Below are 57,671 nucleotides of genomic sequence, written 5' to 3'. Positions count from 1 at the left end.
TCTTCGCGTAAGGTAAATAGCTATATATTATATCTTTATTAATGGTTAATCCTTGTAATGATTTGAATTCGGTTACTTGTGTTTGTAATTCGTTCTCTTTTTTAATCATTTTATCTTTTAGTATTAAAATACCTTTATTATGAGAATTTAAAACATCAGGATTTGTGCTGTTAGTTGTGTCTATAATAATATAATTATCTTCATCTTCTGATAAAACCATTGGCATACTGCCCTCAACACTTAACTCTCCATTTATAAGCTCAAAGTTTGGACAATTGTCATTATATATTTGTATAAGCTCTGATATGCCATTATTAACCTCAATAGATCCTCTTATAGATCCAATAGCTCCAAGAAACAGCGATATTAATAGTAAATATAGTACTGCCTTCCCAGTAGTTTCTTTTAACACATTCTCATAATGCGCTATTCCTTGAATGCTACCTATTATTTTCTTCCAAAAACTTAACTTTATTTTTTCTGTATTATCTTCCATAAAATCCTCCCAAATATATAAATAGTTCTAATTATATATTTATTCGATAATTTTAGGACAATTCCTCTTTGTGATTAGAAAAGAGCTCCATCATTTATGGTATGGTTCACCGTAACACTGTCAAGTGAGGTTTTTTACTTAAATTACACATATTATTTTGACTTACTGATTTTTTGTTGTCAACATTACTCCGCAAAACAAAAATCCTTAAAATTTCAAATTAGATAATCTCACTAATCAAGGTATATAGTATTTTTCCACTATGTTTTACTAATGCTTATATTATACAAATGACAATTCCGTGTCAATCCAAGTTTCGATAGCATTTCTTATATCAATGATTGAGTCATCCAGTGAAAAACGAAACCCTTGGCAACCTCCATTACAATGATCGCTTATTCCTCTTTTTATTCCACAGCCATATCCCTTTTCAATCATTCCTTGTATAAATGAAGGGAATTTTTCGATGGTATCAGCGTATTTATGCGTGTTTTTCGCTTTGATGTTTATTTGATAACCATTATTAAGTGATACATTAAATCCGAATATCTCTTTACTTTTATAAGAATATTTAATCTTTATCCATAAATCTTTTATTTCCACATTGCACTTAAGCCCTTTATCAAAATAGCGTTGATGTAGCTTCAATATAAAATCTTGCACATTGGGAGACAAATGTTTCATAGTATCTTTTAATATAGAAATAACATCGTCGATTTTATTATTTTTCAATACTCTGTAATCACATCGCAATAAAATATCGGAGAAGCGGCAATAACTGATTGTATTGGACTTATTGACCTTCGATTTGTTGGCGTTTCTACCAAATTCTATCTCTGCTATTGCCATTACCTTCAAGCCCGTCAACATAGCAGGATTATCAGGATACGAAATTTTTATTCTATCAGCTTTTAATAAATCCGGTTTTTTATCATTCAAGTTTATACCGTCAATCAATATGCCGCAGTCAGTCAGGAATCGCAAGCATTCAATGCATTTTGAAACAGGGATTTTCGTGTTGAATATATTGTTTCCGACGGTAAGGGATTGAGCTCTTTCTGTTAGTACACCATGAAAACCTATATTCAATAATAAGCATTTCACATTGTGCAGGAATGGAAAATATACCGAAATAGTAACGCGGTCATCAAATACGTGAGCATTCTTTTTATGATTATCATACGAATCACCTTCAACAATCAAAACATCGCAAAGGTGATACAAAAAGTTTCTGAACGCAAGAACTCCTTCTCGAATATCTTCCTCATTTGAAATATTTTCAAACATTGGATCAATTGCATATGTTTCAGGTATTTCTGGCGTAATAACATTTTTTAAATGTTTTGCCATATCCTTGAGCGTCTTTCGCATTTATTTCACTTCTTTCTTCGCAAAGTCAACTTTATACTGCCATTCACCATATTTTTTGTCGTTATCAGTTATAGTTCCTTCCATAAGGGTGATACGCAGAACGATTGAGTCAGGGTTATCTTCGTCGCCATGTGCATCGAACCATGTGAAGATTTTTTTCATCTTCGTCCTTATTTCCGCGTTCCTCTCGTCCTTTACCCAACCGAGATTTTCAGCCGTTCCTTGAGCAACAAACAAGTCTAACCCACAGATGGAAATCTCGTTGTTTTTCCCAATTTCCAGCGTTTTATTTTTATTCGCGTCTGTAGAAACATAAAACACACCGTCTTCATAATAAGCATCAACCATACGGACAGCAGGGCGGGGATTGCCGACGGCGCTCGGGGACAATGCAATAGTTGCAAGAGCAATAAGGTTGTCCTTTCCGTTTCCGCAGTATTCTTCCATAAACTTCATGGCTTTTTCATACTTGTTCATGATAATTCCTCCATTTACTTTTTATTTTCCTATGGATTCTGTCATACTTTGCATTTCTCAATTACTTAAATAATATATGGAAATTCCTTGTATTTTTATACTCCTTCTTTTAGCTTAATGGGAAAATATCTTTGCATTTGTTTATAGCCAAGTCCCTTTTCTATGTCTTTATAGGCAATATCTCTTCCATCTTCATATAAATAAGGCATATTGAACATAACATTGCGACCTTTGTCAAGCTCAAAATTTGTGCTTTCAATCCATCGGCGAACTTTATCTTCCACTTTGCGTATGCTCTCGTTATCTTCGTCAATACTGACTGCCATAGCGTATAAGCCTCCTGGAAAATCGAACAATTTAAAAGGGCTCACATCCGCATTGGTAACATCATCTTTAACGGCACATATCCATTCAGCTTTGTTATTTTTAGACAGCAAAAAATCAAAACAATCGAAAATCACACTCTTATACAAATGACAACGCTGCCACAATTGGTTCATATATCCGCCTTCTTTGAACATTTCCCCCCATGGTTGGTCGCCACACGTTACTGCTTTAAATCCCGGTATTCTGATCACCATTATATCAGGAATTTTTTTATCCAATTTTTCCGCTATTTCAATCAAGCGGTTTATATTAGAGGGCTTACCGATATAGTCAACGCTTATTAACTGTGTTTCAATCTCTTTAGCCTTGTTATATAACAGTTTTATGTCGGAGTTGTCTGCAAAGTTCACTTGTTCGATTTCGCGTATAAAATCCAGCACGATTTCCTTCAGCTCATGCAAAAGTGCAACCTCGTTGTCTATACTCTGTACTTTTTTTCCTAGCACTTCTAAAACTACATCGGAACCGGAAGTGTTGAAAACACGTTGAATGTCTTTTATGCTGATATTCAGCTTGCGTAAAATAAGTATTTGTTCAAGCCGCCTAACAGCGTTTTCATCGTACATTCTATATGTATAGTCATCACTTCGTGTGCTGGACAGCAATCCCATGTCCTCATAATAACGCAGTGTACGGGCTGTAATATCATATTTGCTTGACACATCTTTGATTTTGATTAGGTTGTTCATTTGTTCCCTCCCTTTTTCTTAATTATAAAGTATAAACTTAGCATAAACGATTCCCCAAAGGAAGAGTCAAGAGAATAATGCTATTTTTTTGTAAAAAATATAAATTTTCTCTCTTGTTGAGAAATGGCATAATCATTATTATAGATTATTAAGCTATTAGTATAAAACTCTTCATTCCTTATCCGAATTTAGAAAAACCTCATTTACTTATGGTACGGTTCTCCGTATCGATAGTAAATGAGGTTTTTTTATCATCTATTTTATTGATTCTTTAAATATTGGAATCTTTCTATTTTGAGATACGCACTCTAGCTTGCTCAGACTTGATATTTGAATCGTTCCTTTATCTAGCAAAATATAATTTGTACCACTTTTAGTAGTTTCAATTGAAAATTTGCTAATTAATGCTTTATCTTGAACACTTGAAATAACTATATATTCACCAGTCTTATCAATAAGATGATTTGAAGGAACCATGCTATAAATATTAGCTACAACCATAACTACAACACCAAAATGGAATATAGCACCTATATATTCTATAACCATTACAATGATTTTATATTTTTTATTTTTATAATTTAAAGCCCCTTGTGCTAATTTTCTTTCTTCATATAAATAAAAGGGTCTAATCAACATTAAATATAATAAAGAATATGTAAGTAACCAAAGTATAAACATAAAAAAGATAAATAAATTATTAGCTACTAATACATTTATAATAATGGAGCATATAATTATATAACTTAAATAGATAATTCCTTTTGTAAATTTCCTAATTCTTTTTCTTGCAATTATTTCTAAACACATGGTGAATATAATTACACATATTAATACTATTATTTCAGAAAAGTACTCTAAAAAATTTGTAGGAAGCATCCTAAATATAAATTCAGATTTTACTCCCCATAAATGTAATGTAGTAATTCTGATTGCAAAGAAAATAGCTAAAAACATATTCATAGATAAACCAATTAGTTTTAATTTATTCTTTTTTATTACCAATAATAATGAATTTATCGGGTCTAACTCATTAGCTTTGTTACTTCTTCCATTTATATTTGTATCTCTATTACTTTTTTTATTTCTCTTCTTCCCCATGTTTTACTCCCCTAATTTATTTATTATTATCTCTGCAATTATAATGTATAACAACTTCTTCTTTTTTCTCTACTTTCACTTTTTATAAATTCATACTACATTTCTTATATTACATCATCTTAAATTGTAATTAATAATTTCGCTTTCTGTTCATCAAGAATTTTAACTCTATTATTCGACTCTTCTTTTTTTTATAATTTGGTTTTTTGTGCTTGTTCGCACCACCAATCCTTACCAGGGCGTTTTCCTGCTGGAACCTGTTCAAGACATTGATTTATTTCTTGACATTTATCAATCCAATAACATTCACGGCTTGCAAGACGTTGTGCATCCTTATAATAATTATCAAAGCAATGTTCTACTGGCTCTATAAATTCACATAAAATTTTACTTTCTTTATCTAGAAAAGCTTTATTTAATTTGATAACAGCATGATTTCCGTCTATTATTTTATATAGATGATTTGTTATTCTTGAACTTACAATTTCAGATTTCCCTATATATGCACATTCTTTAAATTCATTTTTGATGATAAATAATCCGTAAATACCTCTGTTACCTTTAAGTTGGTTCTCTATATCTTCGTCTATAATAATTTTATCTGTAAACTCTTGTTTTATTAAAACAAGGCTTTTGCTTATGCTCATTCTTATCACTCTCCAAATTGTAATTTATATAACTAAAAATTTACTATTATTCTTCAATAAAGTAATCTGTATCCATTTTCTTCACTTCATATATTATTTCCGTAGATACGCCAACATTGAATTCAATCATATACTGTGCCAACTGCATACCATCAATTAAAACTATATTTTTTGTATTTATAACTTTAACATACTCTCTAGCTTCTTTAGAAAAAGTTGAAGTCGTTATAAAAATCCCCTTACTTGCTCCTGGAGTATCTAATGCTCCAGAAAACTTTTGAATTTCTGGTCTACCAACTACTGTATCTTTCCATCTTTTAGCTTGAATATATATACTATCTAAACCAAGTCTGTCTTCATTAATTATTCCATCTATACCTTCATCACCTGTTTTCTTAGTTGCCCTCCCTGCCTCTTCTCTTGAACCACCATATCCCATCTTAATCAATAGCTCTATTACCACTTTCTCAAAGAATTCAAATGAACATGAGTTGATTTTTTCTAATATTTCATCTGCTAATGAGGTCTTTAAATTTTCAAAAGCATTTGCAATTTCTTCTGATGGTGTTTTTTCATTTAATGCTACTTCATTATTTTCATTATGGTTTTGATCTTTATTACTTGAACTTACAAATTCATAAAAACTATCATATCTTAATAAATCTTTAGATTTTAACTGCTTTGGATTTTCTTGCAACAATTCTAACCCTAATTTGGTAATCCTAACTAGACCCCTTTTGGGTGCCTCTACTAGTCCAGCTTTCTTCATATAAGTTTTTGCCCAATTTACTCTATCATAAAATACTCTTTTTTTACCACTTGAAAAGCATAAGTTCATTTCTTCTTCTGTAATATTCAATTTTCTAGCCAATATCTCAATACATTCATTATTAGTATAGATCTCATTACTTCTTAACATTTCTAATAATGGAAGCATTATTCTTTCATATGTTGGTATTGCCATATACTATCTCTCCCCATAGTTTTTTAAATTTATCTATTTAAATTCCATAAGATAATTATACCATTTTAACTTATATAGCAATATCTAAATTTAAAGTATTTATTCCAATATTTCTTAAAATAAAACAAGAAGGAGTCCCCTCCTTAGGTACTCCTTCCTGTTTACTTATATACTCTATTAAGTTATCATTAATTTTTAGTTTTATTGAATCTATTTCCCTTAGCTTATTAATAGTTATTTCTGATATTATCATATGAAGTAACATTTTCTTTTCTTCTCTACTACCACTATTGGCAAGGAGCATACTAAAGTTTTCTAGTACACTCTTTATTAATTCATAGGGTACTTGTTGTTCTGTATCTTCACTTAATGCTACTGTATAGGGCTCCTTTTCTTCTAGTAATCTCTGTATTTTTTCATTTAATTCTTCCTTCCTACTGAAGAATTCTTCTTTAGAGATTAACTCATCCTCATATGCTTCAAATATTTTTCCCTTCTTCTTATCTAGCTTTTCTAGTTCTTTGTCAATTCTTTGAGTTTCTTTTTTAGCAGGAGCAACTCTAGTCTTTCTTTGTTTATTTATATTTGCTACAATAGCCTTTATCATCTTCTCATTAGATAAGAGTTCTGACAACTTTCCAAAAACATACTTATTAGCTTTATCTACATTTATTGCATTACTATTACATACTGCTGTTCCTTTATTCTTCCATGCTCCACAAGCATAGTATGTTGCTTTAGTTCCGTCTTTTCTCTTCTTACCATTTCTCATTATCACCATTCCAGTACCACACACTGGACATTTTAATATTCCTGTTAATAGATACTCTCCATCATAGATTCTTGAAGGCTTACCTTTCTTTGATTCCATTATAGCTTGTACTCTATCCCATGTAGCCATATCAATTATAGCTTCATGTATTCCATCTACTATTATTGGATCTGGGTTAATATTACGTCTTCTATTCTCACTCCATTCTTGTCTTAAGTTATATCTTATCTTGCCTATGTATACTGGATTAGTAAGTATATCTTTAATTGAACCTACTGAAAAATCATTTCCTTTCTTGGTCTTATACCCTAAGTAATTAAGTTTAGTAGTTATAGCTTTATATCCTTTTCCTTCATTAGCATACATACTGAATATTAGTTTAATTATTCTCGCTTCCTCTGGATTTATCTGTAGTTTAGTTTCTTTCCTCTTCTTTTTTTCTGAATCTTCCATGGGAACTAAATCATAACCTAAAACTCTATTTCCACACCAAAGCCCCTGTCTAGCTCTTGCACACATTCCCATCTTAACATTCTGTGCTATGGTACCTCTTTCGAATTCCCCTATAAGTGCCATCATCTGAAATTGCATTTTACCAGCTGGGGTATCTGTTTCAAAAGGCTCCGAGTAAGATTTAAATGTAATGTTATTCTTTTCAAAGGTATCTATAATCTTTAATACATCTGCAAGTTTACGACTAATACGGTTAATCTTCCATGAAATTACCATATCAAAATTCTTGTCTTCAGCATCCTTTAGCAATTCTTTTAGTGCAGGTCGATGTTTAATGTCCTTACCACTAATTCCTCTATCCGAATAACACTTATAAACCTCGTAGTTATTCCTTCTACAATAATCCATCAGCAATCTTTCTTGTTCATCAATACTGTAACCTTCTTCTGCCTGTTCTAATGTAGAAACCCTAGTGTATATTGCTATTATCTTCTTTCTATTCAATTGTAATCCCTCCATTAGTTTTATCAAAAATATAATATATATCTAAAACTTTCTTAGTAGGCTCTACGCTAGTAAAAACTAGCATAGAGCATTATGTAAATTGGATTTAATTAGCCTTATTGTAATTTTGAAGGTAATCTAATACCATATGAGACAATATATGTATGATTTCATCTACACTGTTAAAGTTATCCATTGCTTTTCACCTCCTTGATTACTGATATTCTTCCATCCTTTTTTATAACTGCCATTGCTAATCTCTCCTCTTTATCATTTATTTTATTAGCTTGATACCAATCATGTTTTGGTTAGTATCAAGCTTATGTACTTAATTTACAGCTACTTCTTATCAGGTACTTTTCCCTGTTCAATGTAATCTTGTATAACCTGTGATAAAATCTTCATTATTTCTTCTACTCTTTTAGACTTGTCCATATTTTGTTCCTCCTTGAAATCATTTATTTTATTTTTATTATTGCAACAGTATATCCGTTGCTTTCTACATAGTTAACTTCTGTAAATGTCATTGATGTTCTAGTACTGAAATCTAATTTATATTTCTCTGCTATTTCGGTTACTAAACTAGCAGAGTAAATAATTCCTTTCTTTCCTACCATCTTTAAATCTAGCTGATTATTGTTGTTAGGTAAGTATTCTCCAATGGCTATTCTTTCATCTGAAAATGATATTACAATCCTTGATGGATTATTTAACTTGTCCATCACTTTTTTAGAAATTGTAATCCTTTTTCCACAGTTAGACTTTACAATTGACATAGCTCCTGCCTTAAAGTTACCTCTACTTGTTGTTTGACTTACTGATGGTTGAAACATATCTAATTCATAATTACCTTGTTCTTGGTTTCCTTCTTCTTGTTCTAAATTATTTATTGTTACTACATCCTCTCTTCCTTCTACTTCATTTTGTTTAGTTTTTAAATCACTTGTTATAGGACATCTCCTTCTTTCTCTTGGTTCGTTTGAGTTTACATCTTCCTCCTCTGCTTTCCATGTAGTTGGTTCACTACTTTTTCCCTCGGTTTTATCTGTTGTTCTTGGAACTGGTCTTCTTTTTACTACTGCCATCTCATCATTCTCCTTTTCAATTTATTTGATTAAATTTAATTCACTACCTTTTTATTGGGTGTTATTGTGGGGAATTGTTGTTTGATTGTTGTTTTCTGAACCTGTTGATTTTACTGAATTAGGTTGAGTGGGAGATTACCTTGAAAGAAACTATTCTATTACCTTCTTTTAAAAATATCTTTTTGATATTTTTAAAGAAATTCAACTCCCCACCTCCCCAACCTGTTGATTTGATTAGATTTTAGACTTTTTCAAATTCCCCTCACTCTCCCCCCTATCCCCCCAATGGAACTCCGCTGTACATTGGATGGTTCTTATCAATCTTGTACTCTCCAATAACTTTTACACCTGTATAATAGCTAAGTTTATTAGAATGTCCAGTCTTGTACTTGTATTCTAATTCTTCCATTTGCTCATTAAATTTAGTCCAGAATTTTCTAGCACTTATATCTGCATACCCCTTCATTCCATTAGCATCAGCCCACACTTTAAAAGTATTGTAAATTACCTTTCTATCTTCCCTATAAGTATCATCAGCTTGCTCAATGCACTCTTCAAAGAAAGAAATCATAGGATTAAGGTCTTTTTCATACTCTTTCAGTAATTCATCTGAGATACTACACTTTGTGAATTGGAAACTGTTATCTACTAGTCTCTTCAAGCCTTTCATTGCTAGATTGAATATCCCCGAAAGCTCTGCCTCTAGTTTTTCCTTTAGGTTTACATCAATATCTTTTTCAGCTACAGTATTTCTAAAGTGAAGAACACTTAATCTTCTCTTAAAACCTAAAGTAACATCCTTTGTATGAGGTAAATTATTAGTTGAGTAGATTAGTTTTACTGTTGGTTTAAATGAAAAAGCTTGTTTATACTTTTCTTCAGCCATTATTTCATCTTCACCAGTTATCATCTTAAAATATTGAGTATTCAAGCTTTTACTATTTAACTCCATTTCACTACATATGTTAGCAAGTTTGTTATTTAAAGTTGAACGCATAAATGAACTGCTTAACTCTGTGATTGCTACATTAGTAGTATTTTCTTTTCCTACACACTTTCCTAATATGTGAAGATATACTCCTTTTCCATTTCTACCTTTTGCATATAAAACTAACGCTTTTTGAGCTTTAGTTTCAGATGTCATGGAATAGCCTAACCATTCCTCAGCTACTTGTATTGACTCCTTATCACCTAAAAATGACTCGTTTAAAAACTTTTCAAAATTAGGACATTTAGCATTTGGGTCATATGTAATTGGTATTTGAATAGTACTGTAGTACTTATAACTATGCTCTCTCAATGTATGAGTTTCTAAATCATACATCCCATTAAGCATATTTATAAACCTTCTATTACTATTTAGTTCTCCTTCAAAGAATACTGTTCTTTTTAATGCTTCTATGTATTCGTCCTCCAGCTTTCTTGTCCAAATACTATCACAGTAACTAAGAAGAAGTTTTCTTAAGATATATTTCATTTTCATATCTTCAACTTTGATCCATTTTCCTAACTTCTCTTTATAATTGTAAAAATCATTTCTGTAGTAAATTAATCTGAATCTTCTACCTAAGTATGATGCAAATATATTTGCATTCAAACCCAGTACTTCACCTGTCCTTTCCTTAACTATGAATCCTATATCCAAAAATTCTTGCCATCGTTCTTGTTCTGTCACCTTTTGCCCCCCTTATTTATTATTTATAATATGTTTGTGGTTGATTAGCTTACTAATATAATACTTTTCAATATAAAAACTCTCAAATCAACCAGACGTGATTAGTAAAATTTTACCTAATATTTTACAATGTAATTTTATTTAGTATTTAACATTAATTTATATATAATATATTTATTTACACACTAAGTCTTCCTAGGTTATAACTTTTTTATTTTTTTGAGTGTAGGACTTCCTATGCTTCTATTTTTTTTATTATTTTATATATTTTTACTTATTTTGTTTAATATTTATTTTTTTACATAAACTTTAATTCTTTTTTTTCTTGTTTTTTCTCCTATTTTCGACTACATCTAGTTTTTACCAAAAACTTATTTATTATTAACTATTTTTTAATAAAAAAAATAAAACTTTATCTATCTCTAATGATAAATAAAGCTTTATTAAAACTTAGTTATAACTTAAAAACTGTGTTCCACCTGTTGCATAAACTGAATAATAGTATATCAATTCATTATTATCTTTTAAATAAACAGCTACCCTATAATACTTTCTTCCTACTTCATCATATTCTGGTGTAGGAATGATTTCTAATCTTGTATTTCCAGTGTTTATATTAGTATCTTTTTCAGCATATTCTTTAGCCATTTCTGGTGTAAATTTTTCATCAGTAGCTTTTAATTCTTTTTCTTCATCTTGTTTCTGCTTTTCTGCTTTTATTGAATTATATTCTCCTATACCTTCTCCCAAACTAAGTTCCAACTGATTTAATTTATTTAAAATATCTTGTGGTAATTTAAGATAAAAGTCTTTATTGCCAACTTCTTTAATCTCGCTTTGAATTTCATTGTACTTCTCATATTCTTTATTCTTAAGTACCTTTTCATATTCAGGAATTTTTCCCCTTAGCTCTTCTATGTAAGTTTCTCTTTCTTTAACTTCGGCTTTTAAATTTTCAACATCTTCTTTTAATGTATCATACTTCTTATACTTGCTATTCATGTCATCTAAGTATTCATTAGCTTTATCAATATTACCTGCATAAAATTCTGTTTGTGCACCTTTGTAACATTTTATAATATTCCATAGCTTGTCTACTTTCTTATTATTGCCATCTACTACACTTCCTAAAGCTTCCTCTGCATAATCGTAGTCCCTTGCTTCTATGGCTTTAACACTATTTTCTATCATTCTCTTTTCTTCATTATTCCCCATTCCTATGTACCCTATGATAAATAGTACTACTATAGTTGCAATAATAATTATTTTCTTTTTCATAGTTCTATTCCCCCTTATTTACCTCTAAGCTTGTCGTAAATAAACATTACAATTCCACCGACAATTGCTATAATTAATACAATTTTTATTAAAAACCACAATGCTGAAAATAATCCCCCAACTATGCCCCCTAAAAACTGTACTAAAATTCCTGATATTATAACACAGACAAACCATTCTCCAACCATTGCACCACAACCTACATACCATATATCAAACATTGTATTGATGCCTAAAAAGATTACTGTACCCAATATGATTGCACAAATTACCGTTAATACTTCCATTTTTACTTATCCCCTTTTACTCCTATTTTATTTTTACTTATAATTACTTGTACCCATCTTTCTGAATAATTAAGATTTCTTGCTAGCTTTCTTATATTATTTCCATCATAATTTTCACTTAAGTATCTTAAGACATATTCTTTAGAGTATAATTTCATTGGAAAATTAAATTGTTGTCCTCGAAATAAATTGTATAAATCCCTAGTAATATCTTCTCCCAGATGCTCAAAAATTGTTGAATACACTCCATTAAAATCTTCTTTTTTTAATTGCATACATTAGCTTCACCTCCCTAAAAAATAATAACCACTCTGACATGAATATTCATGCGAATAACTCAATGAAAAATTCGCTAAATAATTCTTAAATGATACATTTCCAACTACATCAGAAGCACCTTTCTTAAATGCCCTAATAAAAAGAGTTAATGCTTCTCTTTTAGAAACATTAACTCTGTTATCAGATTTATAATATATATTTGAACCATTGAGTAAAAACAGTTGATTTAGCCCTTATTGAAGGCTTTGTATGTTGAATTGCACATTTCTTCACCTTTTTCCAAAACGCTGTTTTCTGATGGTTTATTGTAGTTTTTTGATGTATTTCTGTTGATTGAACTATTCAATTTCATCTGTTTATTCTACTTTCTGACTTAATTCAATTTTACTTCTTAAATCAATTTTGAATATCATTACTTATTAATTGAATATTATTTCTTAAATAATTATGTTTTTCAACTTAACAATCATTGTTTTCCATAACTATTATATTTATTAATTGATTATATATTTTTAGTTTTAATTATTGTATCTTTATTATTATTTTTAATTGAAATAGATCCACTATCTATTTCAATTCTTTTCTAGGTTCTTATACCCCCCTACCCCCCGTTGGATTTTCCAAGTCCCAATTCCTAATTTCAAGTTCCTTATTTTAATGTTTTAATTTTAGGGTTCTTTTTATTTTTTAGAACATTACTCTCCTTACTTTTAGAAATGTTGAAACAATCACTGTTTTAAGAAATACTAAGGACAAAAAAATACTACTATTAGTTTATTATAATATCGCTGTATTAAGATCATTAGTTCTTAATTACAACGATATTACAATTATTAGTTATTGTTGAATACTCCTTACTCTTTTTTTCCTATTGCTTCTATTGAAGCAGCTATCACGGTTAATATTGTTCCAACAACTCTTACTACAGTTACTATATCCATGTATTGTCCTCCTATCTTTTATAAGCATATATGTAAGAATAATTATCTAGTACAGGTATTAGCTTAATAACATATTTACCTTCTTTAAACTCTATGCATACTAAAGTTTCTTTATCATAGCCTGTACCATTGCATAGTTCTACAATTTTATTGAAGTCCTGTATCAATGTGAATTGAATGTAATTTAGTTCTTCTTGCAACTTCTTTAAGTCTATTTCTTTTCTATAATTCAATTCTATTATTATGTATCTTGGATTCCATTGATTCGAAAGTCTTCCATCATAGAAGTCGAAACGCATTACTCCTAGAAGCTCTTTACTATCATAATCAAAAGTCTTCTCTTTACTTAGTTTATTCATTATTTAGCTCTCCTTAATTAATATTCTAATGGTAGGAGCATAGTTGAATATTCTCCATTATCAATCACATATATTTTAACCTCATCATCTATCTGAATATCTTCTAGCTCTATTTCATATGTACATGAGTACTTAGGAACTTCTTGACTTTTATTTATTACAACCTTATTTCCTTCTTTTCTTAGCTTGAAAACCTGCAAGTAATCTAATTCAATCTTTTCTTCTAATTTTAGCTTATCAAGCATAAACCAAATTATAAGTTGTAATCTTATATCTACCTCCTCATTTACTCCTCTAGTTACATATCTATTATTTTTCTTGAACATTTTTTCTTATCTCCTTTTCAGCACAAGTTTTTATAGTTATTTTCCCATTTCTAATTACACCTACACATAAAATTCTTTTCATACACTACTACCTTCATAAAATAATAAAAAGCTTAATCATCATTAGTACTGATGATTAAGCCCCATTTTTCATTTATCAAATTCTTTAATTTAGTTCTAAAGTTCTTACTAAATAAATTATCTTCCAAAACCTTATTTAATAACTCTAAAAATAATTCTTCTTGAAAATCCAATGGTCTTACTAATAACTTCATACCATATCGTTGTTGATCTTTATAAACACTAAATCTTAATTCTTCTCTATTTCCCAGTGGTTTAACCATAATCTTCTCTAATGCATAAGTATATTGTTCATCTGAAATTAAACTTTGATAAATCAACGAACAATACTTAGTTTCCTTAATAGCTTTCTTTCCCATCCTTCCTCCTCCTAATCTTCTATAAGAATATCCATTAATTCTTTAGTAGCAACTACAACTACTGCATAATCTGAAGACAAAAGAAAAAGAGCTAAACAATACTGCTTACCTCTTTCACCTTCAATATTATCAACATACTCTGGTATAATGTCTTTTAAAATATTTTTCCTTGCTTCAATAATGTCATCTTTACTTTCTACAATTAATACATATCCTCCTAAATCTGCATCAATATTTCTTTCATCCCCATAGCTCTCATCTAAAATATTAAGTTTCTCACATATAATATTAATCATATTATTATGTAAGAAAAATCCTTTTAAATCATCCAATTTAATAACCTTTTTCATTTTTTACAACTCCTATAATAATAATTAAAGATAGTACTTTTATAAAAAATACTATCTTATTACATATATAATATATACTTAAAATTCTCTTAGCACAAAATCCATTACCCAATCAATTTCTATTTTTCCCCCTCTCCCCTTTCTATCAAAACCCATAAAGTGATTTTTTATTTTGTATCCCCACTTATTCACCAGTTGGAATCCATTTCTTTCAGCTATTTCTATTAAATATTGTGAAGTATTAAATAAAGTGTTACTTACAGTACTGTTCCCAACTATCATTATATAATGTGCTTCTTTCTTCAAATTCCTACTCATCTCTTTAAAATGCTTTTCCATTTCAACAAAGTATTTATATGTTATATACGAATGTTTATGACCATTTTTTATATCATTTACAAAAATGCCTCCTAATTTCTCATCCAACTCTTCAATATTCAATTTACTAATATTGGGATTATATTCTTCATATTCATTTTTAAAAATCTTGCTTGTACCTATATACTTTTCTTTTTTAATATTTTGTTTTTCTTGTGTGTCCATTTCAAATAGATCTCCAATCCAAAATAATTCAGCCATTTGGTTATATACATAATCAATTGACTTTATATATGGAGGTGATGATATAGCTAAATCTACTTTTAAATTTTCTAATTTATTATTTAAATCTCTGTTATTTGAAAAACATATTACTTTACTTTCAATACCATCATTTAATTCATTTGAAAATTCTTTAATTCTATCAACATACAAGTTAACCTGTTTTCTAAATAAATTATATACCTCCTCGGGCTCTTTAATTTTTGTACCCGAAACATATGTCTTTTGAGATTGGTTATCTGCATTAGATGCTCTTCTAATAATAGATGAAAAGCAGATTATTAAAAATTCCTTTATATCTATTATTTCTTTATTACTACCAAACACTACATCAATATCATCTATTAATGCTCTTATCTTTGATAACTTTTTTATTGAATCATTAGTAAACCAATGATTAATAGTTTCACATTTAGGCTTGAATTTCTTTTCTGTATTTTCCATATTATCTAGTATCCATTGTGATATACGATTAACTTCATCAACATTTAATTTTGTTGTTTTAACTTTAGATATCAATACTGATAATGGATCAATATCAATCCCTATAACATTATGTCCATATAATAATCCTTCTACTAAAGTTGTACCTGAACCACAAAAAGGGTCTATAATACATTTTCCTTCTCCCTTTTTTAAATACTTTCTCATAGCCCACCTTGGTAATTGAGGAATAAACTTACCAGGATATTTATGAAAGCCATGAGTATAGTCAGTAACCTTAGTCGTATTAATATCTAAAATACAACCATTATCTATATCTAATGGTATTTCAGCTGTAATTTTACATACTTGCTCATTCATTTATCCTATTCCTTTCTTATGATTATAACACTTTCTCTTAAATATTCTTTTAATTCCTCTAATTTTGCTTTCTGCTGAGAGCTTGTAGTTAAATGTCTTGTAATAATTAATTCCTCTACTTTATATCCTATTGTCTCTGATATTTTAACTAATAGTAAATCCGTCGGAACAATTACACCTGAATATGCAGAATTACCTACAACAATTCCTACATAGCCACCTTTTTTTGTGCTATCATATATTTTTTTCAATAGCTTAAACATATCATCAAAATAACCTCTTACTACATAAGGTATCTTTTTATTCCAAAGATTATCTACATCAAATAAATTAATAAGTTTCTCTAAATAATCATTAAAATAATTTATTTCTTTATCCTTTATAGAATTTGTATTGGATCTTAACCCCTTATTCCTAAACTCTCTAAACTCACTTTTATCATTAATAAAATCCCCTAACCACAATTCGACCTTATGAATCTCAAAATAATCAAAGCAATTGCAATATGGAGGAGAGAAAAATGTAAATTCTATTTCTTCATCTATGTATTGCTCCATATTAAGACAGCTATCATAATAAATCTCCGGTTTAAATTCACATGGACCATAATACTTTTCTAGATCTTCCTTAACTAAATACAGCTTATCTATAAACTTATTTTTAACATAATTGAATTTATCTGCTGGAAAATTTTCTTCTTCCCACACTTCTTTTTCTATATTTATATATCCATTAGGTGTTCTTTTCCTGTTTTTATACTTTATCCCATTACCTTCTTTTTTAATATTTGAAACAGGTTCTATTATTGATAACCACTGGACAAAATATAAATTTCTTATCTTTTCATTCTCTATTTTTGAAATAAAATCTTTTAACTGTAACAAAGTATTTAGTATTTCTTTATTAAATACTTTATCTTTTAATTCAAATTTAGTATCATACTCTTTGTCATTCCTTTGCAATAACTTTACACTTTCTAAAAATTCACTAAATATTCTTAAATCATCATTGGTATATAATTCATTCTCACTCTTTGCTACCTTAACTGATATTGGATTAACATCAATTCCTATTGACTTTAGATTATTCAATCTACTTGCTAATAATGTGGTCCCACTACCAGAAAATGGATCAAATATTACCCCTTTTACATTTAATTTATTTATAAAGTAATTCACTAAATCAATCGAATACCCCTCTCTATAAGGATACCACCTTTGAACTGGTTGAGTTATTGCTTCTTGAAAGTGTACTAAATTACTTAGTTCATAATTATATGTTAACGGAATACCCTCTTGAATGTCAGACAATATTTCCTTTTGTTTATCTATTCCTCTACTCATATACTCCTCCAATTCGTATAATAGGATAGTCATACTTTCTATGGCTATCCTATTATACTACATAATTAACTTATTTTTTATGGTTTGAAAATATTTTTTCTATGATAATCTATAAACTCATGTAATGGTAATCTTCTATCATTACTACTTTTAATTATTTTATTTTCACTCATTTTAATTACTTTAGTAGCTCTTTGCTCAGGTAATTTAGCTATCTCACTAGATACTATTATCCTCCCATTATCGTCGAAAGTAAAATATCCATTATCAAACAATTTATGACATAAATAACACATACATACTCCATTTAAAATATGTGCCCTATGAGGAGTTCCCTCTTCATTTAAATTATCTGGCTTTATATGACACCCTTGAACAAATAACTCCCCCTCAACATCACATTCAGGAACTACACACTTATTATTATATCTCTTTTTAACTCTTTTACTCCATGTAGAATTTCTAACTTTTCTGGTACTAGTGATATAATTAGTCTCTGTACTTAATATATCTACTTGTGGCAATCTATTTTCTAGCTGTTCTGATATTATTTCTGATATTGGATCTTGATTAAATTCATTTGAATCAGAAATACTATTATCTAGTATTGCCTCAAATATTTTTCTAACTGATTCCTTAAATGGTGATATATCAATCATTGGATTCTGCCTTATTAAAATCCAATCTTCATCTGACAAAGTACTATCAGGAATAAATTTTTTTATTTCTTCAACTAATTCATTGTATATACATGTATACACTAAATATCCATTATCTTCTTTAAACAACCCAGAATTAACCAAATCTTTTTTCCAATAAGATATATTATCTCCAACTCTTGTTGTATTACCGTCTACCATATTATAAAAATTAGATATTGATATTGAGTTATCACAATCTAAATTATTTAATAAGTACTTTAACGGTAATTCTCCTTTTGCTGGATTTAATTCATAATAAGGTTTTTCATTTATAAATGCTATTGTTGCTAATGATACTATCAATATACATTTATATATCTGATTTGCTACCTCTTCATTTCCTGATACATAAAGATCATTCCATACTTGTCCCATTTTACTCCATCTAATAGGGCAATACTTATTATCTTCTAAAAACCCAAATCTTATCATTGCTCGTAATTTGGTTTGTAGTGTAGATGGTTTAACCCTACCTGCAATAGCTAAATCATATAATCGTTGATTTCCATATCTTCCTCCTGACCAAGACATCCCATTGTATTCTAATTTTTTGCTTTCATTTATTATATCTCTCACTGTTAATAATTCAGTTATATTTGAACTACTTCTAGAATGAAACCAATCACCATTTATATTTGCCATTTTTTAAATTCCCCCATGTAATAAATTATTATACTTAATATTTTACCATAGAGAAAACTTTTAACAAAATATAATAACCCTCGACAACACATTTCTGTATTGTCGAGGGTTTCATGGTTGAGGCGAATCATCACTAACCTCTCACCCAAATCTAATACCAATTAAAGTAAAAATCTCATTCACTTATGGTACGGTTCACCCTTTATTATCCTATATCCCCTATATATCTGTTCTAGAAGCATTACTCTGAACAATTGATGGGGAAAGGTCATTTTAGAAAAACATATTTTATAATTAGCTCTTTTTATAACTTGATCTGATAGACCTAAGCTTCCTCCTATGATAAAAACTAAATTAGAGTTTCCTTCTAATCCACAGTTATCTATGAAATTTGCAAATTCTTCAGATGAAATTTGTTTTCCTTTTAAATCCATGGCTACAACATAAGCATTATCTTTAATTTTTGATAATATGCTTTGACCTTCTTTATCCTTTATTTGAAGTTCTTCCTTTTCTGATGCATTATCTGGTGTTTTCTCATCTTGAAGTTCTATTATTTCAAGCTTACAGTATCTTGATAATCTTTTAGAATATTCATCTATGGCATCTCTTAAATATTTTTCTTTTATTTTTCCTACAGTTATTAATGTTATATTCACTAAACATCCTCCTAATTTTTTAATTTAACTAATAAGTTCATAATACTATTTGAGCAGTAAAATCTCTGAAACCCGCATGAACAGAACAAATAGTTAACTATTTTTCTAGTTTTATAGTTCCATATTTAAATAGTTTTATATTAATCTATTTGTATAGTTTTACAATAAACTATACTAGCACCACACCAATAATACCTATATTTTACTATGAATAATTTAGAATGTCATAGGTAAAATTATAATAGATACTAATTAAATATTATATAGGTGGTGTCTAAATATGAAAAAATTTTTAAAGATTAATTTATTTGCTTTTTTAACTATAATTCTATCCTTTAATTATGTTGTATGTTATGCTACTCCTATTCCAGATGTAAAGTTAATGGTTGATTCTCCAACTGCTTTTGAATTACCAAAATATTTTAGAAAGAGCACAGATAAAATTACTCCTTCAGAAAATATAAATTTGTCTGGTCTAGATAAGCTTAATATTTCTGGTAGTGGTCAATTTTCTAAAACTGGAGTTCCTTTAATGAAGAAGTCTATAGGTAATGTGCCTATAACTATTATTGACTTAAGAGAAGAATCCCATGGATTTATTGATGGGATTCCTGTAAGTTGGCAAAATGCTAACAACGATGCAAATAGAGGCTTAACAGTAAATGAAATCATTGCTGATGAAAACTCTAGATTAAAATCTATCCCACTTAATAAACCTATTGCTTTAGAGGGTTTTAAAGATGTAATTATACCTTCAAAGGTTCAAAATGAAACTGAGCAGTCTGAAGCTTATTCATTATCTTATATTCGTATTCCTGTAACATATAAAAATTTACCTACAGAGGCTATGGTAAATTATTTTATGGAAGTTGTAAAAAATCAACCTGAAGGCAGCTGGCTTCATTTCCATGGCAATGAAGGACTTGAAAGAACTACGACTTTTATGATAATGTACGATATTATGAAAAATTGTAAAGAAGTTAATCTAAATGATATTATTACTCGCCAAGTCTTATTGTCCAAGATGGATAAAAATACTAGTGATAAATTTTATTCAGGAGAAGTTTATAATTTTTTAAATAATTTTTATAATAATTGTAAGTCCAGCGAATCTAACTCTAATAAACAGACTTCATAGAAACTTTAACTGTTATCTCATTACTTTTATTAAATTTATCAAAGCAATCTATTTTACTATGAAAATAACTCACCATATTAATTATGATGAGTTATTTTTAAATTATATATAATATAACTTATATATTACTTTAGTGCTTTAAGAGCTACAGTATTTAATAAGCTCCATGGTTTATTAAAGTGTGGTTGGAAAAAGAAATCTGTCATTGCCAGTTCTTCTATGGTCATGTTATTTTGAATTACTACAGATAGGGTATTCATGTGTTGAGTTAAATCTTCATCAGAAATAATCTGTCCTCCAAGAATTCTTCTTGTAGCTTTGTCATAAACAAGCTTTATGGTTGCTTCCTTATAGGTTGGCATAAATTCTGGTCTATGATTTTCACTAACCATTACTGAGTCAATCTCCATAGATGTGGTTTTCTTAGCAACCTCTTCTGTTAACCCTGTTGATGCTATACATTTATCATATATCTTTATTCCTGAAGTACCTTGGGTTCCCATATACTTAAGAGTTGGGTTTACTAGGTTTTTAGCAACTAAGGTTCCCATTCTTACAGCATTAGTTGCAAGAGGAATATATCTCTTATCCCTTGCTGGATTATATTCTACAACACAGCAATCTCCAGCTGCAAATACATCTTTAACACTAGTTCTCATATATTCATCTATTATTATTGCTCCATTTGGAAGAGTGTCTAATTTTCCTTTTATTAAACTTGTACTTGGTATAAATCCTATGCAAAGTACTACTAAATCTGCTTCACGACTTCCTTTATCAGTTACTACCTTAGATACTATACCATTTTCTCCTTCAAACCTTTGAACTTTTTCACCTAAAGCTAGTTTTACTCCACGTTTTTTAAATTCATTCTCTGCTATATCTGTAAATTCTTTATCAAGATATTTACTCATTATTCTGTCTTCTGCATCAACTAGGGTTACATTTTTACCTTTCATTTCAAAGGCTTCAGCAAGTTCTACCCCTATATATCCAGCTCCTACAACTGTTACATTCTTAGCATCAGCTGATTTTTCTATAATTGTTTTTGCATGACTATAATTTTTACATAGTAATATATTTTTTAGGTTTCTTCCTTCAAAATTAGGAACTATTGGCCACGATCCTAAGGTTAAAATTAATTTATCATATTTTTCTTTTACTATATCACCAGTCTTTAAATTTGTAGCTGTGATTATTTTTTCATCCATATCAATATCAGTTACATCATAATTCATTCTCATGTTTATACCAAGGTTATTTAAATTTTCTGGGGAATTATAAAATAATTTTTCTGGTTCATTTACTACATTAGATACACTTAAAGCAATTCCACAAGAAAGGAAAGATATATTATCATTTCTCTCATAAACTGTAATCTCACTATCTGGGTAAAGTTGTTTTGCATTTACTACCGCTGCTGTTCCTGCGTGTGTACATCCTATTACTGCAATTTTCATAATACATGACCTCCTATAATTTACACCTAAATAAAATTTATTCTTATATTATATTCTAAAAGTTATTTAATTATAATCTCATAACAACGTTTGTTATTTAACAATCATTATCTAATAATATTTTACCTCAAATATCATTTTATTCAACCATGCTATTAGTATATATAGATAGATAAGCTTTCATTCTCTTAACTTTTCTTTAATTTTCATTATTTTTCATATAGTTATAAAAAAGTGCTTTAGCAAAATATTTTAGACTAACTTATTTTGCCAAAGCACTTACTCTAATATTCGTATTTTAATTAATATCCTAATTCCTCATTCAAGAAAATTACATGTATCCTATCCTTATTTCCCTGTCTTCTTATTATAGTATATTCATTGCAAATTCTATCTTCACTTGAACAATCCATACAATGACCTACCTTTACACAAGGAGTAACTTTATTTAATCTTTTGCAATTTGCAGGTGCTGATACTCTTTCATTTCTCTTAATGGCTTCTTCAATATTCTCTACAATTTTATTTATTCCTGCTATGATTATTACTTTATCTGGACCATATAACATAGCTGCTACCCTATTTCCATTGCCATCTACATTGTATAACTCTCCTTTTTCTGTAATTGCATTAGTACTAGTAAAATATACGTCAGCAGAGAAAGTGTTTCTATATAATTTTTTCAAATCATCCTTACTTAACCCATCCTCATATCTGTCTAGGAAATTATATTTTCCACTTCTTAAATAATCAATAACTCCAGTTTCAAATAGGCTCATTGAACCACCACAACTTACTGTATCACCATCATTGGTAAGTTCATTAATTTTCTCAATGAGTTCTTCATGACTATTTACTAAATAGCCATTCATACCATTCTTTTTAAGTGAATTAATTGTACTATTAACCCTACTTTCCTTTAGCCATTTCATATTTTTATCCATAAACAATCCCCCTGTAAATTTATCATATAATTAATTATATCATAGCCATATATAGAATATCTTACAATAATACATATATAAAAAACCCTAATGAATAAAAAATTCACTAGGGCTAATGTTTATATTATTTTCCGCAACATTTCTTGTACTTTTTACCACTTCCACAAGGACATGCATCATTTCTACCTACTTTAACTTCATTTATTACTGTTTTTGATTCTCTCCAAGTTTTTTGTATCTCTTTTCTTTTTTCTGGTGAGAATATTCTATCCCATTGTGATAATGTATAAAGATAGTCTGCTTTAGAATCAAGCATATTGAAGTATAGTTTTTCATAATCTATTTTGAAGCTAACTTCTGAATCACTTTCTATAGCTTCAAGATCTAATTCTTTATCTATACTTTCATTTATTCCATCTAAGAATCCCATAAAGTAAATTTCATTAACGTCAAATTCTTTAACTAATTCAGAGAACTTTCCACTAATAACACCGCCATCAATTGCTAAGGCTTTTGTATATATTGATTTTTCAACCTTTGCATACTCTTTCCAAAATGCAGGTTCTCCATTTTCTTTTACATACTCTACAACATAATTTGTCCAATTGCTATATATGCTCATGTTATTTTCTCCTTCTTTATAACAAAATTTGTTTATCTATTTTATTAATTATAATAAATTTTTATTTATCTTTCAATAATATCTTATTTCTGTATTTTTAACGTAATTATTTCATCCTTAGTAAATGGTTTTGATATATTATAGTTTCCACCTAAACTTTCAACACCTTGATTATTTACTGTAATCATTATTTTACTCACAGATTTCAGCTGACTCAAAGAGTTTGATATAGACTTAAGTATTGTTACTTCTTGAACTTCAGACATTTCAAACATAGCTTCTGGGCTTAAATTAATATTTGCTATGCCATCCTTAATAGAAAAACTTAAAAGCCTTGTTTCCTTTGGTAAAATAGGCTTGCTTTTTTCACTAACTTTAGCTGGCCCTTTGATGAGTTCTTGCATGATCATCTCACCTATTAAATCCTCACTATTAATTAGTCTCTCTTCCTTTATGAGCTCGGACTTTTCAGCATCTCCTCCAAAGTATAAAGTTATATCAATATAGCCATCATCCTCTGTAGCTCCTTTAGTATTTTCAAGTTTCTCTTTACTTATTATACTTGCCTTATCTTTCTTTATACTCATAGTTTTTGTAAGGTAAATTCCGCCTACAACTAGTGCTATTACAACTACTGTTATTGTTAATACTAAACTAAAGGTCTTCTTTTTCATTCTACACCTCCTATTACTAACCAAACTTTTTATCCGATGACTCCCACTCTAATACTACCATCTTCTTCAAAGTGGGAGTAAAGAGTGGCTACGTCCCTGGATAACGACTTCTAGAGCTTCAAAGAAGCTAAGAACTCTGTTTATATTTCTGATAATATACTATGCCTATCTCTATTGCACATTTTTAATTCTATATCTTTTTCTACGCTAATATTGTTTTCCCTTAATACACTTGCTACAGTTTCATAAGCAAGCTCCGGATAATTATTTGTTTTACTTAGATGCCCTAAGTATATAGTTTTATGATTTCCTTTTAAAATATCTACTATAGCTTTACCACAATCTTCATTGGATAAATGTCCTTTTGCACTTAGTATTCTTTGCTTTAATGGATATGGATATGGTCCAAATTTAACCATTTCTATATCATGATTACTCTCTATTAAAATCATATCACTATCTTCTAGTGCCATTTTTACTTCTATAGAAAAGTGACCTAAATCAGTAGCTATACAACATGATTTTTTAGAGCCATGTACTCTATAACCTCTAGGGCATACTGCATCGTGAGGTATAGGAAAATTCTCTATGGTCAAATCATTAATTTCAGTAAACTTACCATCAATTATTTTTATATTTTTATCCTTAATATTTCCAATTTTCCCATCCATGGCTTCCCAGGTGAGACTTGGTGCATATATAGGAATATCGTATTTCCTTGAAAATACTCCGGCCCCTTTAATGTGATCTGAATGTTCATGAGTAATAAATATACCATCTATAGAATTAGGATTTATACCTATGTCCCCTAATTCTTTATCGATAGCCTTACCTGGCATTCCCACATCCACTAGAATGTTACTATTGTTTTCTGATACAAATATACTATTCCCACTGCTACCACTAAATAATGGGCAAAATTTCATAATTATCTCCTCAATCTAGTATCTAAAATACATATAAAACTTATATATTTACTCTTCTAATATCTGCACCTAAAGCTTTAAATTTTTCTTCTATATACAAATATCCTCTATCTATATGTTCAATGCCTTCAACTTCAGTTTTTCCTTGGGCTGAAAGACCTGCAATAACTAAAGCTGCACCTGCTCTTAAATCTGTAGCTTTAACATTAGCTCCAGATAAATTTTTAACTCCATCTATTATAGCTATTCTACCTTCTATTTTAACATTTGCACCCATCTTCTTTAACTCATCTATATGCTTAAATCTTGATTCATATATACTTTCATTTACAATGCTTCTTCCTTGCGCCATAGTTAAAAGAGTACTCATTGGCTGTTGTACATCTGTTGGAAATCCTGGATATGGTAAAGTCTTTATATTTACACCTTTAAGGTTATTTCCACTTCTAACTATAACTTTATCCTCATCTTCTATAACTTCTACACCCATTTCCAAAAGCTTTGCTGAAATAGATTCTAAGTGTTTTGGTATTACATTATTTAATGTAACATCTCCACCACAAGCTGCTGTTGCTATCATAAAGGTTCCAGCTTCAATTTGATCTGGTATAACTGAATAATTACATCCTGAAAGTTCCTCTACTCCAGTAATCTTTATTACATCCGTTCCAGCACCTTTTACATTTGCCCCCATAGTATTTAAGAAGTTGGCCACGTCTACTACATGTGGTTCTTTTGCTGCATTCTCTAAAACTGTAGTTCCTTCCGCAAGAACTGCCGCAAGCATGATATTTATAGTAGCTCCTACGCTAACTACATCAAAATATATAGTTGTTCCAACTAATTTTTCTGCAACCAGATTTACTGCACCATGTTCTATGGTAACTGTAGCTCCTAAGGCTTCAAATCCTTTGATATGCTGATCTATTGGTCTATCTCCAATAGGGCAGCCCCCTGGAAGTTCTACTCTAGCTTTTTTAAATCTAGATAATAATGATCCTAATAAGTAATAGGATGCTCTCATATTCCTTACTTCTGGGATTGTAGCATTGGTTGTTACTATATTTGTGCTATCAATTTTTATTGAATTACAACTTGATTCTACCTTACATCCTAAATATTCTAAAATAATTTCTAAACAATTTATATCTTCTATATTAGGAACATTCTCTATTGTACAAACTCCCTTAGATGCTAAAATTGCTGCTGGTAAAATTGCTACAGCTGCATTTTTTGCGCCATTAATATTTACATTTCCAAATAATGGATTGCCTCCATTTATAACTAATTTTTCCATACAGGTATCATCCTCACTATTTATATAATGTCCATACTTTACATATGTTAACTTAATTCCATGTCTATCTATATCTATGTCAATTAAACCTAATTTTTAAATGTTAAAATCTCATAATTATAATTATATCACAATGTTCGTATATTTTAATAAAAATTTTAAATTTATAAGTGTAATTTTTAATTTTTATTTTTATAGACATATAAAAGTAAAAATATAATTAACTATATATGTCTATTATAACCTATTATTATATGTTATAATACTGTTAATTGTAGCGTTAAAGTATTTTATAATGATATAATACTTTATAATAAAAATCTACATTCGGGAGGAAAAAATGAAATATTATTTAGTTGCATTGGTGGATGATAAATCTGTTGATGACATTATATCTATCCAAAAATTTTTAAATAAGAAATATAAGTTGTATAAAAACATATCTAATTTGTACATTCCTCTAGGTTCTGTCTCTAATACAGAGCTTGATAAATTAGATGAGATAATCTCAAAAATTTTATCTCCTTATAAAAAATTTAAAGTTGGAATTGATAATGACATTTTCATTAACGATACATCTAATACCGTAAACTTAAAAGTTAAAGATAAAGGATACATAAACAAGATATCTAGAAGCATGTTTGACATGTTTAATACTCATGGTATAAGTGTTAAAGATTTCTCAACACTATCCTATTTTAACATGCCTATTTCTAATGCTAACAACGCAATTAGAAAGGCTTATTCAAATAACTTATTTACCTTAGATGAAAATAAAGATAAAACTGATTTGTTTAATTTTACTAAGATAAATAAAATCGAGATTTGGAAACAACTCAACAATAGAAGGGATACCTTAGTTAAAAGTTATGATTTAAAAGAGTTTTAATATTAAAAACAATTTCTTTTCTATGATTTTAACTTTATAATTAATAAAATTAAGCGAAGATATACCCCTTAAATTTTAAATAATTATATCCATATTAGGGTAAGCTATCTTTAAAAGGATGGTGAAAGTTTTTATGTTGGGTATAATTTTCTCAATAATTGCAGGGGTAACTATGAGTGTTCAAGGTGTATTTAATACAGAACTCTCAAAAAAAATTGGACTATGGGAGACCACAGTATTAACCCAAGCTATTGCACTTATAACTGCCCTAATAGTGTTATTCTTTGCAGGTGACGGTACCTTTAGAAATTTAAAAGATGCTAACAAACTTTACCTTTTGGCCGGAGTATTGGGTGCTGTTATTACGTTTACAGTAATTAAGGGTATGTCTAGTCTTGGTCCGGCTATAGCTGTAGCAACTATTCTTATTGCCCAACTTATTGCAGCTGCACTTATCAATCATTTTGGTTGGTTTGGCTCTACTGAAGCTGGATATGGAATACGAGAATGCATCGGTGTTGTCATAATGATAGTTGGAATTATAGTTTTTAAATGGAAAGGATAGCTTCTATCTTTTCTATTTTTTCGTAAGGAGTTTTAACTGTTCTCAAATAGAAATCTTTTTTCATATAAATCGAATTATTAAATCTTAAATTATTATTAATAGGAGGTAGACTATGGATTTTAAACAATTAGAAGCATTTATTACAGTGTCTAAACTTAGAAGTTTTTCTAAGGCTGCAAATGCTATTTACCTATCTCAACCTACTATAAGTTCTCATATTTCTAGTTTAGAAAAAGAACTTAATATTCAATTATTTGATAGAACATCTAAGGAAGTTAATCTTACACCTGTAGGAGAATCTTTTCTACAATATGCTAATGATATTATAAATTTAAGGAATAATGCTATCACCGATCTATCTAACTTCAATAATAATATTACTGGTGTCTTAAACATTGCTGCTAGCACTACTCCATGCAATTCCTTACTACCTACTCTTGTTTCAACCTTTAGTGAACTCTACTCAAACGTTAAATTTAACATTAAAGAACAAGGTTCTGTATCTATAATTAAAGATATTATAGATCTTAAATGTGAAATTGGTTTAGTTGGTACAATCATAGATAATTCAAAAATAAATAGTTATAAGATAATGGAAGATGAACTTGTTATTGTTTCTAATCCTAAATTAAATTTACCTGAAACTATTTCTATTGATGATTTAATAAAATATCCTTTTATAATAAGAGAAAAAGAATCTGCCACTCGACATACTTTAGAAGCTCAGCTTCATGCTAACAAAATAGATCCTAAGAAATTAAAAGTTCTTTGTGAGGTAAATAGTGTACATGCTCAACTTAAACTTATTAATCTAGGATTAGGAATTTCTATAATTAGTAAAAGCTTATGTGATGATGGTTTTATTAGTGGTAACATGCGTATAAGTCGAGTAGAAAATGTAGACTTAAGAAGAGATCTCTTCTTAATAGTAAGTTCTAAAAGAACTCTTACTCCTATTGCAAGAGCATTTTTCTCTATGTGTAAGAACATATATAATTTATAATAAAATATATAAAGCTTTAAAAGCTAAGATTAGAATATAAAAATTCTTAATCTTAGCTTTTATTTTTACAATAAATAAAAGCTTTAACAAATATTTTTAGTTTACATATACTAATAAGTGTAATAAGTATATAAGGAGTATTTTATGCTTTTTAATAAAAAACTTGATCCGACTCTTAAAAATATGATGGATAATGATATTTATAATAGATATAGAATAATAATTAAATATGGTAGCATTAAAAGTTCAATAGAGAAAAACATTAAATCCTCAAAAGGTGAAGTCTTGTATAATATTAAATCCTTGCATTGTTTATGTGTTCTTGCTACCAAAAGAGCTATTAAAAGAATTATAGAGCTTCCGGAAGTCAAATATATATGCATTGACGACATAGCATTTTTATGCAACAAAAATATCCTTCATGCCAATGGAATTTTTTTAGACAATAAAAGATTTGAAGTGTTAAAAAATAAAGAGGTTTCCGGTAAAGGCATAGGTATTGGTATTATTGATAGTGGCGTGTATCCACATATAGATTTATCTACCCCATCAAATAAAGTAAAAAAATTTATTGATATAATTAATGGTTCAACATACCCTTATGATGACAATGGTCATGGGACTTTTATTTCTGGATTAATATGTGGAGAAGGTACAAATAAAAAAGTAAAACAACATGGCATTGCTGTTAATAGCCATTTAGTTATGGTAAAAGCCTTTAATAAGCTTGGTAAAGGGTATATTTCAGCTACTTTATTTGCTTTGGAATGTTTATATAATAGTATTGATGAATTTAATATAAAAATAGTATGTGCACCTTTTGAAATAACTACTTTAAATAAGTTTATTTTATCTCTATATGATAAAATTTTTACTATACTTAGAAATAAAAACATAATAATAGTTGTACCTTCTGGTAATAATGAAGATAAAGAAGATACTATAAAAGGTATTGCTCTATCTGATAAAGTGCTTACAATAGGTGGAATAGATACAAATTCTACTTATAAAATAAGTGATTATTCCTGTTGCGGCTCTAATAAAATATTAAAAAAACCTGATTTTGTTGCTGCCAGTGATGATATTATATCTTTAAACACTGACTGTAATTATATATCTGAGAGAGATGGTGAGAAAATATATCCCCCACCTCTTACATCACCTTATACTATTCGTAGTGGAACCTCTATATCCTGTGCTTTTATAGCAGGTATCTGTGCACTATTATTTGAAATAAACAACGAGTTTACCTTTGATGATATATATACTTTATTGAGAATAAATTCAACCTTAATAAATGATAAAAAATATAAACAAGGTAATGGATATATAAATATTAACAACTTAATTGGTACTGATTTGTCTTCTATTTTAATTAATAAGGATAATAAAAATAAGCATAAACATAAAAAGTAAAGCACCCTCATTTACATGGGTGCTTTACTTTTTTATATTAATTTATCATTTAATAATTCATTTCTTAACATATCTAAAATATTTATAGTAGATTTTTCTCTTATTTCTTGCCTATCTCCAGAAAGGTTTAATTCTTTTGTCGTAACCTTGCCTTTATAATATAATCCTATATATACTCTTCCTACTGGTTTCTCAGCAGTTCCTCCACCTGGACCTGCTACTCCTGTAGTTGATATTCCTATATCAGCTCCTGAAGTCTTCGCTATTCCTTCAGCCATTTGAGCTGCTACCTGATGGCTAACAGCTCCAAATTTCTCAAGAGTTTCTCTTTTTACGTTAATTCTATTGATTTTAGCTTCATTACTATATGTTACTACTCCTTCAAGTAAACTTTTTGATATACCAGGATAGTTAATTAATCTTGCTGCAACCATTCCTCCTGTACATGATTCTGCAGTAGAAATAGTTAAACCCTTATTAACTAACATTTCTCCTATTGCATCTTCTAGAGCGATCTCTCCTTCTCCATATATACTATCATTTATCATAATTAATATTAATCAGAATTCATAAGTAAATTATAACTTCTGATTAAATTTCTCCCCCCTTAGTTAAACACATTTTCTAAGTTTTTAAATACATCTTTATTTTCTTTAATCTTACCATCATTACCAAGAACCACTATATAATTCATCTTCATAACATCTGCTACTAATTTTGAGAAGCTATTAATATCCTTAACTGTAGTAGATAACACTTCTTTTCTTTCCTGCTGTCTATCTGCCTTAGATATTCTTCTTATATAATAGCTAACTGCTGCATCTCCTGCCATGGATGGAGTTAATTGCATGTCTAGTTCACTTATAGTTCCTATAATGTATTTTAGCATTTCTCTATCTGTAGTTGTAAAATTATCCAAGTATTTAGCTGCATTATCATACGTCTTTAAGGTCTCTTTTATATTAGGGTCTCTATAACTAGCAAACATAAAATTACCACTTCTCACTATATTAGCAAAAGCTCCATAAGCTCCACCCTGTACTCTAACTTTATTCCATAGATAATCCATGCCAATTATAGTTTTTAGCACTAATAACTTTCCTGTGTATTCATATCCTAATTTTTTGTAGTTATATCCCTTTGCTACATATTGGACATTAGATGGAGTAAGCATTCCTTCATTTTTGTTTTCTTCATGGAAGCTGTACTTATTAATTTGTACTTCTTCATCAGATAATACTTCTAATATCTCTGAAATGTTCTTCTTTACAGCACTAACTTCTTCATCTTTACCAGTTACTGCTACTATTAAGCTATTTTTATTAAATACCTTATTCATTATAGCTTGAAATTTTAAAATAACACTGTCTATTCTATCATCAAAATTATTTTCTATCTCCTTTAAGAACTTATAATACTCATATCCTGAAGTTTTTTCTATATATTCATAAGCAGGAGAAAAATAAGATCCTAATCTTGTAGTTGCAACTTGATGTCCTCTATCCATAAGCTTCATTTCTATTCTTGATATTAAAACTCTTATAAGTTCTCTTATTCTCTTTTTATCTTCAAAGGATGTATTCTTAATTATATCTGCCAAGATTTCTAAAGCTCTTGGAACTCTATCTACTACTACACTACAATGTCCTTCAAGGTAAGTACTATATCTAAGGACATCTTTACTATCACCATATACTTCATTTTTAAAATATATTCCACCTGTATTAATTAGTATTTCATTAGATAAATCTACATAACTATAGGTTTTAGTATTAATTTTTCCTAATAGTGTGGTTAATAGACTTAGATATGAAATATCTTCTTGTGCTATGGTTCTGCTATCAAACATAAAATCTAAGTAAGCAATTTTACTTGTAAATGCATCATGATGAAGTAGTTTCACTCCAGAAGCATCCTCTTCTATAACACCTAATTCTTCAACTTTTTCGTCTATATCATCTATAGATAATACCGGTATAGTCTCTAATATTTCCTCTGGATCAGGAGTGTTCTGTCTATTTATTAAAGACTTTGTTTCATTAATTATGTCTTGTATTTCCTCAACAGATAGATTTTCTTTATATTCCTTTAATCCAGTTCTTAATTTTTTATCCTTTTCATCTGCTAAACCCCTTTTAGGCGCTAATACTATTAATGAGCTATGATTATTGTTTAATATATATTCTTCAATTAATTGTTCAAAATAATTTGAAGTTAGTGCTTTCTTTATTTTTTCCATATTCTTTTCATATTTTAAGTGAATTAACGGATCTCCATCATGTAGCCAGCTATCCATAGCTGTCATATAATAGAATAAACCTTTAGGCATTCCCTGAAAATCTGCTTCTCTTAACTTAAATTCTGTAATGTTTATGCATGCCTCTATTAGTTTTTTATCAATTCCATTTTTAACTAAAGATTTTAATGTATCAAACACTACATTCTTAAATTCTTCTTTTTTATTTGCATCACTATTTTTAAGTACTATACTAAATACCGGTTGTAAAATCCCATTATCAAAACTTCCATATACATCCTTTCCTAGGTTAGCATCAAGGATTGCTTGTTTTAATGGAGCTCCTTGAGTTTCTAATAAAAGATATTCTAAAACACTTAGACTAATATATAATTCATCATTAGTACATTCTCCAGTAACAAAGTTTAATGCCATGAAAGTTTTTTCATCTTCATTATCTTCATTAGAAATAGAGTATTCTGTTACAACCTCTTTCATTTCTTTAAAAGGCTTCTCTGGTAATATTTCAGCATCAATATCCTTTTTTTCAAAATTGTTTAAGTAATTGTCATTAATAAATGCTAATCTTTCATCTAAGTTTCCATCTCCATATAAGAATATATAGCTGTTAGATGGATGGTAGTATTTACTATGAAATCCTAAAAACTCCTCTTCAGTTAAATCTGGTATGAATTCTGGATCTCCACCTGATTCAAATCCATAGGTATTATGTTCAAATAAAGATTTTTGAATTCCTCTCATTAACACTCCATCTGGTGATGAAAATGCTCCTTTCATTTCATTATAAACTACACCCTTATAAGTTAGCTCATTTTCAGCATTTTCTAACTCATAATGCCAACCTTCTTGCATTAAAATTTCCTTTGTATTATATATATTAGGATAAAACACTGCATCTAAATATACATCCATTAAATTAAAAAAGTCCTTTTCATTTTTACTTGCTAGTGGATATATAGTTTTATCACTAAAGGTCATAGCATTTAGAAACGTGTTTAATGATCCTTTTATAAGTTCTACAAAGGGCTCTTTTGTAGGAAATTTGCGTGAACCACATAATACACTATGCTCTAATATATGAGCAACTCCAGTATCATCGCTTGGTGGTGTTTTAAACCCTATTGCAAATACTTTGTTAGAATCATCATTTTCCAGATGTAATAATTTTGCCCCTGTTTTTTCATGTATAAAAACTCTAGCTATAGAATTTATTTCTTCAACCTTTTCTTCTCTATGAAACTTAAATCCATGATATATTTTTCCTAAATTATAATTCATCTTTCTCCTCCTGCTATTTTATTATTTTATCTTTTAATAGTACTACTATTATTTATCTCCTAAACTTTAATATTCATTATTATATTTTAATATAAATTTAAAATAACTTATAAGTACCTTTCCCTATGGAAAAGCGCTATACCTCCTACTTAAAGTATATCTTATATATACTATATATAAAAATATATACTTTTAAGTTTTTATTAATTATCTATTTATGATAAAAGGTATGAAACTAGCTCTCTAATTTCATACCTATAAATTTAATATTATTGATATTCTTTTAGGATTGGAACAATTATTTTACCTAAGGTATTAATAAAATTTAATTCATCATAAGTAAACTCCTTATGATTAATTGATGCTGTTAAGTATATTACTCCAATTATATTTATTTTGTCTTTTAATAAAACTATAATATTAGATTTTAAATCAGGAATGTTTTTAATTTCATCATATTCATCTATGCAATCCCAATCTACTCCACAAATATTTTCTCCTGAATTTATTGTAGCCCTAATCTTATTGTATTTACGTATTTCATCAAATTCATTGCGTGTTTCATCTATAATTTTAGAGTATCTATTGACTAATTCCCCTTGTTTTATAGTAAACAAGGTACATGAATCTGCTTCAACAATTTCTGTAATTCTATTAATTGTGATGGCAATTTTTTCATCTACATTTCCCTCTGAATTAATTAAATCTATGAATTCAATTAAAGTTGAGACATTCTTATAGTCTTGATTTTCACTACCTACAAATATACCACTTAATTTATTTGTAGTACTTATTTTAGAACCATAGGATTCTTCCCATACTCTAGTAGCATTACGACCACTATTTTTAGCTGCATATAAAGCTTGGTCCGTTTTTTCAATAAGCTCTTCATAGGTAGTCGTATGATTAGGATAATTAGCTACGCCTAAACTTACAGTTACTACTCTTTTATCTCCCATAACTTTTGCCTGATAAATTTTCACTCTAATTCTTTCAGCTATACTCTTAGCTTCCTCTATACCTGTATTAGGTAATACAATAATAAATTCTTCTCCACCATATCTTCCTACTGCATCATCTTGTCTAATATTTTTTATAATTACTTCACATATCTTACTTAATACTTGGTCACCCATCCTATGTCCAAAAGTATCATTAATGGTTTTAAATTTATCTATATCTACCATTATAGTTGAAAATTCAGAATTAAAATTAAAAGATCTGTCTATCTGTTCATGAATAAATGATTCTAAATACCTTCTTGTTAATGTCTTAGTCAACTTGTCTATAGTAGAATTTCTTTTTATATTAAGTTTATCAATTATCATATACAAGATTTTACCTATAGTTACACACTGGTGCATTGTCTCCTCATTTATGTTATTTAACTTCCTTTTACTTTCCACATATACATATCCTAACACATCATGATTATAATCATATTTACTCATACCTCTACTGTTTTTAGAAATTTGAGTTATTGGTATACACATAGCTGCTTTTATATCATTTTCGATATCATAACTTAGTATATTCCCATTGGCATCACAAATAACTTTTCTACTTAACCTAATAGGTATTCCCTTATTTCTAGCTATGTTAACTATAGACATATCATTTGGGAGTTCTACATCATTTCCATCACTTGACACTACAGAAAATCTATTATTATTCTCTATTATTATATTAGTTTTCGTTGCTAAACTAATATAACTTATATATTTGCATATGATGTCCATACTTTCTTGACTATTTCCACATAAGTTATTTAGTAAGTCCTCAATACTATCAATATCTGTAAGATAATCCTTAGATGAATCCTTTAAGGATTTTATAAATTCTTCATTTACAAAATCACTCTCTAATATAATTTGAAATAAATCTTCAATATTTTCTGTTGTATTAATATTTATTTGGTCTAACTTTATTCCTTTTCTTTGATTATAGTAACTTTTTATTTGCAATAATATTCGAAAGCAATCCACCATGTTTCCTTGATTCTGTAAAAAATATTTTCTATAGTTCTTAGGAATTTGCAATAATATATCCTGTATTATATCACAGGCCTCTGAAATATATAACGCTGCTTTAGCCCTATCTCCATTCTCATAATAGGTATATCCTATTTTATAATATATTTTCCAGGATAAATTAGAATTTTTAATATCCTTATATTGAGCTAATGCCTCTTCTAAGGCATCTATAGGCATACATTTATCTATAACAGCTTCAATATATATTAAAGTCAATTTATTAAGATCAGACTTTATTTCATGTTCAAACTTTTTAATGTAATAAAATATTTCTGTAGCTACACTATTTAAGTCTTGATTTAAAAGTTGTAAAACTCCATCGGATAACATTGACACCCTTAAATCTACATATAATATCTTTTCACTAGCTTCAATTACCTCTTCTATACTTTTCATTTTTCTCTCTAAGAGTATCTTGTTTATAATACAAAGTAGCTCCATTTTATATTTCATTAAAGAATTCGTATTATCAAAAGCCTTTTTACCTTCTAATAAATAATCCATAGCTTTTTGTCTATTACCAATTAAGGAATTCATATAATATTCCAATATATAGTATGGAACTAACTCTTGCTCAAAAATTGAATTTCTTTCTATATATTTGTTGCATATATCTATATATCTAAAACATTCAGAATACTTTCCTTGTTTATATAATGTAGATGCCATATATACATAATTATAAAAATTCATATATATTAATTCATTTTGAGTAGCTATATTAGAGGCCTTATTTAAACACCTATATGCTTCATCATAATTTACTAAAACATAACTAAAAAATCCCATATTAGATAAAGCTATTACTTCATAAAACTTGTTTTGTTCAAGCTTACTTATTTCATAAAGCCTATCAAACCAACTCAGTGCTTCATCACCATATTGATAATAATCACCATATATAACTCCAATGCTATTATATATTCTAGGTAGTGCCTTAGTATAGTTCTTTTCATAACATTCAGTAACTGTTCCTTTTAATATCTTTAAAGCTTCTTCTTCCTTACATTGGGCAATCAGTGCATTACAATAGCTATTATAGAAACCAACTTTATAATCCATATGCTCTTCTTTACAAAGGCTTATTCCTTCCTTACATACATCTTTAATCTTCTCATACTTTCCAGTATTATATGAATTTCTTACTATTATTCTTAAGTATTCTATAGTACCTTTTAAATAATCTACATTTTCTAGTGCTTTTGATATTTTCTTAGTATAGTGCTCAATCTCTTCTTCCATACACAAATCTATGTATATCCAGATCATTTCTACCATAATATCTATATTAGTAATTATCTTATCTTGAAACTTACATAGTTCTTGAGCTTTAATATAATATTCTAATGCTACACTTTTTTCAGATATACTATTGTATAACTTACCTAAATTCATATTAGTTTCTATTTCATCATTAATAAATTCATCTCTATTTTGAAACTTATCAATGATTTGAAGAATCTTAAAACTATGTCTTATAGCTTCATTCACACTGTTTATATTCTCTAATCTCTGCTCGTTCTTCTTATAGTAGTATATAAGTTTTCTACTAAGCCCTAAAATCTCAAGATGATAGATAAGTTCTTCTATATAGATATTTAATTCATCATAGCAATATCGTTCAAGTACTACTACTATTTTTCTATGAGTATCTTTTTTTATAGATTGATCTACATCCTTGTATAGATAACTTCTTAAAAATTTATTATAAAAGGTATACACAAATCCATTATCGCCTATGGAACTATATAATATACCCTTAGCTACCAACTGATCAACTACATTATCTACATCACTTTCATTTGTTGTAAGTACATCTTTTAATACTCTTACTGGCATTGGTGTATAAAAGAATGAAATTATATATAAAATTTCATAGGATAGTTTGTCTACATCTTTTAATTGGGCTTCACAGACCTTTTCCATATTCACTGGCATATACATATCATGGTTATCAGGCTTATACCATCTACCATTTTCTTCGTTTAAATATATGATTTCTCTATTACATAAATCCTTTAAGGACTCTTCAATGAATAATGGATTTCCCATTGAATATTTATAAAATCTACTTATAAATTCATCGGATATCTTCTCAATATTTAATATATTTCTTAGCATCTTTGCAGAATTGCTCTCTGTTAATGATCTAAGGTGAACATTTAACGCAACTTTATCTGCAATGTATTCAATAAACTGTGTAAAATTATTGTTATTAAGGCAATCACCATCCCTATATCCAATAATAATAAGCACATTAGTCCTAAAATAGGTTTTGTTCAACATATATTGAATTAAATTTAGTGTTAATGTATCATACATATTCATATCATCTATAATAATTACCCCTGGATTATCATAGTAATACTCTTGTAAAAATGATGATATCTTAGCTATAAGTATAAGTCTTTCTTTATTTTCTAGCTTAAAATATCCCAAATTTTCATTATTATTATCTCCATAAATGTCTGGAGCTAGCAGCATTATTTCTTTCTTATATTTGCTAATTAAATTTTTATCTGCAATACTCACTATTTTTCTTAATAACTGTGCAATAGTAACCTTTGTAGATTCTTCTTTATTACTTTTCATATAAAAACATCTAAGTCTTTTATTTTCTTTAACATTCATAATGTATTTTATGTGTTTTAATAACCGAGTCTTACCTATTCCAATTTCACCATGAATTAATATAATATTTTTAGTTTCATGATATTTAACTATATGATTTATGGACTCCATAATCATTTTTAGCTCTTCATCTCTACCTATTAATGGGATATTAAAATTTAATTCTCTTTTTTCACTACTAACTTCATATTTAAAGTTCATGTTATATATGGAATTAACTTGTTTAATAATATCAAAAATACTATTTATTGAGTTATCTCTACTACTACATAGTTTATCTATTAAATTATATAGTTTTACTCCAAACAACTCTTTATATTCTTGTCCTTCATTACTTCCCATGTGTTTTGTAATTATTTTACAAGTTTTAGAATCTCTATATCTTCCTTTATTTTTTAATGAAATATTAATTAATATTTCACATAATCTATTTATATAGTATCTTTCTTCTTTAAATTTATTAGAAGTAACCTCTTCTATGTCTTCTGAATAACTAGCTATGCCTGTTTCTCTTGATTGTAAAAGTGCGGTTAATTTATCTTTTAATTTAACTTTAAAATCTAAACTTACATATATATTGTCATCACTAAATGGAACTACTTTCATATAATTGTAACTTTGATTATGTGCTACTACACATATTTCTAAAAATACTTTAATTAATATTTCTTCAGAAATGCCTTCTACAGCATCTAGCAATAACTTGTAATCACTATATACTTCTGTAGTGTAATAATAATTATCCATCTTATCTTTGTTATCTACACTGTTTACTACACCAAAATCTAAAATTCTTATAACATCATTTTTTATAGTGGGTATTTTTTCATATTCAGATATACAATAATTAATTATTTTATTTTCTATATTAGAATTATTTACAACATAAATGTTTACCATAGACATGTTATTATTTATGTCTATGGCTTCATATACAGAATAAATTCTATTTTGGTTTAATAATTCCACTATTTTATATCTTTCATTAATTATCTTCATATTTAGTACCTACCTAATTAAAATAATATTAAGTTTAATGTAGATTATTGTTAAATAACTCCCAACTATCTATCTTTATTACATATTATACCATACAGCACCATAATAATGTACTTATACATTTTCTTAATGACAAAATAATTTCTTGTATTTTTAGACAAATATCTTCAATTTAATATTAAATTTTAATCCTATTGTATACAAATATAAATTAAGTTAATATTTCATAACCATCTTCAGTAACCAGTATGGTGTGTTCCCACTGAGCAGATAACTTGTTATCTTCTGTAACGGCAGTCCAGTTATCATCTAACACAACAGTTTCCGGTACCCCTTCATTTATCATTGGTTCTACTGTAAATGTCATTCCTGGTAAGAGAATCATCCCTTCGCCTTTTTGTCCTATATGAGGTACAAAAGGTTCTTCATGAAATTCATTACCTACACCATGACCACCATAATCATAAACTACAGAATATCCTTTGCTAGTTGCAAGCTGATTTATAGCAAATCCTATGTCTCCTAAAGTATTAAAAGGTTTTATTTGCTCTATTCCTACCTTTAAGCACTCTTTAGCAGTTTGTACCAAATCTTTTGCTTTATCACTAACATTTCCTATGAGAAACGTTCTATTTGAATCACCATAATAACCATCTAGAATACAAGTTACATCAACATTAACTATATCACCATCTTTTATTATAGTTTCTTCGTCTGGTATACCATGACAAACCACACTATTTATAGATACACAGGTGCTCTTAGGAAAACCATGATATCCCAAAGGTGCTGGATATGCTCCATGGGATACTGTATATTCATGGACCCATCTATTTACTTCTTCTGTAGATATTCCTACTGTTATTTTTTCTTCTACCATATCTAGTATATCTTTAGTTAGAGCACAACTTTTTCTTATTCCATCTATATCCTTTTGAGATTTTATAATTTCTCTTGGTATTTTATATCCATACTGTTCACTTAACTTTTCTAAATACTTATCTTGCTCCATATGACACTTTTTGTATTTTAATCCACTTCCACACCAACAACTATCATTTCTATTTAATTTATCCATATTAACCTCCATCATAATTAACCTCTTACATTCATATATAAATCTATTACAAAATTACTCTATTTTATATACTATATGTTTTACTTCTATTATACCACTTATTCCTTCTTACCATATTTTAATAGTAAATAATAATAAAAAAGTTTTGTAGAAATACATCTACAAAACTTTAAACAATTAAAAATGATAAATATAAATATATCTTCCCTTTTTGTTCTTTAATAATTTTAAGTATTCGTATAAAGATACATGCTTTCTATTCAATGAATGCTGAGCTATGAATAAGTCATTTCTGTTTAATGCTACATTAAACTCTTTAGCATGTACTACTTGAGAATGATATATTTTTTTGTTACTGTCTGCATATTGTATAACATCACCTATCATAATATAAGTATATAGTTCATCAAACTTAGCTATTGCTTCTTCTACTGTTAACTCCTTAAATTCATCTGCCATATTATTTCCTTGGCCATCTTTGTTTCCCCAATATTTTCTAAAGTATTCCGCACTTCTCCATGTCAGGGAAACTTTCTTTAAAGCCATTGGATCTTTAGTATAACAAAACCAATCTGTAAACTTTCTATAATCTGACCCCTTCATTTTCATTCCGCCTGCTACTAAAACTTGACTTATAAAATTAGCACAGTCATTATCCTTAAATACAGGGTATTCTTTTACATTGGGAGTCTCTGCATAAGCTTCAGCATAAGCCTTTGCTCTCGCTCTATTATATACATAGTTTTTTCTATTGATTATCTCATCTTTAAGTTGGGATTTGCTTTTGATCCTTTTGATTATTTTAAGTAATCTTATACTCTTCATAATCAACCTCCCATCTTAAATAATAAAACTAATTAGGTTGTAATTTAACCTCTATAATACTTATATACTCACAATCTACTGATTTGTTTACTCTTCTCTTCCATTACCAACAAAAAATAGTGCTAATAATCCCGCTCCAGTATGACTACCTATAGTCGGTCCTAAATTATTAATTATACACTCCTTAACTCTTCCGCTTTTTCTACAGAACTCTTCTAACAACTTTGCATCTTCTACACAATCTCCATGAGAAATAGTTATTAGTTGTTCTTCTCCTATGCTTCTTTCCTCAAATTTTTTTACAAGCTCTAGCATAGCCTTTTTTCTACCTCTAACCTTACTAAGAGGTATTAGTTTCCCCTCATTATTCATATGAAGTACTGGTTTTACACTAAGTAAAGTTCCCACCGTTGCAGCAGAACTTGATACTCTTCCACCTCTTTTTAAATGCTTTAAATCATCTACTGTAAAGTAATGATTTATTTTTAGTTTTATTCCTTCCGCAAACTCAACTATTTCTTCTTTTGATTTATTTTCTTTCATCATATCATAAACCTTATATACTAGTAATCCTATTCCCATACTAGCAGATAATGTATCTATTATAGTTATATCACAATCTGGATATTCTTCTTTCACACTTAAAGACGCATTTATTGCATTATTTACAGTTCCTGATAACCCTGAAGATAGTCCTATATAAATAATTGCTTTTCCTTCTTTTACTATATTTTTAAAAGCTTCTTCAAATTTATATACATTAATCTGGGATGTAGTATACATATCTCCAGTTCTTAAACCATCATAAAACTCTTTAATATCCAAAGTCTGACCAAAATAATCCTCTATATCTCGGCCTTTGAAATTACACCCAATAGGTAGACCTACTATGTTGGGTTGATTTATAAATTCAATAGGTAAATCGCTACCAGAATCAACTACTAAAACTACTTTGTTATTCATATATCATATTCCTCTCATTTATAAATTTATATAGCTTTTACTACATTCATTTTATATACTTAATTTTAATTATGGTCTCTTCTATATTATAATAGCTAGTTCAATTATTCATTTAATTATATATTAACAAAATAAAATAAGACCAATTATTATTAGTATTATAATCATTTTACTATAAGTTAAAACAATTTACATCAATACTATATTATAATTAGTCATATATTACCATATTTTATTAGTTTATTCTATATATTTACCTAATTTTCTAAACTTATAATATCTCTTAGTCAATAAAGAGTCTACAGGTTCTTTACTTAATCTTTCTAATACTTCTTTTAAATTTGCTTTTATACTTAAAATCATTTTATTTGAATCTTCCTGTGCTCCTCCTTTAGGTTCTTTGATAACCCTATCAATAACTCCTAAACCTAATAAATCTGAAGATGTTATTTTCATTATTTCAGCTGCCTCTTTAGCTTTAGTAACATCTTTATATAAAATAGATGCAAATCCTTCTGGAGATAAAATTGAGTATATAGAATTCTCAAGCATCCATACCTCATCAGCAACAGCAAGAGCCAATGCTCCTCCACTTCCACCTTCTCCTATAATCATAGAAACTATAGGAACCTTTAAATTACTCATAGTCATAAGGTTTTTAGCAATTGCCTCTCCTATACCACGCTCTTCTGATTCTATTCCACAAAAGGCACCTGGAGTGTCTACAAAAATAATTACAGGTCTTTTAAATTTTTCTGCTTGGAGCATAAGTCTTAATGCTTTTCTATACCCCTCTGGCTTTGGCATTCCAAAATTTCTTTCTATATTTTCTTTAGTATTATTTCCCTTTTGTATTCCAATAACTGTAACACTCTTATTTTCAAATTTAGCTATACCACCTACTATGGCACTATCATCGCCATAGCCTCTATCACCTTTTAACTCTATAAAATCCTCAAATATACTATTAATATAGTTAAGTGCTGTAGGTCTCTTAATACTACGTGCTATACTTACCTTTTCCCACGAGCTAAACTTGTTATCCATCTACTTCCAACACCTCTATTCCTTGTATCTTCAATTCACATGTATTTTTATAATAGTACTAAGAGTACTCTTCATATCCTTCCTGTGTACAACTTTATCTACATAGCCCTTTTCCAAAAGAAATTCCGCTGTCTGAAAATTATCTGGTAGCTTTTGCTTTATTGTTTGCTCAATAACTCTTCGTCCTGCAAACCCAATAAGTGCATTAGGTTCAGCAAGTATTATATCTCCTATCATTGCAAAACTTGCTGTTACACCTCCAGTGGTTGGATCTGTTAGTACAGATATATATAGTAACCCCCTATCATTATGATAGGATAATGCTGCTGACGTTTTGGCCATTTGCATAAGAGAAAATATTCCTTCTTGCATTCTTGCTCCTCCAGAGCAAGTAAATATTACTATTGGAAGTTCCTCCTTTGTTGCTAATTCTATGGCTCGTGTAATCTTCTCTCCAACTACACTTCCCATACTTCCCATGAGAAAATTACTGTCCATAGCACATATAACTACAGTATTACCATCTATATTCCCTATACCTGCTATAACAGCCTCTTTCATATTAGTAACTCTTTGTATCTTACTTACCTTCTCCGTATATTCTGGAAAGTCTAAAGGATTGTCTGAAATCATATCTGCAAATAATTCTTTAAATGTTCCTTCATCGATTGTTTGCTTAATTCTTTCTCTTGCTGTAAGTCTAAAATGTCCTCCACAAGAATAACACACTTTTAAATTATTTATTAAATCTCCTCTATATATGGTATTACCGCATTTAGGACATCTACTCCACATTCCATCAGGTACTTGTGGTCTCCTTTTTATCTCACCCTCTTTATTGCTCGGTTTTACTTCTATATAAACATTTTTTTTAAATAATGACCTTAAATCTTTCATATAATTACCTCATTTAGATTTAAACTATTTAACTTTATTAAGATATGCTTCTAAGAACCCTGTATCAAAAGTTCCTTCTACAAAACTCTCATTAGTTAAAATATCAAGCTGAAGGTCTATGTTAGTACTAACTCCTTCTATTATGAATTCACTTAATGCTCTTTTCATTTTGCTTATAGCTTCTTCTCTATCTTTACCGTGAACTACAAGTTTACCAATCATTGAATCATAGCAGTGTGGAATTTTATATCCTTGATATACCGCAGAATCTAACCTAATCCCATTTCCACCAGGTACATATAAATTAGTTATTTCACCTGGACAAGGTCTAAAATTTTTATAAGGATCCTCCGCATTTATTCTACACTCAATAGAGTGACCTGTAATTTTTATATCTTCTTGTGAAAAACTTAACTTTTCTCCATAAGCTATCCTAATTTGTTCTTTTATTAAGTCAACTCCTGTTACCATTTCTGTTACAGGATGCTCTACCTGTATTCTAGTGTTCATCTCCATGAAATAGAACTTCTTATGCTTATCTACTAGAAATTCTATAGTTCCAGCATTTACATACCCTATAGATTTAGCTGCTTTAACTGCAGTCTCTCCCATTTTTTTTCTCATACTATCATCTATAAATACTGATGGTGCTTCTTCTAACACCTTTTGATTTTTTCTTTGTATAGAACATTCACGCTCACCTAGATATACTGTGTTTCCATAATTATCTGCTATGAGTTGTATTTCTATATGCCTTGGTTTTTCTATAAACTTTTCTATATACATCGAATCATCGTTAAATGAAACTTTCGCTTCTCTCTTTGCTGCATTAAAATCACTTATAAGCTGATTCTCATTATTTACAATCCTAATTCCTTTTCCTCCGCCTCCGCTAGAGGCCTTTATCATTACTGGATATCCTATTTCTTTAGCTATTACTATAGCTTCCTCTTCATTATTTATAATTCCCTTTGATCCTGGTACTACTGGTATATTAGCCTTTTCCATAAGTTCTCTGGCTTTTGATTTATTTCCCATATTGTTTATATTTTCTGCTGTGGGTCCTATAAATTTAATATTACACTCTTCACACATCTTGGCAAATCTACTATTTTCAGATAAAAATCCAAACCCTGGATGAATAGCCTCTGCACCTTTTAAAATAGTAGCATTTAATATATTATTTTCATTTAGATAACTATCCTTTGAGGCTGATGGTCCAATACAAACACACTCATCTGCCATTTGTGCATGCAAAGCTTCTCTATCACCTTCAGAATATACAGCTACAGTTTGTATTCCCATTTCTCTACAAGCCCTAATTATTCTAACTGCAATTTCTCCTCTATTAGCAATTAATATCTTTTTAAACATACGGCTACCTCTCTTACTTTTATACTCCTACTGCGAAGGTTAATTCACATTCACAAGCTACTACTCCATCAACTGTGGCAATTCCTTTACCAATACCCATTGGTCCTTTTATCTTTATAATTTCAACTTCTAGTTTTAATCTATCACCAGGTATAACTTTTCTCTTAAACCTAGCATTTTTTATCCCACCGAAGTAGGCTATCTTGCCTCTAAACTTTTCATCATAAAGTAATGCAATGGCACCAACTTGTGCAAGCGCTTCTACTATTATCACTCCAGGTAATACAGGTTCTTGCGGAAAATGACCTTGAAAAAAATATTCATTCATAGTTATATTTTTATATCCTACCGCTTTTTTCATTGGTTCTAAACCTTCTATTTGATCTACAAATAAAAATGGATATCTATGAGGTATTATTTCTTGTATCTCTTTTATATTGAGTTTTATTACATCACTTTCTATTGCATCCAACATTATTTATATTACCTCCTTTATATAATCTATATTTCTAAAGTTTTATAGCCATTATAGGCTGACCAAATTCTACTACATCTCCATTATTAACAAATATTTTAGCCACCGTTCCTTCAACTTCACATTCAATTTCATTCATCAATTTCATAGCTTCAATTATGCACAGAATTGACTCCTTTGATACTGAATCTCCTATTTTTATATAAGGTTCTCCATTTTCTGTAGGTGAAGAATAATATGTTCCTACCATAGGTGACTTAACTATAAAGCATTCTTCTAAATTACTCTCTTCAGTAATTATTTCTTCATGCTTTGTTGATATTACTGAAGTATTATCATTTGCATTATTAGTATGATTAACATACTCTATATCACATTTATCTGTGATTTTAGATTGATTTAATCCTCTAGCATCTTCATTATAAATAATTTTGCTAGAATCATTTTTGCTCATCCTTATTCTAAGTCCTGCTTCTTCTAGTTCTAATTCCTTAAGATCGGAATCATTTATTAATTTAATTAGCCTTTCAATTGCTTCATAATTCATAATTTATTCCTCCCATTTCTTAAATAAAAGTGTAGCATTATGACCACCAAATCCTAAGGAATTAGACAAAGCATATTTTAGTTCTGCTCTTCTTCCAATATTAGGAACATAATCTAAATCACAATCTTCATCCTTCTCTTCAAGACCAATAGTAGCTGGAATAAACCCTTCCTCTAAAGCTTTTATACATACAATTGATTCTATAGCACCTGATGCTCCCAATAAATGTCCTGTCATTGATTTTGTAGAACTAACTGGGATCTTATAGGCTTGCTCTTTAAATAAATTTTTAATAGCTATAGTTTCAAATTTATCATTATATGGAGTACTAGTTCCATGAGCATTAATATATGATATATCTTCTAAGCTTACATTTCCTTCTTCTATGGCAAGTTGCATAGCTCTTGCTGCCCCTTCTCCATCAGCACTAGGCTGAGTGATATGATAGGCATCACAAGTAGCTCCATATCCAATAACTTCACCATATATTTTTGCACCTCTTGCCTTTGCATGCTGGAGCTCTTCTAAAATTAAAACTCCTGCTCCTTCACCCATTACAAATCCACTTCTATTTTTATCAAAAGGAATAGATGCTTTTTTAGGATCCTCACTCTTACTTAAAGCCGTTAATGCAGTAAATCCAGCAAGACCTATTGATGTTATAGATGCCTCTGTCCCACCTGTAATCATTACTTCTGCTCTATTTGCCTTTATCATCTCAAAAGCTTCACCTATACTATTAGTTCCTGTAGCACAAGCTGTCACTACAGATAGGCATGGCCCTTTAGCACCATATTTAATAGCAACATTTCCTCCTGCCATATTCTCTATCATCATAGGAATTAAAAATGGTGATACCTTAGTTGTATCTCTTTCTAACATTCTTTTATATTCATTTTCTAATGTATCGAGTCCACCAATTCCTGAACTAATTAAAACACCTAATCTATATTTATCAATACTATCTAAATCTAAATTTGAAGATTTTACTGCCTCCTCTGCTGCTGCCATAGCAAGTTGACAATATCTATCCATCCTCTTAGCTTCTTTTCTATCAATAACCTCTGTAGGGTCAAAATCTTTAACCTCTGCCGCTATTTTAACTTTAAACTTTTCTACATCCATAGATTTTATAAAATCTATGCCACATTTACCATTCTTAACTCCATCCCAAAAGCTGTTAATATCATTACCAATAGGAGTTAATGCTCCCATCCCTGTGATTACCACTCTTCTATTCACTTTATATGTCCTCCTTAAATAACTACATTACCATTCCGCCATCTACATTTATAACTTGACCTGTTATATAGTCTCCACCCTCTGATGCAAGAAAAACTACAGTCCTTGCTACATCTTCTACATTTCCAAATCTATTTAAAGGAATTAGTCCTAACATACCATCCTTTACTTTTTCACTTAATACATCTGTCATATCACTTTTTATAAATCCTGGTGCTACAGCATTTACAGTTATACCTCTAGCTCCTACTTCCTTAGCTATTGACTTAGTAAGTCCTATAACACCTGCTTTAGATGCTGCATAGTTTGCCTGCCCTGCATTCCCTACAACTCCTACTACAGAAGAAATATTTATAATCTTTCCACTTCTCTGTTTAAGCATGTGAGACACTGCACTCTTACAAGTATTAAATACACCCTTAAGATTTATATCTATAACCTTATCAAAGTGCTCTTCTTTCATTCTCATAATTAATCCATCTTTTGTTATTCCTGCATTATTAATTAATATGTCTATAGTTCCAAAAACTTTTACCGTTTCATCTATTAATTTTTTTCCTTCTTCGAAACTACTTATATCTCCTTTTACTAAAATAGCATTTCCTCCAAGACTTTTTATTTCCTCGGCAACTTTTTCTGCCTCTGCATCACTACTAACATAATTTATAACCACATTAGCTCCTTTTTTACCAAACTCTATAGCTATAGCTCTTCCTATACCTCTACTTCCTCCAGTAACTACCACATTCTTTCCTTTAAACATATATATATCCTCTCCTATACATGAGCTTCTTGTAAATATTTCAATGTACTATAAATTGATTCTTTATCCTCAACATTTAATATTTTTACATCTTTACTTATCTTCTTTACAAAACCACTAAGGGCTTTTCCTGGTCCAACTTCTATAAAAGTATTAATTCCCATATCAATCATATTTTCTATAGTCTTTTGCCATTTCACAGAAGATTTAACTTGAGCTTCTAACAACTGTCTAAGTTCCATTACGTTTTGTAAAACCTCTCCTGTAACATTAGGTATTACTTCTATATTGCTTTCATTAAAAGTTACCTCACTTAATACATCTCCTAATTTTTTAGATGCATTTTCCATTAATTCTGTATGAAATCCTCCACTTACTGGTAACTTAACAATTTTCTTAGCACCTTTAATTTTTAAACTTCTCATAGCTTCTTCTACTAAGAAATCCTCTCCTGAAATTACAATTTGAGAACTACAATTATAATTTGCTATACCTATTATTCCTTTATCACTAAGTTCATTACATACTTCTTCTATAATTTCTATTTTCCCACCAATGATAGCCGCCATGGAGCCGTTAGTTTTATCACTATCTTCCTTCATGAATATTCCTCTTTCTCTTACTACTCTTAATCCTTCTTCAAAATTCATAATTCCACTTGAGATTAAAGCAGAATATTCTCCAAGGCTCAATCCTGCAACAACCTTAGGATTTATTCCATGAAATTTTAAAATTTCAAATAATGCTATTGAAAGAGTTACTATAGCTACTTGATTATTTTCAGTAGAGGTTAGTTCTTCTATGGGACCATTGAAGCATAACTCACTTATATCTTTATTTAAAATTTTGTTAGCTTTTTCAAATACTTTCTTAGCTTCTAAGAATTCTTCATGTATTTCCTTTCCCATACCTACGTACTGACTTCCTTGGCCTGGGAAAATAAATGCGATATTTTTCATAGTTACCTCTCAACTTTAAAATTTATTTATCATGGATTTTAGTAATGTTTCAGTACCTTCTACAAAATCTTTAATTATTTCTTCACAACTTTCTTCCTTTTTTATTAAAGCTGCAATTTGACCTGCCATAATAGAACCATTATCTACATCACCGTCTATAACAGCCTTTTTAAGTCCACCAACCCCTAATTGTTCTAGCTCTTCAGCTGATGTACCTAACTTTTCAAGTCTTAAATATTCTCTAGATAATCTATTTCTAAGAACTCTTACAGGATGCCCAGTACTTCTACCTGTAACTACTGAATCTATATCCTTTGATTCTATTACCTTTTTTTTATAATTTTCATGAATAGTGCACTCATTCGCTGCTAGAAATCTAGTTCCTACTTGAAATCCATTAGCACCTAATGCTAATGCAGCCAACATTCCTCTAGAATCTCCTATACCACCAGCTGCTATAACAGGTATATTTACAGCATCTACAACCTGAGGAAGAAGTGCCATAGTTGTAAGTTCTCCTATGTGTCCACCAGCTTCACAACCTTCAGCAATTACCATATCTGCTCCACTTCGCTCCATTCGTTTTGCAAGCCCTGTTGAAGCTACTACTGGAATAACCTTAATATTATGATCTTTCCACATATTCATGTATTTACCTGGGTTTCCTGCACCTGTTGTAACAACCTTTACTCCTTCTTCACAAACAATCTTAGCAACCTCATCAGCATTATCACTAAGAAGCATTATGTTTACTCCAAAAGGTTTATCTGTAAGCTCTTTAGCTTTTCTTATTTCTAATCTAACATTTTCTGGAGAGTTATTTCCTGCCGCTATAATTCCAAGCCCTCCCGCATTTGATACGCTACTTGCTAATACACTATCTGCAATCCAAGCCATAGCCCCTTGAATTATTGGGTATTGTATTCCTAAAGCTTCACATATATCTGATTTGAACATATATACCTCCTATGGTTAAGGTCAGATAGATAGCTATCTGACCTTTTGTTTTAATTAACTTTGCTTTCTATATAGCTTGAAATATCTTGAACATTTTTTATGTTTTCTATATCCTCATTTGGAATTTCAATATCAAACTCTTCTTCTAAACTCATAACAATTTCAAATATTTCTAGAGAATCTATTCCTAAATCATCTGTAAAACTTGCTTGTATATTTAGTTCCTCTACCTCTACACCTAGTTCTTTTGCTATAACTTTTTTTACTCTTTCTAATACCATTTTTTATTCCTCCTATATATTTTAAATTATTTATTCCATTTTAACAGTGCACTACCATAGGTTAGTCCACCACCAAATCCTATAATTACTATGTTACTTCCTTGTTTGATTTGACCATTTTTATTTGCTTCATCTAAAGCTATTGGAATACTTGCACTAGATGTATTACCCTTTTTGTCTAAATTTATAATGAATCTAGATAAAGGTATATCAATTTTCTTACTAACACTTTCTATCATTCTTATATTAGCTTGATGTGGAAGTATAAAATCTATATCATCCTTTTTTATATTGCTTTTTTGAATAATTCTATTAAATTCCTCTTCCATAACCTTAACAGCAAACTTATAAATATCTTTTCCATTCATCTGAATCTTATTATTATTTATAACTTCCTTGGTACATATATTCTCCATAGGAAGTATGTCACAAGTAAGGGATTCACCTTTAGATCCTACACTTTTACAGTTGATATAACTTATATGCTCTTCAGAATCTTTTCCTATAACTACAGCTCCTGCTCCATCTCCAAATAATACACAAGTATTTCTATCTTCCCAATTTACGATTTTAGATAATACCTCTGCTCCAATTATTAAAGCTTTTGTAGCCCTACCTGTTTCTATATATCCCTTAGCTATATCTAACGCAAATATAAACCCACTACATGCAGCATTTATATCAAAAGCCATAGCATTTACAGCACCTATTTCCTTTTGTACATTACATGCAACTGATGGAATTAAACTATCTGGTGAAACTGTAGCCACTAAAATTAAATCAATTTCTTTACCATCTACATTACTATCCTCTAAAGCCTTTAGAGCTGACTTTATTGCTAATTCTGAAGTATCTTCTCCAGTAGAAATTCTTCTTTCCGCAATTCCAGTTCTCTCTCTAATCCAGCTATCTGAAGTATCTACAATATTCTCTATATCTTTATTGTAAACTATATTAGATGGTGTATAAGAACCTGTTCCTAGTATTCTTGAACCAATCACATTTATTCTCCTTTACTTATTTTTTAAGATTGTATTTTGACTTAAAGAAGCTATTTACTTTCTCTAGAGATCTTATTAGCACTTCTTCCTCTTCATCTGTTAAACCTTTTATAGTTTCACTAATCATGTCCTGATGAAATTTTTCATGAACTCTATATGCTAACTTTCCTTTTCTAGTAAGAGCTATCATTACAGATCTTCTATCTTCTTCTCCTCTTGTACGTTCTACATATCCTTTTTTTACAAGTTTCGTTATGGCTGTAGTTAAAGTACCTACTGTAATATTTAAATCATTTGCTACTTCCGTCATTGTTCTTGGATGATACATTCCTATAGCTTCAATAGTATGTATCTCTGTAACCGATAAATCTTTAAGTACTCCTTCTTGTAGAGCAGTTTGTTCAATCTCTAGAATATCATTAAATATAGTTACTAATAATTCATTTAATACGTATTTATTTGAATTTAAGGATTTCATTCTACTTTATTCTCCTTTTGTTTGACTTTCAAATAGTTTGATAATCAAAGTATATTACTAAAGAAAAACAAAGTCAATATATTTTTTTTACTTTTATTTTTACCAAAAATTTAACTTGTCACAATTTATTCATTTTTACCAAAAATAAAGTCTAGATAAATCTAGACTTTATTAAAAATTTAATATCCAATTATCCCTGTATATCCCAAAGGATCTATTGGAACTCCATCTACTCTTATCTCAAAATGTAGATGTGGACCTGTGCTATCTCCAGTATTACCAACTTCTGCTATAACTTGCCCTCTTAGAACCTGTTCACCTTCAGACACATTTAATTTGCTACAATGTGCATATACAGTCTGCAAGTTATCACTATGGTCGATTATTACTACTTTACCATACCCATCTGCTATCCCTGAAAAGCTCACTGTTCCATCTAATGCAGCTTGAATTTCAGTACCTGTATTAGCAGCCAAATCAATTCCCTTATGATAATATCCTTCTCTCTTCTCACCAAAAGTGGAAGTTAGTATACCTTTTATAGGTGTTGTTATTGAATTGTGTAAAAAAACCTCTCTATTTATTTGGGTATTCCCCCTACTAAGAGGCGTAAAAGCAACTTGCGAATTATTAGTCTTTTGTATATATTTAACCTGATTTTCTTTTGTAACTGTAAAGTTAATTAAACTGTTATCATTTGTATTATTGTATCCTATTATTTTATTAGAAATTTCACTTTCACTTAAAACATCTTCTTTATTACAAATTATTTTTTCATATACTATCTTATTATTTACAGCAATATCTTTAACATTATCTATATTACATGTATCTATATAGATATCTCTTACTTTATTAAGAGCATTGTTACCTGTGGCTTCATCAGCAACTATGCCAATTTCTACACCATCTGATTTCATAACTACTGCCTTTATTTTTTCATTCGCTTTTACATTTTCTTTTGCTTCTACCGGATTCATGGTAATCATAGTTAAAATACATAAGAGTGATACACATACTATGACTAATTCTCGTAGTATATTTTTCATCATTGTATTACCTCCCTACTACAATGATAATATACCCCATTGAAATTATTTTAAACATAATGTACAAAACAATAGTCAATTTTATTATTAATAAAATATTAATTTTATATACTAATATCTATACATTTATTAATTATTAAATTTTACTTTTAATAGGTTTACTATATGATATACTAAGGTTATAATATAATTCTTAATTGAAACTTATTCTAAAAGGTTATAAAAATAGAGCAATAAGATATAACTTATATAACAAATAAATAATTTATTTACTTATATATAATTATAACCTTAGTTTTCAACAAGAGTTTAATGTAATGCTATTACATTACGATAACATGGAAAGGTTGAGATTTTATGAGTACTTTTATGTTTAAAACCAAAAATTTAGATTATACTCCCGTAAGCAATGTGTTTATAGATAACTTCATGGCAAAGGCTAGAGGCGAGTATATAAAAGTTTATTTACTTGGTCTTAAATATTGTGTTAGTGGAGAAATCGGTGTAAACTCAACTCTTATAGCTTCAGCTCTATCCTTATTAGAAACTGACGTAATAAATGCTTGGAATTATTGGAATGACGAAGGTGTTATAAGATTAGTTCCCATAGATAATATGGGAAATTATAATATAGAATTCTTAGAACTAACTAAGGCTCCCGATAACGGAAAATCTGTGAATTTATTAAAAGAACTAGATAATTCTATGGTTAAAGATATGTTGCAAGATATAGAAAGATTATTAGCACGTCCACTTTCGCCCAAAGAAATGACTACTTATCTCGGATGGCAAAACGACTTTAATTTTTCTCCTGAAATTATACTTTTACTTATAGAATATTGTGTTTCTAAAGGAAAATCTGACTATAGATATATTGAGAAAATAGCTGTATCTTGGAGTGATAACAATATAACTAGTATAGACGAAGCACAAGACTTTATAAAAAAGCATGAGGATAAATGGATTAATATAAGAAAAATCTTAACTTATTTAGGTCTGAAAAATGGTGATGTTATGAAACCTCAAGAAGAGCTTTTGGAAAAATGGTTAAATGTATATAATTTTTCTTTAGAAATTATATATAAAGCTTGTGACATATGCTTTGAAAGACTAAATAGAGCCGACTTTAAATATATTGATGGTATACTTAATAGTTGGTTTAAAGACAAAATTAAAACTCTTCAAGATATTGAGTTAAAAGACAAGAAAAAAATTAATTTTAAACCTATTGTTAATGAAGTTTCAAATACCAATACAAAAAAAGGCAAAGGTAAATTTCATAGTTACGATCAAAGGACCTATGATTTTGAAGATTTAGAAAGAAAACTTTTAGGATGGGATAATAATGACTAATAAATATCATTTAGAAATTATGAAACTTTATGATAAAATAAAGGAAAATCAAAAAAATGCTTTAGAATTAAGAAAATCAGAAGTAAAAAAACGTGTTCCTGAAATAGATGATATTGAAAATCATATAGGGAAGCTATGTATTAAGGTTTCCCTAGCCGCCTTTCAGGATGCGCCTAATAGAGAACAACATTTAAAAGAACTAAAGGAAAATATAACTAATTTAAGAGTTAAAAAGACTGAGTTACTGGTATCAAACGGTTATCCTTTAGATTATCTAGATATTCATTATAATTGTAATAAATGTAATGATACTGGATTTATAGGATTACAAAAATGTAGTTGCTATAAACAAAAACTTAATAGTTTTTATTATAGAAATAGTGATTTATTCATAGTTTCTGATGATCATAATTTTGCTAATTTTAATATGGACTTCTATAGTGATAAAAGAATTGGCCGTGAAAAATATAGTCCAAAGGAAAATATAAAAAGCATTGTAAATCAATGTTTTAGATATATAGCAAACTTTGAGTCAACATTAGAAAATCTTCTTTTTTATGGTAATCCAGGCACTGGAAAAACCTTTTTATCTCACTGTATCGCAAAAGAATTAATAGATAATGGATATTTTATAGTGTATAAGACTTCTGAAGAATTGATTAAAAACTTAAAAGATATAAGATTTAATAACAATTCAACTCTAGAAGATCACCTAATTAATTGTGATTTGCTTATAATAGATGACTTAGGTACAGAAGTATCCTCAGAATTTGCTATATCTGAGTTATTTAACCTACTGAATACAAAGCTTCTAAGAAATAAAAAAATGTTAATATCTAGTAACTTTTCTTTAGATGAATTATTATCTATCTATTCAGAACGTATTACCTCTAGACTTTTTGGTAATTTTTCTTTGTTTAAGTTTTATGGTGATGATATAAGGCTTCAAAAAAATTTAAATAGTAAAGCATCCTCTAAATAATTTCATTTGATCAAAGGCATCCTAACTTATACTTATATTAAGTTAGGATGTTTTTTTTATTTAGAAGAATCATAAAGGCCTCCCATCATTAAAAAATCTTCTGCTTTTTCATCTTCTAAGCCCCTTTTATTATTTGAGCTTATAAAGGTAGATCTTATTATGGATGAATCTCCATACTTTTCTCTTATCTTATCTATAGTACTATCTAAGTTTCTTTGTTTATCTATTTTTTCATCATCAAATAAAGATTTTTGATATATACTATTATCACTCAACTTAGTTACTCTGACTCCTAATAATCTTATGGGTTCTCTACGCCACATCTCCTTAAATATTACTTTCACTAATTTAAAAATTTCTTCAGTCGAATCTGTTGGGGTTAAAAACTTTTTCTGATGAGAATAAGTTGTAAATATATTCGACTTTATTGATACAACTACAATACCACATAAAGACTTATTAGCTCTAAGTCTCTTAGCTACGCTTTCAGTAAGTGACAATAATACTTTTAAAGCTTCATCTGTACTTAATATATCCTTGCTTGTAGTAGTTGAATTTCCTATGCCTTTTACATCCACATAATTATCACAGTTTATGGGTGAATTATCTATTCCATTGGCATATTCATAAATTATATTTGCATAGCTCTTAAATATATTTCTTAAAATGCTCAAATTATAATTTGCTAAATCTCCAATTGTAAATATATTTAAATCTATAAGCTTTTTTTCTGCTGCTTTTCCAACCATAAATAAATCGCCTACTTTAAGTGGCCACATCTTTATTTTTATTTCTTCTTTAAATAATGTATGGATAGAATTCTTCTTAGAAAAATCACTAGCCATCTTAGCTAATAACTTATTATTTCCTATTCCTATATTTACTGTAAAACCCAAGTCTTCTTCTATTTTTCTTTTAATCTCCTTAGCCTTTTCCATGTAGTCATATTTAAAATGACTTGCTTCCATAAAAACTTCATCTATAGAATACCTTTCAATAAAATCAGAATATGGCTCTAACAATTTATACATATCATTACTAAACCTTGTATATAGTTTATGTTCTGGTGGATAAACTTTTAATTGAGGGTACTTTTTCAACGCAACTACTATAGGTTCTCCGGTTATTATATTAAATTTCTTAGCTGGAATTGATTTTGCTAAAACTACTCCTCTTCTATCTTCTATACTTCCACCTATTATAGAAGGAATTTTTCTTATATCTATTTCACTTTCTCCACATTTTAATAAATTTATAGCTGTCCATGATAGAAATGCAGAGTTAACATCTATGTGAAATATTATTCTCTCGGACTTATTCTCCACAAATATCACATCCTCAAAATTAACTTATATTCTTATTTTAACGAACAAATATTCGTTTGTAAAGATATAATTATATACCTTTATGACAATAATTTATTTTAAATTAAAATATATCCTTAATATTTATATATTTAATTTTTATGTATTTAATTATTTTTTACTTATGTATTAATTCAAAAAATAAAAAAAGACTCTGAATTAATTCAGAATCTTTGGAGCTGGCAATAGGAATCGAACCTACAACCTGCTGATTACAAATCAGCTGCTCTACCGTTGAGCCATGCCAGCATAAGTGGCGACCCAGAAGGGACTC

General features: G+C 29.0%; 53 protein-coding genes, 1 tRNA gene and 1 pseudogene (1 of these 55 running past the window's edge). 7 read left to right on the top strand and 48 right to left on the bottom strand.

Annotated features, from left to right (window positions below; all coding sequences use genetic code 11):
- The 21 genes from B3Z56_RS14310 to rlmH form a co-directional block, all read right to left on the bottom strand.
- Window positions 1-496: the 5' portion of a DUF1189 domain-containing protein gene (locus B3Z56_RS14310; protein ID WP_346879076.1), read on the bottom strand. It extends 311 nt beyond the left edge of the window; 496 of the gene's 807 nt are visible here — the first part of the coding sequence; it begins with the start codon at window positions 494-496; its stop codon lies beyond the left edge, outside the window.
- A gap of 282 nt (window positions 497-778) precedes the next feature.
- Window positions 779-1,846, bottom strand: a complete 1,068-nt coding sequence (locus B3Z56_RS14305; protein ID WP_346879075.1) for a hypothetical protein — start codon at window positions 1,844-1,846, stop codon at window positions 779-781.
- Window positions 1,847-1,867: 21 nt separating this feature from the next.
- Window positions 1,868-2,344, bottom strand: coding sequence for a pyridoxamine 5'-phosphate oxidase family protein (locus B3Z56_RS14300; RefSeq protein WP_346879074.1), 477 nt, complete (start codon window positions 2,342-2,344; stop codon window positions 1,868-1,870).
- Between the two features lie 95 nt (window positions 2,345-2,439).
- Complete coding sequence (locus B3Z56_RS14295; protein ID WP_346879073.1) at window positions 2,440-3,420, bottom strand: MerR family transcriptional regulator; 981 nt, start codon at window positions 3,418-3,420, stop codon at window positions 2,440-2,442.
- 255 nt (window positions 3,421-3,675) lie between these two features.
- Window positions 3,676-4,521, bottom strand: a complete 846-nt coding sequence (locus B3Z56_RS14290) for a hypothetical protein (RefSeq protein ID WP_346879072.1) — start codon at window positions 4,519-4,521, stop codon at window positions 3,676-3,678.
- Window positions 4,522-4,712: 191 nt separating this feature from the next.
- Window positions 4,713-5,168 (bottom strand): hypothetical protein, encoded by a 456-nt coding sequence (locus tag B3Z56_RS14285; protein ID WP_346879071.1) that lies wholly within the window; start codon window positions 5,166-5,168, stop codon window positions 4,713-4,715.
- Window positions 5,169-5,214: 46 nt separating this feature from the next.
- On the bottom strand, window positions 5,215-6,132 hold the full coding sequence (locus tag B3Z56_RS14280) for a restriction endonuclease (RefSeq protein WP_346879070.1): 918 nt from the start codon (window positions 6,130-6,132) through the stop codon (window positions 5,215-5,217).
- A gap of 70 nt (window positions 6,133-6,202) precedes the next feature.
- Window positions 6,203-7,876 carry a recombinase family protein gene (locus B3Z56_RS14275; protein ID WP_414633086.1) on the bottom strand — a complete coding sequence of 558 codons (1,674 nt, stop codon included), beginning with the start codon at window positions 7,874-7,876 and terminating at the stop codon, window positions 6,203-6,205.
- Window positions 7,877-8,319: 443 nt separating this feature from the next.
- On the bottom strand, window positions 8,320-8,946 hold the full coding sequence (locus B3Z56_RS14270; RefSeq protein WP_346879068.1) for a hypothetical protein: 627 nt from the start codon (window positions 8,944-8,946) through the stop codon (window positions 8,320-8,322).
- A 274-nt stretch (window positions 8,947-9,220) separates the two neighbouring features.
- Entirely contained in the window at window positions 9,221-10,621 is a 1,401-nt protein-coding gene (locus B3Z56_RS14265; RefSeq protein WP_346879067.1) for a phage/plasmid primase, P4 family, read from the bottom strand.
- A gap of 450 nt (window positions 10,622-11,071) precedes the next feature.
- Window positions 11,072-11,899: a hypothetical protein gene (locus B3Z56_RS14260; RefSeq protein ID WP_346879066.1), complete on the bottom strand. Its 828-nt coding sequence runs from the start codon at window positions 11,897-11,899 to the stop codon at window positions 11,072-11,074.
- Window positions 11,900-11,913: 14 nt separating this feature from the next.
- Complete coding sequence (locus tag B3Z56_RS14255; RefSeq protein ID WP_346879065.1) at window positions 11,914-12,186, bottom strand: hypothetical protein; 273 nt, start codon at window positions 12,184-12,186, stop codon at window positions 11,914-11,916.
- 2 nt (window positions 12,187-12,188) lie between these two features.
- Window positions 12,189-12,461, bottom strand: coding sequence for a Mor transcription activator family protein (locus B3Z56_RS14250; protein WP_346879064.1), 273 nt, complete (start codon window positions 12,459-12,461; stop codon window positions 12,189-12,191).
- A 956-nt stretch (window positions 12,462-13,417) separates the two neighbouring features.
- A complete protein-coding gene (locus tag B3Z56_RS14245) occupies window positions 13,418-13,765 on the bottom strand; it encodes a hypothetical protein (RefSeq protein WP_346879063.1) in 348 nt (115 codons plus the stop codon).
- A 17-nt stretch (window positions 13,766-13,782) separates the two neighbouring features.
- A complete protein-coding gene (locus B3Z56_RS14240) occupies window positions 13,783-14,091 on the bottom strand; it encodes a DUF960 family protein (RefSeq protein WP_346879062.1) in 309 nt (102 codons plus the stop codon).
- A gap of 113 nt (window positions 14,092-14,204) precedes the next feature.
- On the bottom strand, window positions 14,205-14,531 hold the full coding sequence (locus B3Z56_RS14235) for a hypothetical protein (protein ID WP_346879061.1): 327 nt from the start codon (window positions 14,529-14,531) through the stop codon (window positions 14,205-14,207).
- An 11-nt stretch (window positions 14,532-14,542) separates the two neighbouring features.
- Window positions 14,543-14,881 carry a hypothetical protein gene (locus B3Z56_RS14230; protein WP_346879060.1) on the bottom strand — a complete coding sequence of 113 codons (339 nt, stop codon included), beginning with the start codon at window positions 14,879-14,881 and terminating at the stop codon, window positions 14,543-14,545.
- Between the two features lie 78 nt (window positions 14,882-14,959).
- Window positions 14,960-16,285: a DNA methyltransferase gene (locus B3Z56_RS14225; RefSeq protein ID WP_346879059.1), complete on the bottom strand. Its 1,326-nt coding sequence runs from the start codon at window positions 16,283-16,285 to the stop codon at window positions 14,960-14,962.
- A 5-nt stretch (window positions 16,286-16,290) separates the two neighbouring features.
- Window positions 16,291-17,628 (bottom strand): DNA methyltransferase, encoded by a 1,338-nt coding sequence (locus B3Z56_RS14220; RefSeq protein ID WP_346879058.1) that lies wholly within the window; start codon window positions 17,626-17,628, stop codon window positions 16,291-16,293.
- A gap of 77 nt (window positions 17,629-17,705) precedes the next feature.
- Window positions 17,706-18,971 carry an HNH endonuclease gene (locus tag B3Z56_RS14215; RefSeq protein ID WP_346879057.1) on the bottom strand — a complete coding sequence of 422 codons (1,266 nt, stop codon included), beginning with the start codon at window positions 18,969-18,971 and terminating at the stop codon, window positions 17,706-17,708.
- A 179-nt stretch (window positions 18,972-19,150) separates the two neighbouring features.
- The gene (gene rlmH / locus B3Z56_RS14210; protein ID WP_035134602.1) at window positions 19,151-19,630 is read right to left on the bottom strand and encodes a 23S rRNA (pseudouridine(1915)-N(3))-methyltransferase RlmH; all 480 of its coding nucleotides are present in this window, start codon (window positions 19,628-19,630) and stop codon (window positions 19,151-19,153) included.
- Window positions 19,631-19,910: 280 nt separating this feature from the next.
- Between rlmH and B3Z56_RS14205 the strand changes: the two genes are divergently transcribed.
- Window positions 19,911-20,768, top strand: a complete 858-nt coding sequence (locus B3Z56_RS14205; RefSeq protein WP_346849205.1) for a fused DSP-PTPase phosphatase/NAD kinase-like protein — start codon at window positions 19,911-19,913, stop codon at window positions 20,766-20,768.
- 125 nt (window positions 20,769-20,893) lie between these two features.
- Here the strand turns inward: B3Z56_RS14205 and B3Z56_RS14200 are convergent, their stop codons facing one another.
- From B3Z56_RS14200 to B3Z56_RS14175, 6 genes are all read right to left on the bottom strand, one after another.
- Entirely contained in the window at window positions 20,894-22,228 is a 1,335-nt protein-coding gene (locus B3Z56_RS14200) for an FAD-dependent oxidoreductase (RefSeq protein WP_346849204.1), read from the bottom strand.
- Window positions 22,229-22,530: 302 nt separating this feature from the next.
- Window positions 22,531-23,172 (bottom strand): lactate utilization protein, encoded by a 642-nt coding sequence (locus B3Z56_RS14195; protein WP_346849203.1) that lies wholly within the window; start codon window positions 23,170-23,172, stop codon window positions 22,531-22,533.
- A gap of 124 nt (window positions 23,173-23,296) precedes the next feature.
- Entirely contained in the window at window positions 23,297-23,794 is a 498-nt protein-coding gene (locus tag B3Z56_RS14190) for an SEC-C metal-binding domain-containing protein (RefSeq protein ID WP_035134596.1), read from the bottom strand.
- An 83-nt stretch (window positions 23,795-23,877) separates the two neighbouring features.
- On the bottom strand, window positions 23,878-24,468 hold the full coding sequence (locus B3Z56_RS14185; protein WP_346876268.1) for a GerMN domain-containing protein: 591 nt from the start codon (window positions 24,466-24,468) through the stop codon (window positions 23,878-23,880).
- A 140-nt stretch (window positions 24,469-24,608) separates the two neighbouring features.
- Window positions 24,609-25,394, bottom strand: a complete 786-nt coding sequence (locus tag B3Z56_RS14180) for an MBL fold metallo-hydrolase (protein WP_346879056.1) — start codon at window positions 25,392-25,394, stop codon at window positions 24,609-24,611.
- A 40-nt stretch (window positions 25,395-25,434) separates the two neighbouring features.
- Complete coding sequence (locus B3Z56_RS14175; protein ID WP_150844350.1) at window positions 25,435-26,691, bottom strand: UDP-N-acetylglucosamine 1-carboxyvinyltransferase; 1,257 nt, start codon at window positions 26,689-26,691, stop codon at window positions 25,435-25,437.
- A 340-nt stretch (window positions 26,692-27,031) separates the two neighbouring features.
- Between B3Z56_RS14175 and B3Z56_RS14170 the strand changes: the two genes are divergently transcribed.
- The 4 genes from B3Z56_RS14170 (at window position 27,032) to B3Z56_RS14155 (ending at window position 30,564) form a co-directional block, all read left to right on the top strand.
- Window positions 27,032-27,580, top strand: coding sequence for a hypothetical protein (locus B3Z56_RS14170; RefSeq protein ID WP_035134591.1), 549 nt, complete (start codon window positions 27,032-27,034; stop codon window positions 27,578-27,580).
- Window positions 27,581-27,713: 133 nt separating this feature from the next.
- On the top strand, window positions 27,714-28,145 hold the full coding sequence (locus B3Z56_RS14165) for a DMT family transporter (protein WP_346849199.1): 432 nt from the start codon (window positions 27,714-27,716) through the stop codon (window positions 28,143-28,145).
- A 112-nt stretch (window positions 28,146-28,257) separates the two neighbouring features.
- On the top strand, window positions 28,258-29,148 hold the full coding sequence (locus tag B3Z56_RS14160) for a selenium metabolism-associated LysR family transcriptional regulator (protein ID WP_035134587.1): 891 nt from the start codon (window positions 28,258-28,260) through the stop codon (window positions 29,146-29,148).
- A gap of 144 nt (window positions 29,149-29,292) precedes the next feature.
- Window positions 29,293-30,564 (top strand): S8 family serine peptidase, encoded by a 1,272-nt coding sequence (locus tag B3Z56_RS14155; protein WP_346879055.1) that lies wholly within the window; start codon window positions 29,293-29,295, stop codon window positions 30,562-30,564.
- A gap of 32 nt (window positions 30,565-30,596) precedes the next feature.
- Here the strand turns inward: B3Z56_RS14155 and B3Z56_RS14150 are convergent.
- The 19 genes and pseudogenes from B3Z56_RS14150 to B3Z56_RS14060 form a co-directional block, all read right to left on the bottom strand.
- Window positions 30,597-31,109: pseudogene (locus B3Z56_RS14150) on the bottom strand (nicotinamide-nucleotide amidohydrolase family protein); the annotation flags it as partial.
- Between the two features lie 62 nt (window positions 31,110-31,171).
- On the bottom strand, window positions 31,172-34,099 hold the full coding sequence (locus B3Z56_RS14145) for an insulinase family protein (RefSeq protein WP_346879054.1): 2,928 nt from the start codon (window positions 34,097-34,099) through the stop codon (window positions 31,172-31,174).
- A 269-nt stretch (window positions 34,100-34,368) separates the two neighbouring features.
- A complete protein-coding gene (locus B3Z56_RS14140; protein WP_346879053.1) occupies window positions 34,369-39,762 on the bottom strand; it encodes a diguanylate cyclase in 5,394 nt (1,797 codons plus the stop codon).
- 211 nt (window positions 39,763-39,973) lie between these two features.
- Window positions 39,974-40,840 (bottom strand): type I methionyl aminopeptidase, encoded by an 867-nt coding sequence (gene map, locus B3Z56_RS14135; protein WP_346879052.1) that lies wholly within the window; start codon window positions 40,838-40,840, stop codon window positions 39,974-39,976.
- Between the two features lie 177 nt (window positions 40,841-41,017).
- Window positions 41,018-41,665: an amidase domain-containing protein gene (locus B3Z56_RS14130; RefSeq protein WP_346879051.1), complete on the bottom strand. Its 648-nt coding sequence runs from the start codon at window positions 41,663-41,665 to the stop codon at window positions 41,018-41,020.
- A gap of 87 nt (window positions 41,666-41,752) precedes the next feature.
- Entirely contained in the window at window positions 41,753-42,628 is an 876-nt protein-coding gene (locus B3Z56_RS14125) for a DegV family protein (RefSeq protein WP_346849192.1), read from the bottom strand.
- 240 nt (window positions 42,629-42,868) lie between these two features.
- On the bottom strand, window positions 42,869-43,675 hold the full coding sequence (locus B3Z56_RS14120) for an acetyl-CoA carboxylase carboxyltransferase subunit alpha (protein ID WP_346879050.1): 807 nt from the start codon (window positions 43,673-43,675) through the stop codon (window positions 42,869-42,871).
- 30 nt (window positions 43,676-43,705) lie between these two features.
- Window positions 43,706-44,572 carry an acetyl-CoA carboxylase, carboxyltransferase subunit beta gene (gene accD, locus B3Z56_RS14115; RefSeq protein WP_346879049.1) on the bottom strand — a complete coding sequence of 289 codons (867 nt, stop codon included), beginning with the start codon at window positions 44,570-44,572 and terminating at the stop codon, window positions 43,706-43,708.
- 24 nt (window positions 44,573-44,596) lie between these two features.
- Window positions 44,597-45,946, bottom strand: a complete 1,350-nt coding sequence (locus B3Z56_RS14110; protein ID WP_035134569.1) for an acetyl-CoA carboxylase biotin carboxylase subunit — start codon at window positions 45,944-45,946, stop codon at window positions 44,597-44,599.
- Between the two features lie 19 nt (window positions 45,947-45,965).
- A complete protein-coding gene (gene fabZ / locus B3Z56_RS14105; protein ID WP_414632261.1) occupies window positions 45,966-46,394 on the bottom strand; it encodes a 3-hydroxyacyl-ACP dehydratase FabZ in 429 nt (142 codons plus the stop codon).
- Between the two features lie 61 nt (window positions 46,395-46,455).
- Entirely contained in the window at window positions 46,456-46,968 is a 513-nt protein-coding gene (gene accB / locus B3Z56_RS14100) for an acetyl-CoA carboxylase biotin carboxyl carrier protein (RefSeq protein WP_346849189.1), read from the bottom strand.
- A 3-nt stretch (window positions 46,969-46,971) separates the two neighbouring features.
- The gene (gene fabF / locus B3Z56_RS14095; RefSeq protein WP_346849188.1) at window positions 46,972-48,210 is read right to left on the bottom strand and encodes a beta-ketoacyl-ACP synthase II; all 1,239 of its coding nucleotides are present in this window, start codon (window positions 48,208-48,210) and stop codon (window positions 46,972-46,974) included.
- A gap of 22 nt (window positions 48,211-48,232) precedes the next feature.
- Window positions 48,233-48,973, bottom strand: a complete 741-nt coding sequence (gene fabG / locus B3Z56_RS14090) for a 3-oxoacyl-[acyl-carrier-protein] reductase (RefSeq protein ID WP_346849187.1) — start codon at window positions 48,971-48,973, stop codon at window positions 48,233-48,235.
- A 14-nt stretch (window positions 48,974-48,987) separates the two neighbouring features.
- On the bottom strand, window positions 48,988-49,932 hold the full coding sequence (gene fabD, locus B3Z56_RS14085; protein WP_346849186.1) for an ACP S-malonyltransferase: 945 nt from the start codon (window positions 49,930-49,932) through the stop codon (window positions 48,988-48,990).
- 15 nt (window positions 49,933-49,947) lie between these two features.
- Window positions 49,948-50,889 (bottom strand): enoyl-[acyl-carrier-protein] reductase FabK, encoded by a 942-nt coding sequence (gene fabK / locus B3Z56_RS14080; RefSeq protein ID WP_346849185.1) that lies wholly within the window; start codon window positions 50,887-50,889, stop codon window positions 49,948-49,950.
- A gap of 50 nt (window positions 50,890-50,939) precedes the next feature.
- Window positions 50,940-51,170 carry an acyl carrier protein gene (gene acpP / locus B3Z56_RS14075; RefSeq protein WP_035134562.1) on the bottom strand — a complete coding sequence of 77 codons (231 nt, stop codon included), beginning with the start codon at window positions 51,168-51,170 and terminating at the stop codon, window positions 50,940-50,942.
- A gap of 26 nt (window positions 51,171-51,196) precedes the next feature.
- Window positions 51,197-52,171 carry a beta-ketoacyl-ACP synthase III gene (locus B3Z56_RS14070; protein WP_346849184.1) on the bottom strand — a complete coding sequence of 325 codons (975 nt, stop codon included), beginning with the start codon at window positions 52,169-52,171 and terminating at the stop codon, window positions 51,197-51,199.
- Between the two features lie 16 nt (window positions 52,172-52,187).
- On the bottom strand, window positions 52,188-52,649 hold the full coding sequence (locus B3Z56_RS14065; protein ID WP_035134559.1) for a MarR family winged helix-turn-helix transcriptional regulator: 462 nt from the start codon (window positions 52,647-52,649) through the stop codon (window positions 52,188-52,190).
- A 179-nt stretch (window positions 52,650-52,828) separates the two neighbouring features.
- Complete coding sequence (locus B3Z56_RS14060) at window positions 52,829-53,701, bottom strand: M23 family metallopeptidase (RefSeq protein ID WP_346849183.1); 873 nt, start codon at window positions 53,699-53,701, stop codon at window positions 52,829-52,831.
- Window positions 53,702-54,055: 354 nt separating this feature from the next.
- On the opposite strand from B3Z56_RS14060, the gene B3Z56_RS14055 reads away from it, so the two are divergent.
- A complete protein-coding gene (locus B3Z56_RS14055) occupies window positions 54,056-55,051 on the top strand; it encodes a DnaD domain protein (RefSeq protein ID WP_346849182.1) in 996 nt (331 codons plus the stop codon).
- Window positions 55,044-56,033 (top strand): ATP-binding protein, encoded by a 990-nt coding sequence (locus B3Z56_RS14050; RefSeq protein ID WP_346879048.1) that lies wholly within the window; start codon window positions 55,044-55,046, stop codon window positions 56,031-56,033. Before B3Z56_RS14055 ends, B3Z56_RS14050 begins: the two co-directional genes overlap by 8 nt.
- Window positions 56,034-56,089: 56 nt before the next feature.
- Here the strand turns inward: B3Z56_RS14050 and B3Z56_RS14045 are convergent, their stop codons facing one another.
- On the bottom strand, window positions 56,090-57,358 hold the full coding sequence (locus B3Z56_RS14045; RefSeq protein ID WP_346879047.1) for a DNA polymerase IV: 1,269 nt from the start codon (window positions 57,356-57,358) through the stop codon (window positions 56,090-56,092).
- Between the two features lie 213 nt (window positions 57,359-57,571).
- Window positions 57,572-57,646, bottom strand: a tRNA-Thr gene (locus B3Z56_RS14040).
- Window positions 57,647-57,671: the final 25 nt, after the last annotated feature.

The sequence above is a fragment of the Clostridium sp. UBA7791 genome (assembly GCF_002480755.1).
GTDB lineage: Bacteria > Bacillota > Clostridia > Clostridiales > Clostridiaceae > Clostridium_J > Clostridium_J sulfidigenes.
Note: the sequence above shows the minus strand (reverse complement) of the source record. Positions and strands in the feature narration are given on the sequence as shown.

Bases quoted from the DNA above. Each gene is read 5' to 3' on its own strand.
- B3Z56_RS14270 (WP_346879068.1), bottom strand. From the start codon at position 8,946: ATGGCAGTAGTAAAAAGAAGACCAGTTCCAAGAACAACAGATAAAACC.
- B3Z56_RS14250 (WP_346879064.1), bottom strand. From the start codon at position 12,461: ATGCAATTAAAAAAAGAAGATTTTAATGGAGTGTATTCAACAATTTTT.
- B3Z56_RS14295 (WP_346879073.1), bottom strand. From the start codon at position 3,420: ATGAACAACCTAATCAAAATCAAAGATGTGTCAAGCAAATATGATATT.
- B3Z56_RS14060 (WP_346849183.1), bottom strand. From the start codon at position 53,701: ATGATGAAAAATATACTACGAGAATTAGTCATAGTATGTGTATCACTC.
- B3Z56_RS14280 (WP_346879070.1), bottom strand. From the start codon at position 6,132: ATGGCAATACCAACATATGAAAGAATAATGCTTCCATTATTAGAAATG.
- B3Z56_RS14170 (WP_035134591.1), top strand. From the start codon at position 27,032: ATGAAATATTATTTAGTTGCATTGGTGGATGATAAATCTGTTGATGAC.
- B3Z56_RS14110 (WP_035134569.1), bottom strand. From the start codon at position 45,946: ATGTTTAAAAAGATATTAATTGCTAATAGAGGAGAAATTGCAGTTAGA.
- B3Z56_RS14225 (WP_346879059.1), bottom strand. From the start codon at position 16,285: ATGAATGAGCAAGTATGTAAAATTACAGCTGAAATACCATTAGATATA.
- B3Z56_RS14200 (WP_346849204.1), bottom strand. From the start codon at position 22,228: ATGAAAATTGCAGTAATAGGATGTACACACGCAGGAACAGCAGCGGTA.
- B3Z56_RS14260 (WP_346879066.1), bottom strand. From the start codon at position 11,899: ATGAAAAAGAAAATAATTATTATTGCAACTATAGTAGTACTATTTATC.
- B3Z56_RS14220 (WP_346879058.1), bottom strand. From the start codon at position 17,628: ATGAGTAGAGGAATAGATAAACAAAAGGAAATATTGTCTGACATTCAA.
- B3Z56_RS14065 (WP_035134559.1), bottom strand. From the start codon at position 52,649: ATGAAATCCTTAAATTCAAATAAATACGTATTAAATGAATTATTAGTA.
- B3Z56_RS14205 (WP_346849205.1), top strand. From the start codon at position 19,911: ATGAAAAAATTTTTAAAGATTAATTTATTTGCTTTTTTAACTATAATT.
- B3Z56_RS14165 (WP_346849199.1), top strand. From the start codon at position 27,714: ATGTTGGGTATAATTTTCTCAATAATTGCAGGGGTAACTATGAGTGTT.
- B3Z56_RS14275 (WP_414633086.1), bottom strand. From the start codon at position 7,876: ATGGAGGGATTACAATTGAATAGAAAGAAGATAATAGCAATATACACT.
- B3Z56_RS14245 (WP_346879063.1), bottom strand. From the start codon at position 13,765: ATGAATAAACTAAGTAAAGAGAAGACTTTTGATTATGATAGTAAAGAG.
- fabD (WP_346849186.1), bottom strand. From the start codon at position 49,932: ATGAAAAATATCGCATTTATTTTCCCAGGCCAAGGAAGTCAGTACGTA.
- B3Z56_RS14120 (WP_346879050.1), bottom strand. From the start codon at position 43,675: ATGGATAACAAGTTTAGCTCGTGGGAAAAGGTAAGTATAGCACGTAGT.
- B3Z56_RS14230 (WP_346879060.1), bottom strand. From the start codon at position 14,881: ATGAAAAAGGTTATTAAATTGGATGATTTAAAAGGATTTTTCTTACAT.
- acpP (WP_035134562.1), bottom strand. From the start codon at position 51,170: ATGGTATTAGAAAGAGTAAAAAAAGTTATAGCAAAAGAACTAGGTGTA.
- B3Z56_RS14175 (WP_150844350.1), bottom strand. From the start codon at position 26,691: ATGGAAAAATTAGTTATAAATGGAGGCAATCCATTATTTGGAAATGTA.
- B3Z56_RS14195 (WP_346849203.1), bottom strand. From the start codon at position 23,172: ATGGATAAAAATATGAAATGGCTAAAGGAAAGTAGGGTTAATAGTACA.
- B3Z56_RS14185 (WP_346876268.1), bottom strand. From the start codon at position 24,468: ATGAAAAAGAAGACCTTTAGTTTAGTATTAACAATAACAGTAGTTGTA.
- B3Z56_RS14240 (WP_346879062.1), bottom strand. From the start codon at position 14,091: ATGTTCAAGAAAAATAATAGATATGTAACTAGAGGAGTAAATGAGGAG.
- B3Z56_RS14130 (WP_346879051.1), bottom strand. From the start codon at position 41,665: ATGAAGAGTATAAGATTACTTAAAATAATCAAAAGGATCAAAAGCAAA.
- B3Z56_RS14255 (WP_346879065.1), bottom strand. From the start codon at position 12,186: ATGGAAGTATTAACGGTAATTTGTGCAATCATATTGGGTACAGTAATC.
- B3Z56_RS14235 (WP_346879061.1), bottom strand. From the start codon at position 14,531: ATGGGAAAGAAAGCTATTAAGGAAACTAAGTATTGTTCGTTGATTTAT.
- accD (WP_346879049.1), bottom strand. From the start codon at position 44,572: ATGAAAGATTTAAGGTCATTATTTAAAAAAAATGTTTATATAGAAGTA.
- B3Z56_RS14055 (WP_346849182.1), top strand. From the start codon at position 54,056: ATGAGTACTTTTATGTTTAAAACCAAAAATTTAGATTATACTCCCGTA.
- B3Z56_RS14125 (WP_346849192.1), bottom strand. From the start codon at position 42,628: ATGAATAACAAAGTAGTTTTAGTAGTTGATTCTGGTAGCGATTTACCT.
- fabK (WP_346849185.1), bottom strand. From the start codon at position 50,889: ATGTTCAAATCAGATATATGTGAAGCTTTAGGAATACAATACCCAATA.
- accB (WP_346849189.1), bottom strand. From the start codon at position 46,968: ATGAATTATGAAGCAATTGAAAGGCTAATTAAATTAATAAATGATTCC.
- map (WP_346879052.1), bottom strand. From the start codon at position 40,840: ATGGATAAATTAAATAGAAATGATAGTTGTTGGTGTGGAAGTGGATTA.
- B3Z56_RS14180 (WP_346879056.1), bottom strand. From the start codon at position 25,394: ATGAAATTTTGCCCATTATTTAGTGGTAGCAGTGGGAATAGTATATTT.
- fabG (WP_346849187.1), bottom strand. From the start codon at position 48,973: ATGTTTAAAGGAAAGAATGTGGTAGTTACTGGAGGAAGTAGAGGTATA.
- B3Z56_RS14155 (WP_346879055.1), top strand. From the start codon at position 29,293: ATGCTTTTTAATAAAAAACTTGATCCGACTCTTAAAAATATGATGGAT.
- B3Z56_RS14190 (WP_035134596.1), bottom strand. From the start codon at position 23,794: ATGAGCATATATAGCAATTGGACAAATTATGTTGTAGAGTATGTAAAA.
- B3Z56_RS14285 (WP_346879071.1), bottom strand. From the start codon at position 5,168: ATGAGCATAAGCAAAAGCCTTGTTTTAATAAAACAAGAGTTTACAGAT.
- B3Z56_RS14145 (WP_346879054.1), bottom strand. From the start codon at position 34,099: ATGAATTATAATTTAGGAAAAATATATCATGGATTTAAGTTTCATAGA.
- B3Z56_RS14215 (WP_346879057.1), bottom strand. From the start codon at position 18,971: ATGGCAAATATAAATGGTGATTGGTTTCATTCTAGAAGTAGTTCAAAT.
- B3Z56_RS14305 (WP_346879075.1), bottom strand. From the start codon at position 1,846: ATGGCAAAACATTTAAAAAATGTTATTACGCCAGAAATACCTGAAACA.
- B3Z56_RS14300 (WP_346879074.1), bottom strand. From the start codon at position 2,344: ATGAACAAGTATGAAAAAGCCATGAAGTTTATGGAAGAATACTGCGGA.
- B3Z56_RS14160 (WP_035134587.1), top strand. From the start codon at position 28,258: ATGGATTTTAAACAATTAGAAGCATTTATTACAGTGTCTAAACTTAGA.
- B3Z56_RS14290 (WP_346879072.1), bottom strand. From the start codon at position 4,521: ATGGGGAAGAAGAGAAATAAAAAAAGTAATAGAGATACAAATATAAAT.
- B3Z56_RS14050 (WP_346879048.1), top strand. From the start codon at position 55,044: ATGACTAATAAATATCATTTAGAAATTATGAAACTTTATGATAAAATA.
- B3Z56_RS14140 (WP_346879053.1), bottom strand. From the start codon at position 39,762: ATGAAGATAATTAATGAAAGATATAAAATAGTGGAATTATTAAACCAA.